50 protein-coding genes and 1 pseudogene (1 of these 51 only partly in view) are annotated in these 56,133 nt (G+C 68.8%); 27 read left to right on the top strand and 24 right to left on the bottom strand.

What is annotated here, in order from left to right:
- Positions 1 to 1,231, top strand: partial view of an amidohydrolase family protein gene (locus QZM35_RS01595; RefSeq protein ID WP_301775275.1) — the 3' portion only. The gene continues 242 nt to the left of window position 1, outside the view; the window shows 1,231 of its 1,473 coding nt (coding positions 243–1,473); the start codon falls outside the window, past its left edge; the stop codon is at positions 1,229 to 1,231.
- An 84-nt stretch (positions 1,232 to 1,315) separates the two neighbouring features.
- Complete coding sequence (locus tag QZM35_RS01600) at positions 1,316 to 1,780, top strand: Ivy family C-type lysozyme inhibitor (protein WP_089428205.1); 465 nt, start codon at positions 1,316 to 1,318, stop codon at positions 1,778 to 1,780.
- Between the two features lie 145 nt (positions 1,781 to 1,925).
- Here the strand turns inward: QZM35_RS01600 and QZM35_RS01605 are convergent, their stop codons facing one another.
- Positions 1,926 to 2,447: a GNAT family N-acetyltransferase gene (locus tag QZM35_RS01605; RefSeq protein ID WP_301775276.1), complete on the bottom strand. Its 522-nt coding sequence runs from the start codon at positions 2,445 to 2,447 to the stop codon at positions 1,926 to 1,928.
- Positions 2,448 to 2,650: 203 nt separating this feature from the next.
- On the opposite strand from QZM35_RS01605, the gene QZM35_RS01610 reads away from it, so the two are divergent.
- Positions 2,651 to 3,034, top strand: coding sequence for a hypothetical protein (locus QZM35_RS01610; protein ID WP_089428203.1), 384 nt, complete (start codon positions 2,651 to 2,653; stop codon positions 3,032 to 3,034).
- A 78-nt stretch (positions 3,035 to 3,112) separates the two neighbouring features.
- Here QZM35_RS01610 and QZM35_RS01615 read toward each other — a convergent pair whose 3' ends face one another.
- The 3 genes from QZM35_RS01615 to QZM35_RS01625 all read right to left on the bottom strand — a co-directional run bounded on the left by QZM35_RS01615 (position 3,113) and on the right by QZM35_RS01625 (position 6,308).
- Positions 3,113 to 3,883 carry an ABC transporter substrate-binding protein gene (locus tag QZM35_RS01615; protein ID WP_089428202.1) on the bottom strand — a complete coding sequence of 257 codons (771 nt, stop codon included), beginning with the start codon at positions 3,881 to 3,883 and terminating at the stop codon, positions 3,113 to 3,115.
- 142 nt (positions 3,884 to 4,025) lie between these two features.
- The gene (locus QZM35_RS01620; protein ID WP_089428201.1) at positions 4,026 to 5,255 is read right to left on the bottom strand and encodes a cyanate transporter; all 1,230 of its coding nucleotides are present in this window, start codon (positions 5,253 to 5,255) and stop codon (positions 4,026 to 4,028) included.
- Between the two features lie 195 nt (positions 5,256 to 5,450).
- Positions 5,451 to 6,308: a helix-turn-helix transcriptional regulator gene (locus tag QZM35_RS01625; protein WP_089428200.1), complete on the bottom strand. Its 858-nt coding sequence runs from the start codon at positions 6,306 to 6,308 to the stop codon at positions 5,451 to 5,453.
- A gap of 95 nt (positions 6,309 to 6,403) precedes the next feature.
- On the opposite strand from QZM35_RS01625, the gene QZM35_RS01630 reads away from it, so the two are divergent.
- Entirely contained in the window at positions 6,404 to 7,297 is an 894-nt protein-coding gene (locus QZM35_RS01630; protein ID WP_089429166.1) for an SDR family oxidoreductase, read from the top strand.
- Positions 7,298 to 7,354: 57 nt separating this feature from the next.
- Here QZM35_RS01630 and QZM35_RS01635 read toward each other — a convergent pair.
- From QZM35_RS01635 to QZM35_RS01650, 4 genes and pseudogenes are all read right to left on the bottom strand, one after another.
- Positions 7,355 to 7,474: pseudogene (locus QZM35_RS01635) on the bottom strand (zinc-binding dehydrogenase); the annotation flags it as partial.
- Positions 7,475 to 7,477: 3 nt separating this feature from the next.
- Positions 7,478 to 8,857, bottom strand: a complete 1,380-nt coding sequence (locus QZM35_RS01640) for an FAD-containing oxidoreductase (RefSeq protein ID WP_089428199.1) — start codon at positions 8,855 to 8,857, stop codon at positions 7,478 to 7,480.
- A gap of 174 nt (positions 8,858 to 9,031) precedes the next feature.
- Positions 9,032 to 9,610 carry a hypothetical protein gene (locus tag QZM35_RS01645; protein WP_089428198.1) on the bottom strand — a complete coding sequence of 193 codons (579 nt, stop codon included), beginning with the start codon at positions 9,608 to 9,610 and terminating at the stop codon, positions 9,032 to 9,034.
- Between the two features lie 49 nt (positions 9,611 to 9,659).
- Positions 9,660 to 10,124 carry a GNAT family N-acetyltransferase gene (locus QZM35_RS01650; RefSeq protein ID WP_089432230.1) on the bottom strand — a complete coding sequence of 155 codons (465 nt, stop codon included), beginning with the start codon at positions 10,122 to 10,124 and terminating at the stop codon, positions 9,660 to 9,662.
- A gap of 150 nt (positions 10,125 to 10,274) precedes the next feature.
- On the opposite strand from QZM35_RS01650, the gene QZM35_RS01655 reads away from it, so the two are divergent.
- Complete coding sequence (locus tag QZM35_RS01655) at positions 10,275 to 10,913, top strand: LysE family translocator (protein ID WP_301775277.1); 639 nt, start codon at positions 10,275 to 10,277, stop codon at positions 10,911 to 10,913.
- A 103-nt stretch (positions 10,914 to 11,016) separates the two neighbouring features.
- On the opposite strand, the gene QZM35_RS01660 is transcribed toward QZM35_RS01655, so the two are convergent.
- The gene (locus QZM35_RS01660) at positions 11,017 to 12,228 is read right to left on the bottom strand and encodes a hypothetical protein (RefSeq protein ID WP_089428196.1); all 1,212 of its coding nucleotides are present in this window, start codon (positions 12,226 to 12,228) and stop codon (positions 11,017 to 11,019) included.
- Between the two features lie 479 nt (positions 12,229 to 12,707).
- On the opposite strand from QZM35_RS01660, the gene QZM35_RS01665 reads away from it, so the two are divergent.
- From QZM35_RS01665 to QZM35_RS01680, 4 genes are read left to right on the top strand one after another with little or no spacing between them, the layout of a single operon-like run.
- Positions 12,708 to 13,487, top strand: coding sequence for a DUF3348 domain-containing protein (locus tag QZM35_RS01665; RefSeq protein ID WP_089428194.1), 780 nt, complete (start codon positions 12,708 to 12,710; stop codon positions 13,485 to 13,487).
- A gap of 10 nt (positions 13,488 to 13,497) precedes the next feature.
- A complete protein-coding gene (locus tag QZM35_RS01670; RefSeq protein WP_089428193.1) occupies positions 13,498 to 16,545 on the top strand; it encodes a DUF802 domain-containing protein in 3,048 nt (1,015 codons plus the stop codon).
- Positions 16,546 to 16,548: 3 nt separating this feature from the next.
- Positions 16,549 to 17,193, top strand: a complete 645-nt coding sequence (locus tag QZM35_RS01675; protein WP_089428192.1) for an OmpA family protein — start codon at positions 16,549 to 16,551, stop codon at positions 17,191 to 17,193.
- Entirely contained in the window at positions 17,190 to 17,813 is a 624-nt protein-coding gene (locus QZM35_RS01680; RefSeq protein ID WP_089428191.1) for a DUF2894 domain-containing protein, read from the top strand. The genes QZM35_RS01675 and QZM35_RS01680 overlap by 4 nt, the downstream gene beginning before the upstream one ends.
- A gap of 13 nt (positions 17,814 to 17,826) precedes the next feature.
- Here the strand turns inward: QZM35_RS01680 and QZM35_RS01685 are convergent, their stop codons facing one another.
- The 4 genes from QZM35_RS01685 to QZM35_RS38125 all read right to left on the bottom strand — a co-directional run bounded on the left by QZM35_RS01685 (position 17,827) and on the right by QZM35_RS38125 (position 23,261).
- Entirely contained in the window at positions 17,827 to 18,399 is a 573-nt protein-coding gene (locus tag QZM35_RS01685) for an NADPH-dependent FMN reductase (protein WP_089428190.1), read from the bottom strand.
- Positions 18,400 to 18,457: 58 nt separating this feature from the next.
- Positions 18,458 to 19,048: a histone acetyltransferase gene (locus QZM35_RS01690; RefSeq protein WP_089428189.1), complete on the bottom strand. Its 591-nt coding sequence runs from the start codon at positions 19,046 to 19,048 to the stop codon at positions 18,458 to 18,460.
- Positions 19,049 to 19,535: 487 nt separating this feature from the next.
- Positions 19,536 to 20,819, bottom strand: a complete 1,284-nt coding sequence (locus tag QZM35_RS01695; RefSeq protein ID WP_301775278.1) for an isoprenylcysteine carboxylmethyltransferase family protein — start codon at positions 20,817 to 20,819, stop codon at positions 19,536 to 19,538.
- A 120-nt stretch (positions 20,820 to 20,939) separates the two neighbouring features.
- Positions 20,940 to 23,261: a collagen-like triple helix repeat-containing protein gene (locus tag QZM35_RS38125; protein ID WP_367620777.1), complete on the bottom strand. Its 2,322-nt coding sequence runs from the start codon at positions 23,259 to 23,261 to the stop codon at positions 20,940 to 20,942.
- Between the two features lie 359 nt (positions 23,262 to 23,620).
- On the opposite strand from QZM35_RS38125, the gene QZM35_RS01710 reads away from it, so the two are divergent.
- Complete coding sequence (locus QZM35_RS01710) at positions 23,621 to 24,019, top strand: carboxymuconolactone decarboxylase family protein (protein WP_089428183.1); 399 nt, start codon at positions 23,621 to 23,623, stop codon at positions 24,017 to 24,019.
- Positions 24,020 to 24,070: 51 nt separating this feature from the next.
- Here QZM35_RS01710 and QZM35_RS01715 read toward each other — a convergent pair whose 3' ends face one another.
- Genes QZM35_RS01715 through QZM35_RS01725 form a run of 3 tightly spaced genes read right to left on the bottom strand, consistent with a single transcriptional unit; the run spans position 24,071 to position 27,535 of the window.
- Complete coding sequence (locus tag QZM35_RS01715) at positions 24,071 to 25,054, bottom strand: alpha/beta fold hydrolase (protein WP_089432240.1); 984 nt, start codon at positions 25,052 to 25,054, stop codon at positions 24,071 to 24,073.
- A 7-nt stretch (positions 25,055 to 25,061) separates the two neighbouring features.
- On the bottom strand, positions 25,062 to 26,636 hold the full coding sequence (locus tag QZM35_RS01720; RefSeq protein WP_089432241.1) for an NAD(P)/FAD-dependent oxidoreductase: 1,575 nt from the start codon (positions 26,634 to 26,636) through the stop codon (positions 25,062 to 25,064).
- Positions 26,633 to 27,535 (bottom strand): SDR family oxidoreductase, encoded by a 903-nt coding sequence (locus tag QZM35_RS01725; protein ID WP_089432242.1) that lies wholly within the window; start codon positions 27,533 to 27,535, stop codon positions 26,633 to 26,635. The genes QZM35_RS01720 and QZM35_RS01725 overlap by 4 nt, the downstream gene beginning before the upstream one ends.
- Before the next feature lie 103 nt (positions 27,536 to 27,638).
- On the opposite strand from QZM35_RS01725, the gene QZM35_RS01730 reads away from it, so the two are divergent.
- The gene (locus QZM35_RS01730; protein ID WP_256976871.1) at positions 27,639 to 28,289 is read left to right on the top strand and encodes a TetR/AcrR family transcriptional regulator; all 651 of its coding nucleotides are present in this window, start codon (positions 27,639 to 27,641) and stop codon (positions 28,287 to 28,289) included.
- 94 nt (positions 28,290 to 28,383) lie between these two features.
- Complete coding sequence (locus QZM35_RS01735; protein WP_301775280.1) at positions 28,384 to 28,524, top strand: hypothetical protein; 141 nt, start codon at positions 28,384 to 28,386, stop codon at positions 28,522 to 28,524.
- Between the two features lie 36 nt (positions 28,525 to 28,560).
- Here QZM35_RS01735 and QZM35_RS01740 read toward each other — a convergent pair whose 3' ends face one another.
- The gene (locus tag QZM35_RS01740; RefSeq protein WP_089428179.1) at positions 28,561 to 29,502 is read right to left on the bottom strand and encodes a LysR family transcriptional regulator; all 942 of its coding nucleotides are present in this window, start codon (positions 29,500 to 29,502) and stop codon (positions 28,561 to 28,563) included.
- 126 nt (positions 29,503 to 29,628) lie between these two features.
- Between QZM35_RS01740 and QZM35_RS01745 the strand changes: the two genes are divergently transcribed.
- The 11 genes from QZM35_RS01745 to QZM35_RS01795 all read left to right on the top strand — a co-directional run bounded on the left by QZM35_RS01745 (position 29,629) and on the right by QZM35_RS01795 (position 46,110).
- The gene (locus tag QZM35_RS01745) at positions 29,629 to 30,273 is read left to right on the top strand and encodes a glutathione S-transferase family protein (protein ID WP_089432244.1); all 645 of its coding nucleotides are present in this window, start codon (positions 29,629 to 29,631) and stop codon (positions 30,271 to 30,273) included.
- Between the two features lie 36 nt (positions 30,274 to 30,309).
- Positions 30,310 to 32,535, top strand: coding sequence for a pyridoxamine 5'-phosphate oxidase family protein (locus QZM35_RS01750; protein ID WP_301775281.1), 2,226 nt, complete (start codon positions 30,310 to 30,312; stop codon positions 32,533 to 32,535).
- A gap of 122 nt (positions 32,536 to 32,657) precedes the next feature.
- Positions 32,658 to 32,861, top strand: coding sequence for a DUF2970 domain-containing protein (locus QZM35_RS01755; RefSeq protein WP_043178166.1), 204 nt, complete (start codon positions 32,658 to 32,660; stop codon positions 32,859 to 32,861).
- Positions 32,862 to 33,430: 569 nt separating this feature from the next.
- On the top strand, positions 33,431 to 35,659 hold the full coding sequence (locus QZM35_RS01760; protein ID WP_301775282.1) for a TonB-dependent siderophore receptor: 2,229 nt from the start codon (positions 33,431 to 33,433) through the stop codon (positions 35,657 to 35,659).
- 59 nt (positions 35,660 to 35,718) lie between these two features.
- Positions 35,719 to 36,351 carry a nicotinamide riboside transporter PnuC gene (gene pnuC / locus QZM35_RS01765; protein ID WP_124576161.1) on the top strand — a complete coding sequence of 211 codons (633 nt, stop codon included), beginning with the start codon at positions 35,719 to 35,721 and terminating at the stop codon, positions 36,349 to 36,351.
- Between the two features lie 41 nt (positions 36,352 to 36,392).
- Positions 36,393 to 37,583, top strand: a complete 1,191-nt coding sequence (locus QZM35_RS01770) for a phosphotransferase enzyme family protein (protein ID WP_301775283.1) — start codon at positions 36,393 to 36,395, stop codon at positions 37,581 to 37,583.
- Positions 37,584 to 37,826: 243 nt separating this feature from the next.
- The gene (locus tag QZM35_RS01775) at positions 37,827 to 39,155 is read left to right on the top strand and encodes a TolC family protein (protein WP_301775284.1); all 1,329 of its coding nucleotides are present in this window, start codon (positions 37,827 to 37,829) and stop codon (positions 39,153 to 39,155) included.
- 34 nt (positions 39,156 to 39,189) lie between these two features.
- Entirely contained in the window at positions 39,190 to 40,662 is a 1,473-nt protein-coding gene (locus QZM35_RS01780; protein ID WP_174975876.1) for an efflux RND transporter periplasmic adaptor subunit, read from the top strand.
- A 125-nt stretch (positions 40,663 to 40,787) separates the two neighbouring features.
- Positions 40,788 to 44,000, top strand: a complete 3,213-nt coding sequence (locus QZM35_RS01785; RefSeq protein WP_301775285.1) for an efflux RND transporter permease subunit — start codon at positions 40,788 to 40,790, stop codon at positions 43,998 to 44,000.
- Complete coding sequence (gene irlR, locus QZM35_RS01790; protein WP_039349341.1) at positions 44,000 to 44,683, top strand: heavy metal response regulator transcription factor IrlR; 684 nt, start codon at positions 44,000 to 44,002, stop codon at positions 44,681 to 44,683. The genes QZM35_RS01785 and irlR overlap by 1 nt, the downstream gene beginning before the upstream one ends.
- The gene (locus QZM35_RS01795) at positions 44,680 to 46,110 is read left to right on the top strand and encodes a heavy metal sensor histidine kinase (RefSeq protein WP_301775286.1); all 1,431 of its coding nucleotides are present in this window, start codon (positions 44,680 to 44,682) and stop codon (positions 46,108 to 46,110) included. Before irlR ends, QZM35_RS01795 begins: the two co-directional genes overlap by 4 nt.
- A 79-nt stretch (positions 46,111 to 46,189) precedes the next feature.
- Here QZM35_RS01795 and QZM35_RS01800 read toward each other — a convergent pair whose 3' ends face one another.
- Positions 46,190 to 46,477, bottom strand: a complete 288-nt coding sequence (locus tag QZM35_RS01800) for a DUF4148 domain-containing protein (protein WP_089432253.1) — start codon at positions 46,475 to 46,477, stop codon at positions 46,190 to 46,192.
- 325 nt (positions 46,478 to 46,802) lie between these two features.
- Between QZM35_RS01800 and QZM35_RS01805 the strand changes: the two genes are divergently transcribed.
- Positions 46,803 to 47,024 carry a hypothetical protein gene (locus QZM35_RS01805; protein WP_174975874.1) on the top strand — a complete coding sequence of 74 codons (222 nt, stop codon included), beginning with the start codon at positions 46,803 to 46,805 and terminating at the stop codon, positions 47,022 to 47,024.
- Positions 47,025 to 47,223: 199 nt separating this feature from the next.
- Here QZM35_RS01805 and QZM35_RS01810 read toward each other — a convergent pair whose 3' ends face one another.
- Entirely contained in the window at positions 47,224 to 48,384 is a 1,161-nt protein-coding gene (locus QZM35_RS01810; protein ID WP_301775287.1) for a porin, read from the bottom strand.
- A 316-nt stretch (positions 48,385 to 48,700) separates the two neighbouring features.
- Between QZM35_RS01810 and QZM35_RS01815 the strand changes: the two genes are divergently transcribed.
- Together QZM35_RS01815 and QZM35_RS01820 are read left to right on the top strand one after the other, a co-directional pair.
- Positions 48,701 to 48,976, top strand: coding sequence for a DUF4148 domain-containing protein (locus tag QZM35_RS01815; protein ID WP_301775288.1), 276 nt, complete (start codon positions 48,701 to 48,703; stop codon positions 48,974 to 48,976).
- 66 nt (positions 48,977 to 49,042) lie between these two features.
- Positions 49,043 to 49,546 carry a hypothetical protein gene (locus tag QZM35_RS01820; RefSeq protein WP_089432255.1) on the top strand — a complete coding sequence of 168 codons (504 nt, stop codon included), beginning with the start codon at positions 49,043 to 49,045 and terminating at the stop codon, positions 49,544 to 49,546.
- Positions 49,547 to 49,567: 21 nt separating this feature from the next.
- Here QZM35_RS01820 and QZM35_RS01825 read toward each other — a convergent pair whose 3' ends face one another.
- Positions 49,568 to 50,293, bottom strand: coding sequence for a ZIP family metal transporter (locus QZM35_RS01825; protein WP_089428165.1), 726 nt, complete (start codon positions 50,291 to 50,293; stop codon positions 49,568 to 49,570).
- Between the two features lie 186 nt (positions 50,294 to 50,479).
- Positions 50,480 to 51,775 carry an O-acetylhomoserine aminocarboxypropyltransferase/cysteine synthase family protein gene (locus tag QZM35_RS01830; RefSeq protein WP_011356015.1) on the bottom strand — a complete coding sequence of 432 codons (1,296 nt, stop codon included), beginning with the start codon at positions 51,773 to 51,775 and terminating at the stop codon, positions 50,480 to 50,482.
- A gap of 132 nt (positions 51,776 to 51,907) precedes the next feature.
- Between QZM35_RS01830 and QZM35_RS01835 the strand changes: the two genes are divergently transcribed.
- Entirely contained in the window at positions 51,908 to 52,576 is a 669-nt protein-coding gene (locus QZM35_RS01835; protein WP_301775289.1) for an O-methyltransferase, read from the top strand.
- 9 nt (positions 52,577 to 52,585) lie between these two features.
- On the opposite strand, the gene QZM35_RS01840 is transcribed toward QZM35_RS01835, so the two are convergent.
- From QZM35_RS01840 to QZM35_RS01850, 3 genes are all read right to left on the bottom strand, one after another.
- On the bottom strand, positions 52,586 to 53,746 hold the full coding sequence (locus QZM35_RS01840) for a DUF1176 domain-containing protein (protein ID WP_301775290.1): 1,161 nt from the start codon (positions 53,744 to 53,746) through the stop codon (positions 52,586 to 52,588).
- Positions 53,747 to 54,005: 259 nt separating this feature from the next.
- Positions 54,006 to 54,818, bottom strand: a complete 813-nt coding sequence (locus tag QZM35_RS01845; protein WP_301775291.1) for a nucleotidyltransferase domain-containing protein — start codon at positions 54,816 to 54,818, stop codon at positions 54,006 to 54,008.
- A 55-nt stretch (positions 54,819 to 54,873) separates the two neighbouring features.
- Positions 54,874 to 56,097 carry an RtcB family protein gene (locus QZM35_RS01850; RefSeq protein WP_301775292.1) on the bottom strand — a complete coding sequence of 408 codons (1,224 nt, stop codon included), beginning with the start codon at positions 56,095 to 56,097 and terminating at the stop codon, positions 54,874 to 54,876.
- Between the last annotated feature and the right edge of the window lie 36 nt (positions 56,098 to 56,133).

Below are 56,133 nucleotides of genomic sequence, written 5' to 3' on the forward strand. Positions count from 1 at the left end.
TGCGGGCCACGCGATGCTTCGCACGATCGGCGGCGCGGACGGCGACGCATGGTCGGCCGCGGCCGAGACGATCTACACGCGTGCGTCCGACGAGGCGTTCTGGGAGACCGAATCGCACCTTGCCGCGCTCGAACGGCTGAAGGCCGGCGTGACGACGGGCGTGTCGCTGCTCGGCGGCGGCAACTCGATCATGCGCGTCGACGATCCGGTCTACGCACGGCGCCATTGCGATGCGGTGGTGCGCACCGGTACGCGCTCGATCGTCGCGGTCGGCCCGTCGCGGCCGCCCGCGCCGCGTGCTTACACGCGCCACACGCCGGACGGCAGCGACACGCGCGACATCGGCTTCGACACGATGTACGCAGTGTGCCAAAGCATCATCGACGAATGCCACGGCGATGCCGACGGCCGGATCCGCATCGCGCTCACGCTGCCCGTGTACGGGCCCGATCACGACCCCGAACTCGCGCGGTACGAACGCGACTTCCGCGACCAGGCCGCCCGTTACGGCGCGCTGGCGCGCGAGCGCGGGCTGACGTTCACGCAGGACGGCCACCGCGCGGGCACGCTCGCGTTCGCGCATCGCGAACTCGGCTTGCTCGGCCCGACGTCGTTCATGTCGCACAGCATCGACTTGACCGACGACGACATCGCGGCATGCGTCGAGACGGGCACCGCGATCGTCCACAACCCGAGCGCGATCATGTCGATCATCGGGCGCTGCCCGGTGCCCGAGCTGATCGATGCGGGCGTGACGGTGGCGATCGCGTCGGACGGCGCGGCGCCCGATCGCGGCTACGACATGTTCCGCCACATGTGGCAGTGCATGCATTACCACCGCCGGCATTTCCGCGACCCGGACGTGCTGCCGCACGGCAAGGTGCTGGAGATGGTGACGATCGACGCGGCGAAGGCGCTGTCGGTCGATCACGAAGTCGGCTCGCTCGACGCCGGCAAGCTTGCCGACGTCATCCTCGTCGACCTGTTCCGGCCGCACATGATGCCGATGAACATGCCGGTGTATCGCGTGACGTGCTTTGCGAACGCGGCCGACGTGTGCATGACGATGGTCGGCGGAAGGGTGCTGATGGAGGATCGGCGCGTGTTGTCGGTGGACGAAGGCGCGGTGCTCGAACGGGTGAACGAAGTCGCGGAACTCACGATCGAGCGCAGCGGGTTGCGTCACCTGCTCGACGAGCCGAAGACATTGTGGAGGCGGAGTCACTATTGACTGACAAAAATTGACACGGCGGGACGAACTCTTGTCGGTGTGGCGGCGACTAAGCAATCGCCACATTGACAGGAGTATGGATAAATGAACGTCAGGATTCCCCTCGCCGCTGCCGCACTGATCCTCGCCCAGGCCGCATGGGCCGCGGGCCCCGCGCCGACGAAAACCTGGACGATGAGCGCCATCCCCGGCGATCGCGCGGCGAGCGACGCGTTCGCCGCGATGAAGAAAGGTCACGCGTTGCCGGCATGGGTGACAAAAGGCACCGAATCCCCGGGAGCCACCGTCGTGTTCGGCGGGCACGACGTCTACGTGATGACGGCCTGCAAGCCGCACAACTGCGGGTCGGAGCGCATCGCGGTGCTGTACGACCCGCAGAAGAAGGTCATGTACGGGGTGCTGTCCGTCGCGGGTCCGAAGGAGGGCGCCGAGAAGCTGACATGGCTCAATATCGGCGGCGGTAGCGAATCGATCGACGGACGGACGATCCTGTATGCGGCGCTGACGGGCAGCCTCGAGAACCACCCGGACGCGTTCAATTACAAGTGACGCCGGCAGATTGACGGCCGTTCACGCATCAATCGCCATCGCTGCCCGAACGGGCCGGCCGAAGTGAAGCAGGGGCGTCGCGCGATCATGCGCGACGCCCCTTTTCTTTCTCCGGCGCGGCTTGGCCGGCATGCCGCTGCGAAGGTCAGCGACGGTAGACGAACTCCAGGTCAGTCGCTTCCCCGACCTTGAAATCGTACGTGCCGACCTTGCTGAAACCGGCCTTCTCGTAGAAGGCGATGGCCTTCGCGTTGCCGGACCACACGCCGAGCCACACCGGGCCGGGGCGTTCCCTGGCCAGATAGTCCAGTGCGGAATCGAACAACGCGCGCCCGGCGCCGGTCCCTTGCGTTCCGCGCCGAAGGTAGATCTGATGGATTTCCCCCGCACCGTCGGTAACCTCCGGGTGCGGGAGCTTGCACGGCCCCGCGTGCGCATACCCCACCAGCCGGCCATCGTCGCTTTCGGCGACCCACGTGCGGCACTGGGGATCGTTGAGCTGGCCCGTGACCGTCTCCACCGAGTAGGCCTGGGTCTCGTACGCAGCCAGATCGTGCGGCGGGTAGTCGATATTGAATCCGTCTTGCAGAAAGGTTTCGCGAAACGTGTCGCGCTTCAGTTCGGCAAGGGGGATGGCATCGGACGGCGTGGCAACGCGGATCAACATGGAGGATGGCTGGGTTCGTGGATCGGGCAGACAGTTTATCCCGGCTGACGCGAGGCTTGCGAGCGCCGGGTCGACCTGCGTGTAAGTCGTATCAAGGGCGTATAAGCCCGGACCTGATCCACCGCAAGGCAATCCTGATGATGCCGGTGGTTGACGGCCGACGGACATGCTAGGATTTCCGACAAACAACTTCGGAGACTGCCATGCCGTTCATCTGCGAAAACGTTGCATGCCGCGCCGTGCTGGCTCGCGGGCAGGTCAGGCCCCATCAGGAGGACGCGGGGTGGTGCTTCTACTGCCCGGACTGCAACACCCGGAACGAGTTGATGTACGTCGACGTGGCCGGCGGCGCCGTCGAACTGGTTCAGCCGGAGCGCGCCAGCCCGCCGCACAAGGTGGTGGCAACCGCCCGGCCGTTGCAGGACGGCAAATACGCCGCGCAGTTGAGCGTTCAGCGGGCGCTCGCCGTGAAGGGAACGTACGCGGCCGAGGAACACTGGGATGAACTCGGTGTGTTCGGCGATGCGCAGGAAGCCGTCGCGCACGCGAAGTCGTTCGCCACCGACCTGTTGCAGCGCGCGGCGTAGTCGAAATCATTCGGTCAACGAACAAGCGGTGTCGCGCACGCCTGCGTGACACCGCTTTGCGTTGCCCGTTCGTTCCCGTCAGTTGTAGATGTCGAACGAGAAATACTTCTTCGCGATCCGCTGGTACGTCCCGTCCTGGATCAGGCTCGCGAGCGCCTGGTTGATCTGCGTGCGCAGCGCGTCGTCATCCTTGCGCACGCCGATCGCCGAACCCACGCCGAGCGTCTTCGGGTCATGCAGCGGCGGCCCCGCGAATTCGAAGTTCACGCCCTTCGCGGTTTTCAGGAAACCGAGGTCGGCCTGCACCGACGATTGCAGCGACGCATCGAGCCGCCCCGACAGCAGGTCCTGGTAGACGAGATCCTGCGTCTGGTACGTGCGGACGATCACGCCCTTCGGCTCCCAGTACGTCCGTGCATAGGTTTCCTGCGTCGAACCCTGCTCGACGCCGACGCTCTTGCCCTGCAGCGATTCGGGTGTCGGCTGCAGGTTCGAGCCGCGCCGCGCGACGAGCCGGGGCGGCACGTTGTCGATCTTGTCCGTGAACGCGATCTGCGCGAGGCGCTTCTCGGTCACGCTCATCGACGACAGCACGCCGTCGAACTTGCGCGCCTTCAGCGCGGGGATCATCCCGTCGAACGCGTTCTCGACCCACACGCAGCGCACCTTCATCCGTTCGCAGATCGCATTGCCGAGATCGATGTCGAAGCCGACGAGCTTGCCGTCGGGCGCGAGCGATTCGAACGGCGCATAGCTGGGGTCGACGCCGAGGCGCAGCACCGCCGGGTCTTTCGCGGCGGCGGCGCCGGCCGTCAGCGCGAGCGCCACGGCCAGGACGAGCTTTTTCATGTCTGTCTCCAATACCGATTGTGGGTGTTTGTTTTGAAGCGAACCAGCGGCCGTGGGGCGTGACTGCCCGCGCCCGGCCATGCGCGGGCGGCTGGACGTTGCGCCGGCAGCGGCCGGCGAAACGTCCGGATTCGAGGGGGCGTTAGCGGGCGGCGCCGGTGATGCGCACCATGCCGTGCCGGTAGCCGGCGGGCGCGAACGCGGCGTTCAGCGCGGCCATCGCGGCGATCACGCCGAGATGCATCCACCACGCGATCGCGAAGCCGCCGCCCGCGTCGCGCAGCCAGCCGATCAGCCAGGGGCTCGCCGCGACGGTCAGGAAGCCGATGCCCTGCACGAACGCGGCGAGCGCGCCGGCGAGCCGCGCGTCGGGCAGGTGGTCGAGCGTGACGATCAGGCTCATCGAGAAGAAGCCGCCGAGACCGAGGCCGACGCTCGCGACCCAGAGCCACGGCGCGAGCGCGGGCAGCGCGGCGAACCCGATGAAGCCGGCCGCCTGCAGTGCGAGCGTGAGCCACAGCACGGCGCGCCGGTCGGGCGAGCGTTTTGCGAGCATCGGCATCGCGAGCGCGCCGGTTGCCTGGAACAGCGCCATCCACGCGAGCAGGTTGCCGCTCGCTTGCGGATCCATGCCGATGCCGCGGTAGAACGCGGGCAGCCATGCGACGAGGCTGGCGTAGCCGCTGTTGCTGAGCCCGAAGAACAGCGCGAGCTGCCATGCGCGCGGAACGCGGATGAACGCGGTGAGCGGAGCCGCTACGGCCGTCGCGCGCACGGCGTCGCGCGGCGCCTTCGCCCGCCACAGCGCGAGCGTGACGAGCGCGGGCACGGCCCACACGGCGAGCGCGAGATGCCAGCCGCCCTGCGCGGCGAGCCACGGGCTCGCGACCGCGCCGAACGCGCCGCCGCCGACCAGCGCGGCCGAGTAGAGGCCCATCGCGAGCGGCAGCCGGTCGACGAACCAGCGTTTCGCGAGGCCGGGCACGAGCGCCTGGATCACGGCGACGCCGGCGCCCGCGACGATCGCGGTGCCGATCAGGCCGGCGCTGCCGCCGGTCCACAGGCGCGCCGTGCAGCCTGCCGCGATCAGCGCCAGCGCGACGCTCAGCGCGCGCCGCTCGCCCACGCGCCGCGCGAGCCCGACGCCGACCCCGGCGACGACACCCATCAGCACGAACGGCAGCGTGGTCAGCAGCGCGGCCGCGCGAAAGCCGAGGCCCGTGTCGGCGCGCACGACGTCGAGCACGGGGCCGAACGCGGTCAGGAACGGACGCAGGTTGAGGCCGGCCAGCACCAGCAGCGCGAGCGCGCCATAGGACACGGACGCCACATGCGGGCGGTGGACGGCTTGCGCGGTGCCGGGGTCGGACATCGGGATGCTCCAGGGAGGGGGCGGTGGCCCTGTGATGCGATGCCGAAAGGGTAAGCGCGCGCTACGCCAGGTGAAAATTAAATATTCGACTGGGAATCAGTGCGGAATGCGATGGGGTAGAGCGGGGCGACGGGGCCGGATGAGGTGACCGGCGATACGGCGTGAAAGCTCATTCATCGGATGAAACGCGCACCGTCATGCGACGGGCATCTGCTCGGCCAGCGCTTGCGCGCGCGCGGCCACCAGCGACCGGACGAGCGCGCGATCGGCTGCCGTTTCCGGCGTAAAGATCACGAGCGTCTGGTCGGGCCGGCCGCTCACCGCGAACGCCGAGTATTCGAGCGCGATGCGCCCGACGGCCGGATGGTGGATCTCCTTGGTCCCTTCTTCGTGCGAGCGGACATCGTGGTCGCGCCACAGCGCGTCGAACTCCGCGCTCGCCGCGCGCATCTCGTCGACGAATGCCTGGACGGCCTGCGTCGCACCGCCGCGCGCGACGTCGGCGCGAAACGCGCCCACCGCGAACCGCGCGACGCGTTCCCAGTTCGCCTGCACGCCGCGCACGTGCGGATCGACGAAGATGAGCCGCAGGATGTTGCGCCGTTGCGGCGACAGCGTCGTGTAGTCGGTCAGCGTCGCGGCTGCCGCGTCGTTCCATGCGACGACGTCCCACGTCGCCGAGCGCACGATCGCCGGGCTCGCGTCGAGCGAATCGAGCACATGCTGCACGCGCGGCGACACATGGTCGGCTGCGTGATAGCGCACTTCCGGCAGGTGGCCGACGCCGATCAGGAACAGGTGCTCGCGCTCGGCGTCGTTCAGCAGCAGCGCGCGGGCGAGCCGGTCGAGCACGTCGGCCGACGGCGCCCCGCCGCGCCCCTGTTCGAGCCACGTGTACCACGCGGTGCTCACGTGCGCGCGCTCGGCGACTTCCTCGCGCCGCAGGCCCGGCGTGCGGCGCCGCGTGGCCGGCAGGCCGAGCGCGGCCGGGTCGAGTTTCTCGCGGCGGGCCCGAAGGTAGGCGCCGAGCAGGTTGTCGGGGGCGTCAGCCATAGCCTGTTAGTTCGTTTACCGGTAAACCGTCACGACTTCACCGTGCACGGCGATCGACAGATAGTAAGCCTCCCTGCCATCTGGAGGTGTTGAACATGCGTGTCTTTGTTACTGGAGCGTCGGGCTTCGTCGGTGCGGCCGTCGTGGCCGAACTCATGGCTGCCGGGCACTCGGTGCTCGGCCTCGCGCGGTCCGATGCGGCCGCGTCGTCGGTCGCGGCGGCCGGCGCCGATGTCCACCGCGGGTCGCTGGAGGATCTCGACAGCCTCACGCGCGGCGCCGAAGCCGCCGATGCGGTGATCCATACGGGATTCAATCACGACTTCTCGCGCTTCGCGCAGAACTGCGAGCTCGATCGCCGCGCGATCGAGACGATCGGTGCGGCGCTCGCGGGCTCGGCGCGGCCGCTGGTCGTCACGTCGGGCCTCGCGCTCGTCGCGCCGGGGCGCGCGGCGACGGAGGACGATCCGCACGTGCCGGTGTCGTCGACTTACCCGCGTGCGTCCGAAGCGACCGCGGTCGCGCTGGAAGCGCGCGGCGTGCACGCGTCGGTCGTGCGCCTGCCGCCGTCCGTGCACGGCGACGGCGATCACGCTTTCGTGCCGCGCCTGATTGCGTTCGCGCGGGAGAAGGGCGCGTCGGCCTACATCGGCGAAGGCGACAACCGCTGGCCGGCCGTGCACCGGCTCGACGCGGCGCGCGTCTATCGGCTCGCGATCGAACGCGGCGCACCCGGCGCGCGCTATCACGCGGTCGACGATACCGGCGTGCGGTTCAGGGACATCGCGGAAGTGATCGGCCGGCGGCTGAACGTGCCGGTCGTCGCGAAGACGGCGGCGGAAGCCGGCGAACACTTCGGCTGGTTCGCGATGTTCGCGGGGATGGATGCGCCGGCCACGAGCGAGCGCACGCGTGCATCGCTCGACTGGGCGCCGACGCAGCCGGGGTTGCTGGCCGATATCGACCGGCCGCGGTATTTCGAAAGCTGAACGGGGGGCGGGCCTGCCCGCTGTTGACAGACAAGCGGCCCGCCCGCCTCGCATCGTTCAGACCGTGACGACGATCTTCCCGACCTGCGCACCGGCCTCCATGTACCGATGCGCTTCCACGATGTCGTCGAACGCGAACGTGCGATCGATCAGCGGCTTCAGCGCGCCGCCCGCCATCCGTCATTCGACCGGATGCAGATCCTGCAGCAGCGTCGGCACGAGCTCCGACACGGTCGGGTGGATATGCATCGCACGGCTGATCGTCGTGTACGGCGCGCCGGCGGCCATCACGTCGAGCATCCCGTGCACGACTTCGTCTCCCGTCACGCCGAGGATCGACGCGCCGAGGATCGCGTGGCTGTCCGCGTCGACGATCACCTTCATGAAGCCCAGGCTCTCGCCTTTTTCCACTGCGCGGCCGACGCGCGTCATCGGGCGCGTGCCGACGAGCAGCCGGCGGCCGGTCTGCTTCGCTTGCGCGAGCGTCATGCCGATGCGGCCGAGCGGCGGATCGACGTACAGCGCGTACGCCGCGATGCGATCGGACACCTTGCGCGGATCGTTGTCGAGCAGGTTGGCCGCGACGATCTCGTAGTCGTTGTACGCGGTGTGCGTGAACGCGCCGCGCCCGTTGCAGTCGCCGAGCGCCCAGATGCCGGGCACGTTCGTGCGCAATTGTTCGTCGACCTCGATGTAGCCGCGCGCGTCGGTCGAGACGCCCGCGCGTTCGAGCCCGAGATCGTCGGTGTTCGGCACGCGTCCGACCGCGAGCAGCAGGTGCGAGCCCGCGACCTCGCGGCCGCCGCCCGCGCAGTCGAGGCCGACCGCGATGCCGCTGCCGTCGCGCCGCGCGCTCAGGCAGGTCGCGTCGAGCTGCACGTCGATCCCTTCGTTTTCGAGAATCTCGCGCACTGCCTGCGACACGTCTTCGTCCTCGCGCCGGATCAGGCGCGAACCCTGCTCGACGATCGTGACCTTCGAGCCGAAGCGGCGATACATCTGGCCGAACTCGAGCCCGATGTAGCTGCCGCCGACGATCACGAGATGCTCGGGCAGGAAGTCGACGTCCATCATCGTCGAATTGGTCAGGTAGGGCACCGTGTCGAGGCCCGGCATGGCCGGCACCTGCGCGCGCCCGCCGACGTTGATGAAGATGCGTTCCGCTTCGAGCACGTCGTCGCCCACGCGCACCGTGTTGGCCTGCTCGAAGCGGGCGTGACCCTGAAACACGGTCGTGTTCGCGAGGCCGCGCACCCATTGCTCGACGCCGTGGTTCGAGCGGCCGGAGATCTGGTCCTTGCGCGCCTTCACGGCTTTCATGTCGACGGTGACGGGGCCGCCGACCGACACGCCGTATTCACCGGCGCGGCGCGCGAGCTGCGCGGCGTAGGCGCTTGCGATCAGCGTCTTGGTCGGGATGCAGCCGGTGTTCACGCAGGTGCCGCCGAAGCGGCCGCGCTCGATGATCGCGACCTTCATCCCGGCGGCGGACAGCCGCGCGGCGAGTGGCGGCCCGGCTTGACCGGTGCCGATGACGATCGCGTCGAAGTGTTGCGTCATGTCGTCCTCCAGTGCGGGTGCAGCGAGGGACCGTAGGCGGGCGAGCCGCGTGCGAGGCCGGCGCAGGGTCGCGCGACGGCAAGCGCTCATGGTAGTCCTGTTGGCGAGCGCTCGCGAGCGCGGGAGAGGCTGGGCGTGACGGTATCCGGCCGTACCCGCGCCGGACAGGCCGCGTCAGTCCTTGCGTTTCCATTGACCGAACGACACCGGCCGGTGCGGATCGGCGCGCGTGACGGTGACGTGGTCGGGCTGGTCGTCGAGCGGAAACGATTCGGTGACGATCCGGTTCGAGAACAGCCACCCGTGCGTGCGCGGGTCGTAGCGGAACGTCACGTAGTCGCTCCAGTGCTGCCCGCACGCGACGAAGTTCTGCACGGTGAAATAGTGGCCCTTGATCGCGAAGCCGTTGTCGGCGGCGTCTTCGGGATCGAACGGATCGCACTGACCGCCTTCGTTCGCGCGCAGCACGACCTGGTCGTTGCGCGCGACGAGCCGGAATGCGTGATCCGGTTGTTCCTCGAAGATCAGCAGCGGACGCGGCGACGGCTGCTCGCGCATATCGACCGCCCGATGCACGACGACGAGCAAGCTGTGCCGCCCGTTGTCGAGATCCGGCCCGGCATGCGCGAGCAGCGGCTGGTAGCCGGGCGGCAACTGCGCCGCGACCGATTTCGGCAGGTCGCCGGCGCGGACATTGAACGAAAGCGCGGCGAGCAGCGGGAGGAGCACGAACGGCAAGCGGGAAACGCGCATCACGGGGTATCCGGTCGAAAGGAGAAAAGAGGTGCCGATGGCGTGGATGTTACAAATCCCGCCCGAGAAACTCGGTGCCCGGCACCGGGTTGAACGCGACGGGCGGCGCGGGCGTGAAGCCGAGCGACGCGTACAGTTTCCTGGCAGCGACGAATTCGGGCAGCACGTCGAGGCACATGCGCGCATAGCCGGCCGCCTTCGCGTCGTGCAGCAGCCGTTCGACGAGCCGGCGGCCGACGTTCAGCCCGCGCGCGTCGGGGCGTACATAGACGCGCTTCATCTCGCACGTCGTCGCGTCGATCTCGCGAAACGCCGCGCAGCCCACCGCGCGCTCGCCTTGCCACGCGAGCAGCAGCTGCCCCCGCGGCGCCGCGTACTTGCCGGGCAGTGCGGCGATTTCGGGCTCGTAGTCCTGGAATTCGAGGCTGACGGTCGGGCTCGCGATGTACTCGCGGAAGATCGCCTCGACGGCACGGGCGTCGTCGGGATAGCGGGCGGCGCGAATCTCGATCATGGGGGCGGCGCGAATCACGGGAAAGAGGGCCAGCATAGCAGCGCAAAGCCGCTTTCGGCCATGCGCGAAGCATGCCAGAATCAGCGGCTCGACCCTCGGACACGACACGCAGGCGCTGGCGATCCGGCGTCGCTCACCAAGGAGACTTCGATGACTGCATCGGCTGCCGTACTCGCCATCCTGGCCGCGCTGTTTCTCGGCGCGATGATTCCGGGCCCGAGCTTCGTGCTGGTTGCCCGCAATTCGATCGGGCTGTCGCGCCGCGACGGGCTCGCGACCGCGCTCGGCATGGGCATCGGCGGCATCGTGTTCGGTGGCGTCGCGCTGGCCGGGCTCTATACGCTGCTGCAGGCCGTCGAATGGCTGTACGTGGGCCTCAAGGTGGCGGGCGGCGCGTACCTGATCTACATGGCGTCGAAGATCTGGCGCGGCGCCGACCGGCTGATCGCGATGGACGATCCGCAGGCGATGGCCGGCGGCAGCGCGCGCAAGTCGTTCTGGACGGGCCTCACGACCCAGCTCAGCAACCCGAAGACGGCGATCTGGTACGGCAGCATCTTCGCGGCGCTGCTCCCGCAGCATCCGCCGCTGTGGTGCTATCTGGCGCTGCCGCCGCTCGTGTTCGGCGTCGAGTTCGGCTGGTACACGATCGTCGCGCTGTGCTTTTCCACGCGCCGGCCGCGCGAGCTCTACCTGCGCGCGAAGAAGTGGGTCGACCGCATCGCCGCCGGCGCGATCACGCTGCTCGGGCTGCGACTGATCCTGAATGCGCCGAAAGCGGGCATCTGACCGCATCTAACCGCTTCCATTCCCGATCTGCATCGCACGGCGGCCGGCCATTCCCGTGGCCGGCTGCCGGCGCGCGCCGCGCGAACGCGCATCGACGTCAGCATCACGCTTCGCTGAACCGCGCCAGCAGCGCCGCGAACCGCGTGTCGTCCGGAAATGCCTTCACTTCATACCGCACCGGGCGATGCCCGGTGGCCGTCATCAGGTCGCCGCACGTGTGCAGCAGCTCCGCCATCGGCACGTAGGCGGATTGCCCCGTCGAGCCGCGATGGAGCGCGACGATATCCGTCTCCGGCAGCAGGGAAGGCACGCCGTCGCTCCATACGCTGACGCTGAACAGGCTGCCGTCCTGGCGTTTGTACACCGAGTAGGTCGCCACGAAGAGGTCGGTGCCGTCGCGCTCGTGCACGTCGTTGAGCAGCATCCGCTGATCCTGGTAGTCGCCCGCGAGCTCGCCGATGCGCAGCGCATGCAGCTTCGCTTCGAGCCCTGCCGGCACGAAGCGCCGCCAGGCGGCGCCGTCCCAGCGCAGCATCAGCGGCGGCAGCGGGCGCGGCTGCGCCTGCGCCTGTTCGGCGAGGTCGACCATGGCGGCGAGCCCGGCCGGGTTGCGGTCGCCGGTGAGCAGCAGCACCGCGCGGTTCGGCGCCATCACGACCGGCGCACCGGCGATCGGCTGCCGGTGGAGCAGGTCGGTCAGCAGCAGCCGCGCCGCGTCGTACGAGTCGTCGAATTGCGACAGGAATACCCCGTTCGGCAGCGCGGCCCACGGCGTCGACGATGCGGCCCGCAGGTTGTCGATCGCGATGTCGCAGGCTTTGTCGAACGAGACGCCCCATCGGTCGAGCGTCGCGGTCGGCAGGCGCGCGATGTCGAGCTCGCCGTCGTACGCGATGCCGATTTCGATGTTCTCGCACAGCGGCCGGAACGCCAGCTCCGTGATGCCGAACTGCCCGGCCGTTTGCAGCGCCGTCACGCAGCGCTCGGTCGCGCTGCGGATCACGGGGCGCAGCTTCGCGCGCGCGGCGGCGAAATCCGTCGGGATCTCGTGCTGCATCATCGCGTTCGCCTGACGCTTCAGCACGGTGTCCCGCTCGGACGGCTTCGCGGCCGCGTAGTCGTGGAACAGGTTGTGCAGGTTGATGATGTTCGACGGCACATCCGACTGGACGAGGCAGCCCTTCTCGTCCTCGTGGCGCCAGGTGCGTGTGTCGCCCGATGCGCGCAGCGTGGCGATCAGGCGTTCGGCGAAGGCCTGCGGGGTCGGCGGTTTGCCGAAACGGTCGCGCAGGCGCGAGACGAGATTGGCAAGCATCGTGTGCGGTCGGGCCGGGCCCGTCTGTTGTCATCGTGGGTCGGTGGCGCCTGCTCTCACAGGCGCCGCCCGCGGCCGGCACGCGTGGCTCGGCGGGTGCTTTGATGGTAGTGCAACGTGGCCGGTATCGTCGGACGATATTTGCGATGGGCGATGGGCGATGGGCGATGGGCGATGGGCGATGGGCGACGGGCGACGGGCGACGGGCGACGGGCGAGGGCGAGGGCGAGGGCGAGGGCAAGGGCAAGGGCAAGGGCAAGGGCAAGGGCAAGGGCAAGGGCAAGGGCAAGGGCAAGGGCAAGGGCAAGGGCAAGGGCGCGGTGGAACCGTCGCCGCAGCCGCCCCCGGTCGCCCGCCGAGCCTTGCGCGGCGGGCGTTCGCGTGTGTCGCCCGCCGCGCCGATCGGCGCCGCTTCCCCGATTCTGGCGGCCGACCGCCCGGCGACGTGTAAACTGCTGCCTTTTTTGACGGTTTGCAGCATGGTGCAAGCACCTCCGCGCCCGGCGCTGAGCGGCCCGGCGCTCGTCCGGCTGCTCGCGCGCCTGGCCGATGCCGACGTCGCGGAATCCCGGCAGACGCTGTCCGACCGGCTGAGCCAGTGGCTCGGCTGGACCGACGCGATCACGCTGTCGTCCGCACTGAACGCGAGCCCGCCCGGCGTCGCGGCCGGCGTGCGCGGCTACGACGCGGAGCGCGACTGCGCGCGCGTGCGCCACGAGCTCGCGCAGGCGATCACGGCCACCAACCGGCCGCGTGCGCGGCGCCGGCCCGGCGATCCGCCGCCGCCGGCCGCCGACACGGCCGATTTCGCGGACTTCCGTCAGCGTTATCTGACCCTGCAGCAGGACATGGAAACGGCGATCGGTCAGTTGCGTGGCCGCCTGCGGGTCGCGGTCGCCGCGCGCTCGTCCGGGATGGCGCGGCTCGCGACGCTCGACGCGATCATGGAGCGCGTGCTCGGCGCGCGCGAGCGCAGCCTGCTGTCGGCCATCCCCGCGCTGCTCGGCACCCGTTTCGGGCGGCTGCGCGACGCGGAGCGGCAGGCGCTGGCCGACGCCGAATCCGCGGCCGCGGCCGCAGCCGCAGCTGATCCGGCCGACGACGCCGCGGTGGTAGCCGACGCCACGGCCGTCGCGGCAATCGTGCCCGGCGCATGGCTCGATACGTTTCGCGACGAGATGCAAAGCATCCTGCTTGCCGAACTCGAAGTCCGGTTTCAAACGGTAGACGGGCTGCTCGCGGCCCTTCGCACCAGCTAATCAACACGCTATGTCCAGAATTCGCCTTGATCTCGTTGTCTTCGTCGCCGGTCTGCTCGCTGTGGGCTGGATCGGCGTCGGCTATGTCGCGTCGAACCCGCTGGCGTCGGCCGTCACGCTGCTGATCGCCGCGTGCTACGTCGCCGGCGCATGGGAACTGCTGCGCTACCGGCAGGCCACCGCCACGCTGTCGCGCGCGGTCGCCGGCCTGACCGAGCCGCCCGCGAAGCTCGACACGTGGCTCGACACGCTGCACCCGGGCCTGCGCGGCGCCGTGCGCGCGCGGGTCGAAGGCGCGCGCGTCGCGCTGCCGGGCCCGTCGCTCACGCCTTACTTGGTCGGCCTGCTCGTGCTGCTCGGCATGCTCGGCACGCTGCTCGGGATGGTCGTCACGCTGAAGGGCACCGGCGCCGCGCTCGAAAGCGCGACCGATCTCGACGCGATCCGCGCGTCGCTGATCGCGCCGGTGAAGGGCCTCGGGTTCGCATTCGGCACGTCGATCGCCGGCGTCGCGACCTCCGCGATGCTCGGGCTGCTGTCCGCACTGGTGCGCCGCGAGCGGATCGACGCGGCCCAGCAGCTCGACGCGAAGATCGCGACGACGCTGCGCGTGCATTCGTCCGCGCACCAGCGCGACGAATCGTTCCGGCTGCTGCAGCGCCAGGCCGACGTGATGCCGGCGCTGGTCGACCGGCTGCAGACGATGATGACGACGCTCGAGGCGCGCAGCGTCGCGCTGCACGATCGCCAGATCGAAAGCCAGCAGGCGTTTTTCGACCGCACCGAGCGCGCGTATGCGGGCCTCGCGTCGAATGTCGGCGACGCGCTGAAGGAAAGCGCCGCCGAAAGCGCGCGCGTGGCCGGTGCCGCGCTGCAGCCGGTCGTCGCAGCGACGATGACTGGGCTCGCGCAGGAGATGGCCGCGCTGCGCGATACCGTGACGGGCGCCGTGCAGCGTCAGCTCGACGGGCTGACGGACGGCTTCGAGAAGACCACCGGCAACGTGACGGCCGTCTGGAACCGCGCGCTCGACGAACAGCGCCGCGCGGGCGATGCCGTCGCGCAGCAGCTGCAGACGACGCTCGGCCAGTTCACCGATACATTCTCGCAGCGTTCGACGGCGCTGCTCGACGGCGTGGCGACGCGCCTCGAATCGACTGAAAGCCGCCTGTCGGAAGCATGGCGCGATGCGCTGTCGCGCCAGGAGCAGGTCGGCGAGACGCTGGCCGGCCAGCATGCGCGCGCGCTGGGCGAGGCCGCCGCGACGTTCGAACGCCATTCGGGCGCGACGCTTGCCGCGATGCGCGAGTCGCACGCGGGGCTGCAGACGCAACTGGCCGCACGCGACGAGGAACGTCTCGCCGCGTGGAACGATTCGCTCGCCGCGATGGCCGCGAAGCTCGGCGACGAATGGCAGCGTGCCGGCGCGCACAGCGCAGGCCGCCAGCAGGAAATCTGTGACGCACTGGCGCAAACGACGCGCGATCTCGCGACACAGGCATCGACGTTCGAGCAACGTTCGAGCGAGTTGCTGTCGACGATCCGCGATTCGCATACAGGCCTGCAGACGCAACTGGCCGCACGCGATGAAGAACGTCTGTCCGCATGGAACGATTCGCTGGCCGCGATGGCCGCGAAGCTCGGCGACGAATGGCAGCGCGCCGGCGTGCATAGTGCGGGCCGTCAGCAGGAAATCTGCGACGCACTGGCGCAAACGACGCGCGATCTCACCACGCAGGCTTCGACGTTCGAACAACGCTCGAACGCGTTGCTGTCGACGATCCGCGATTCGCACACGGGCCTGCAGACGCAGCTGGCTGCACGCGACGAGGAACGCCTCGCTGCATGGAACAACTCGCTGGCCGCGATGGCCGCGAAACTGGGTGACGAATGGCAGCGCGCAGGCGTGCACAGCGCAGGCCGCCAGCAGGAAATCTGCGACGCACTGGCGCAAACGACGCGCGATCTGACCGCACAGGCTTCGACGTTCGAACAACGCTCGAACGAGCTGCTGTCGACGATCCGCGATTCGCATACGGGCCTGCAGACGCAGCTCGCGGCACGCGACGAGGAACGCCTCGCTGCATGGAACGACTCGCTGGCCGCGATGGCTGCGAAGCTCGGCGACGAATGGCAGCGCGCAGGCGTGCACAGTGCGGGCCGTCAGCAGGAAATCTGCGACGCACTCGCACAAACGACGCGCGATCTCACGGCACAGGCTTCGACGTTCGAACAACGCTCGAACGAACTGCTGTCGACGATCCGCGATTCGCATGCCGGCCTGCAGACACAACTGGCCGCACGCGACGAACAGCGCCTCGCGGCATGGAACGACTCGCTCGTCGCGATGGCCGCCGCGCTGCGCGACGAATGGGCGCAGACGAGCGCACAGGCCGCGACGCGCCAGCAGGACATCTGCGACACACTGGCCCGCACCGCGAACGACATCACCGCGCAGGCACAGGTGCATGCGAGCGACACGATCAACGAGATCGCGCGTCTCGTGCAGGCTGCCTCGGAGGCGCCGAAGGCCGCGGCCGACGTCGTCGCCGAGCTGCGCCAGCGCCTGTCCGACAGCCTGGTGCACGACACCGCGATGCTCGAGGAACGCAGCCGCCTGCTCGCGACACTCGAAACGCTGCTCGGCGCGGTCAACCACGCGTCGACCGAACAGCGCACCGCGATCGACGCGCTCGTCAGCACGTCGGCCGACCTGCTCGACCGCGTCGGTGCGCGCTTCAACGACACCGTCGATGCCGAGACGCGCAAGCTAGACTCGGTGGCCGCACAGGTCACGGCGGGCGCCGTCGAGGTCGCGAGCCTCGGCGACGCGTTCGGGATGGCCGTGCAGGTATTCGGCGAGTCGAACGACAAGCTGCTGACCCATCTGCAGCGCATCGAGGCCGCGCTCGAGAAGTCGCTCGCGCGCAGCGACGAGCAGCTCGAGTACTACGTCGCACAGGCGCGCGAGGTGATCGACCTGAGCATGATGTCGCAGAAGCAGATCGTCGAAGACCTGCAGCAGCTCGCCGGCCGGCGGGCGAGCGTCGGAGCGTAACGCATGCACGACGAAATCGACGGCGGCGCGTCCTCCGCGCCGGTGTGGCCCGCGTTCGCCGACCTGATGTCGGTGCTGCTCGGCGCGTTCGTGCTGATCCTCGTCGGCGTGATCGGCATGCAGCTTCAGCTCACGTCGAAGCTCGAGGAAGCCGTGCGTGCGCGCCAGCAGGAAGCACAGCAGCGCAAGTCGCTCGAGCAGGCGCTTGCCGGGCCGCTCGCGGCCGGCCGCGTGACGCTCGTGAACGGCCGTATCGGCATCAGCGGCAACGTGCTGTTCGCATTGAATTCCGACCAGTTGCAGCCCGCGGGCCGTGACCTGCTGAAGACGCTGGCCGCGCCGCTGGGCGCCTACCTGACGACGCGCGACGAGATCCTGATGATCAGCGGCTTCGCCGACGACCAGCAGGTGCATGCCGGCAACCGCCTGTTCGCGGACAACTGGGAACTGTCGGCCAAGCGCGCGTTGACGGTCACGCGTGCGCTGATCGACGCCGGCGTGCCGGCGTCGTCGGTGTTCGCGGCCGCGTTCGGCTCCGAGCAGCCGGTCAGCTCGAATGCGGACGATGAAGGCCGCGCGAAGAACCGCCGCGTGGAGATCGCGCCGGTGCCGCGCAAGTCGGCATCGAACGGAGGGAAGACGAAGTGACCGGCGAAGCGACGCACGTTCGCGCGACGCTCGACGCATGGCGCGAGCAGGGCGCCGACCGGCTCGATCCGGTGCGCTTTCACCGGATCGACGCGCTCGAACGGCGCGCGGCCGCGCTCGAAGGCGATGCGCGCGCGTTGCTCGATGCGCGGCTGGCGACGTTGCTCGAAGGCTTCGCGGAAGTCGTTGCGCGCGCCGATGAAACGGCAACCGCAAGCGGCGCGGCAGGTACGCCCGCACGCGGTGCGCTGGCGGAACTCGTCGAGCGGCTCGCGCGCGATGCGCAGGCCGACCGGCGCGGGCTCGATCCCGAGCTGGTCGACTACTTCCGCACGATGTGGTCGAAGGTCCGCACGGAACAGCAGTACCGCCAGTCGCTCGACCAGGTGCCGCGCAACGCCGGGCCGCTCAATTCGAACAGTCTCGTGCACCGGTCGCTCGCGACGATGCGCGAGTTGTCGCCGGCTTATCTGCAGCAGTTCCTGTCGTATGTCGACGCGCTCGCGTGGCTCGAGGATCTCGCCGGCGGCGGCGCGCAGCCCGAGAAGGAAGCGCCGCGCGCGAAGGCGACCAAGCCGGCGAAGAAGGTGACGCAGGTGACGCGCGCGAAGGCGCGGTAACGAACGCGGGTTGCTACCGGCCCGGCTCGGCCTCCTGGATGACCGTGCGCAGCGCGTGCAACGCCTCGGCCAGCGCCGACGCGAACGGCGGATGCGCGGCGATCCCCGCCGCGTCGAGCTGGCTCCCGAGGATCGGCAGCGTGATCGACGCGCGCTCGACGATGTTCGCCGACATCACCGACAGCGTCTCCCGCAGCGCCGCGTCCGCATGCGTCGCACGCGGCGACGCATTCAGCACCGCGACCGGCTTGTACACGACGGCCTCGCATCCCACGATCCAGTCCAGCGCATTCTTCATCACGCCCGTTACGCCGTGCGCGTATTCCGGGCTGGCGATCAGCAGGCCGTCGGCGGCATTTACACGGTCGATCAGGTCGCGCACCGAGGCGGGCGACGGATATTCGGTATCGGGATTGAACAGCGGGAATTCGCCGAGACGATCGAAGCGCACGATGCGCATGCCGTGCGGCGCGACGCGCGCGGCCGCGTCGAGCAACGCGGCGTTGTACGACTGCGCGCGCAGGCTGCCGCACAGCGCGACGATGTCGACGTGGCGGTCGGAGTCGGTTCGGGAATCGGTGGTCATCGATGTGCGTGTCGGTTGGCGCGTCGCGTAGCAGCGAGCGTCGCGTGGGTCGCACGGATTATCGCACCGGCGTTCGGGCGGCACCGGCCATCCCCGCCGCGCGCGCGAACTCCCCGATCTCCCATCCATGACCGAGCATCAGCCGCCGCGTATGCAGCGCGCCGTGCACGTCGTCGGCGACGGTTTCGCCGAGATAACGCAGCGCACGGCCGTCGATATCGACGAAGCCGTGCCGGTAATCCTGCGCGAGCGCCGTCCACAACTGCGCGGCGCCGACCGACTGGCGCGCGCCGCTGATCAGGCACAGGCCCGCGTCGAGCCCCCAGCGATACAGCGTCGTCGCGAGCCCCTTGCGCTGCGCGGACCCGCGCAGCCGCGTATGCGGCGCGCGCAGGTAGCGGTCGGCGCGGCGCGGGATTTCGGGCAGGCGGTTGAACACCGTATAGCCGGCGAGCTGGCGCGCGGCCGGATCTTCGACATACAGGAAGTACTCGCCGTCCGCCTCGCGGTGGCGGACGATCAGGCCGGAGCGGCCGAGCGCGACCGCCGGCAGGCCGTGCAGGCGATGGCCGGGCTGGTGGAGACGCGCGTAGAGCGTGTCGAGTTCATCGTCGATGTCGTGCTGGGAATGCTGTACGTCGATACGCATGGCAAAGGTCGCCCGTCCCGGGCGGTCCGAGAAAGTGGTTCATCGCAAAGGGGAAAGGAATGGCTGCGGCCCCCGGGCTCGGCGAAGCGAGCCGGGGCCGCGAATCAGCTGGGGATGTGCTGGAAACCGGCAGCGATCGCGGCGAGGCCCGCGATGCAGAGTGCGAACAGGATCAGGACTTTGTGGATCACGTCTCTCTCCTCAAGAATGCGCGGCGCCGGAGGGCGGCATCGCGGAGACGGTGAGCGGCGGGCACGGCCCGCGCGGCCGTCGTGCGGGAGGACGGTCGAAGGTCCGGGCGACAGCGCGCGGGTCGGGCGCCGTATCGCACGCGGACGGGCAGCACCATACGCGACGTGATCCGGGTGGGCAATCGGACTGGGGGGTGAAAAGCGACGAAAGGCGGAGAATCGCGTCGTTTCGCGACAATTGGCCGCATGAGGGTGTGCTACGACCTGCGGCAGCCGGCCCCGCCATTGCCACCGTATCAAGCCGGCGCGCGCTGCCCGAATGCCTGCCTGACCCGCGCAAACCCCCCGTGCTGCTCGATCCATTCGGCATACGCGCGATAGTCGGGGTCGCGCATCAGGTGGCGCTCTTCCGTCTTTGCCCGCGTGTAGTAGATCAGGTTGACCGCGACGAGCCCCGCGCAGTGCATGAGCCCGACCTGCCAGCCGAGCGGCTCGACGAACGGCACCGACACCATCCAGTACGACAGGTTCTTCGTGATGTACGCCGGATGCTTCGTGAAGCGGTACGGGCCCGACGTGATGATCCCGCGGTTCGTCAGGTTCGAGAACCGCAGCCCGAACGAGATCGTGCACAGCGCGTAGGTCAACAGCAGCAGGATGATCGCCGCGCCCCAGATCACGCGCAGCGTCGGGGCCGACATCAGCCAGTTGTCCCAGAACATCGAGCCTTCGTAGCGGATGTAGTTGTTCGAGAACAGCGACCAGAACGGCTGGTAGCACATCAGCGCGGCCACCCAGCCGAGCGTCGTCGGCTCGACGGTGCGCACGTGGCTGTCGAGGATGCGGAACGTGCACAGATAGCCGACGGTGCCGAACATCAGGTCCATCGTGAACGACAGGTCGTACATGAACACGAAGGTCGCGATCGTCATCGGCGCGTGCATCGCGTTCGCGAGCGACGCGGTCAGGTGATCGGCGTCCTTCGACAGGTAGACGGTCATCAGCGGCAGGAAGAACGCCTTCACGCCCCAGCCGGCCAGCATCTCGCGCACCGGCTTCCAGCTCGCGGGCTGCTCGCGGCGGAACAGGAAGCGGCCCCACAGCAGGTACGCGTCGTCGGTCTCGCGCTGGTGGCGGTCCATCCACGCGAAGTAGAACGGCGCGGCGACGATCACGTACGGCGCGAGCGAGCGCAGCAGCGACCAGAACGGCAGGTAGAACCGGCCGTGGTATTCGGGCAGCAGCCAGTAGATCACACCGATGCCGGCATAGATCGACGTCAGCGCGCCGAGCCGCGTCGCGACGCGCGCGATGCCGAGCGGCCGGACGGCCTGCCGCGACAGGCCCGCGCTCGGGCGCAGGTAGACGCGCGAGATGAAGATTTCGTGCAGCGCGATCGTGCCGATGATCGCGAGGCTGGCGATGACCGCGCGCGTGGCTGCGTCGAGGGCCGGCTGGTCGCGCGTGATCCACAGCGCGAAGAGGCCGGCGGCGATGCCGAGCAGGCCGGCGCGCAGCGGCGTGGCGGAACGGGGTGGGCGGTCCTGGACCGCGGCGATGCCGTCAAGCGTGGAATTCATGATCGGATCCTCGTACGGATGAGGGCCGGCGCCCCCGCTTGGCGGGTGACGCCGGCCGTCGGCCGGGCTTTGTATGGATGCGCGCCCGGCCATTGGCCTGTGGTTCTGATAGGTAAAGCGTTACTTCTTGTTGCCGCCGCCCAGCAGACCGCCCAGGAGGTTCGTCACCGGCGACAGCAGGTTGCCGGCGCCGCCCGCGGCACCCCCAGTCGAGCCGCCGGTCAGGCCGCCCACCACGGAGCCGCCACCCGCCGGCGTCGTGACCGAGCCGGCCGCACCGCCGGGGCTGGCTGTGCCGGTGGCGCCCGCGGCGCCTGCCGGCGTCGTCAGCGCACCCGTCACCGTGCCGACCGGGCCGCTCGACAGCAGGCCGCCGAGCGTGCCCGTCACGTTGCCGCCCGGCGTCGTGACCGTGCCGGTGAGGCTGGCGCCGAGCGGCGTCAGCGAGTTGACGAGGTTGGTGACCGGCGCGAGCAGGCCGCCGATCCCCGCGCCACCGGTGCCGCTGGTGCCGCCCGTGCCACTCGTTCCGCCGGTACCGCTCGTGCCGCCCGAACCGAGGCCGCCGAGCGCACCCGTCAGCGAGCCGAGCAGGCCCGTGACCGGTCCGAGCGGGCCGCCGCCGCTGGTGCCGCTGGTGCCGCCCGAACCGCTCGAGCTGCCGCCGCCCAGACCGCCCGTCAGCGTGCCGAGCAGGCCCGTGATCGGGGCGAGCGGGTTGCTGCCGCCGGTGCCGCTGCTGGAGCTGCCCGCGTTGTTGTCGTGGACGAGGCCGCCGGTGGACGTCACCGTGTTGCCGAGCTGCGCCACGACACCGCCGAGCGCGCCGCCCACCGGGTTGTCGGTTGCGCCGCCCACCTTCGTGCCGGCGCCGGCGAGGCCGTTGCCGAGCGCGCTCAGCAGGCCGTTGAGCGGCGTGCCAAGCAGCGTGACGCCGCCGAGCGTCTGCGTGGCGCCCGGCGTCGTGACCCCGCCGGTCAGCGTGTTCGTGATCGGGTTGATCACCTTGCCGACCTGCGTCTCGAGCTGCTGGACCGGCGAGCTGTTCAGCGCCGTGTTGAGGCCCGATGCGGTCGAGTTGACGGCGCCGCCGACGGTGTTGACGAGATCGCCGACGAGCGTCGTGACCGGCGACAGCGGCGACAGCGGGCCGGAGCCGAGGCTCTTCACCGCGTTGCCGAGGTTGTTGACCGCGCCGCCGGTGCCGGTCAGCAGGCCGGTGGTCGACGTCAGCGTCGGTCCGAGCGGGTTGGCCGACACGCCGATCGAGCCGAGGCCGGCCGCGACGCCGTTGCCGAGCGCCTGCACGCCGTTGCCGAGGCTCGTGACCGCGTTGCCGACGCTGGTGGCCGTCGTCGGGTTCGTGCCGGGGATCTGCACGCCGCCGATCTGCGCGCCGCCGGTTGCGACCGTCGTGCCGAGTGCCGTCACGAGGTTGCCGGATTTCTGGAGGACATTGCCGAGGGGGGTGACGCCGGTGCCGGAGGTGCCCGACGTACCGGAGGTGCCCGACGTGCCCGACGTGCCCGACGTGCCCGACGTGCCGGAGGTGCCCGAAGTACCGGAGGTGCCCGACGTGCCGGAGGTGCCGGACGTACCGGAGGTGCCGGACGTACCGGAGGTGCCCGAAGTACCGGAAGTGCCCGAAGTACCGGAAGTGCCAGACGTGCCGGAGGTGCCGGACGTACCGGAGGTGCCGGAGGTGCCCGAAGTACCGGAAGTGCCCGAAGTACCGGAAGTGCCAGACGTGCCGGAGGTGCCCGACGTACCAGAGGTGCCGGACGTGCCGGAGGTACCCGACGTACCGGAAGTGCCCGACGTGCCGGAGGTGCCCGACGTACCGGAAGTGCCCGACGTGCCGGAAGTGCCCGAAGTACCGGAAGTACCCGACGTACCGGAAGTGCCCGAAGTACCGGAAGTGCCCGAAGTACCGGAGGTGCCCGAGGTGCCGGAAGTGCCCGACGTACCGGAAGTGCCCGACGTGCCGGAAGTGCCCGACGTACCAGAAGTGCCCGACGTACCAGAAGTGCCCGACGTGCCGGAGGTGCCTGACGTACCGGAAGTACCCGACGTACCAGAAGTGCCCGACGTGCCGGAGGTGCCTGACGTACCGGAAGTACCCGACGTACCAGAAGTGCCCGACGTGCCGGAGGTGCCTGACGTACCGGAAGTACCCGACGTACCAGAAGTGCCCGAGGTACCAGAGGTGCCCGACGTACCGGAAGTCCCCGACGTACCTGAACTACCCGAAGTCCCGCCACCCGAAGTACCCGACGTCCCACCACCCGACGTCCCCGAAGTCCCCGAGCTGCCGCCCGTCCCTGACGTGCTCGGCTTGATCGTCGGCGGGGTCGTCGGTCCATCGACCGAGCCGCAACCGTAGAGTGCGAGCAGCGACGAGACGGCCATCGTTACCGTCGTCTTCTTGAAGAGTTTATGCATGTTGGCCTCGACATTGGAAGTGTGTCCAAGCCTCCTCTGCAAATTCCGCGCCACGGCAGCATTCCCGAAACGGTGTCGCGCTTTATTGCAGGATTCGGGAATATACGTGCGATTTAAACGGCGTTCCGGCGGTTTCGCGCGACGGGCACGCAGGGTGCGCCGGCGCGGCGGTTGCGATGTTCCCGAAAGCCGCCGTAACGCGCGGCGCGATGTTACGTAGCGTTCGACATCGCGTGACGCGGGCGGCCTCGAACCGAGGGCCGCATCTTTGACGAAACGCGCCGGCCCGATGAACATGGCGTGACATCCCCGGCTGTCGGCGACGCCGCAACGACCACGACTCCACACAGGACACGGACATGAGCGAACAGGACAGGGAATCCGGCAAGGCGCGACGCATCGACGTGATGGGCGAGGCGTTCGTCGAGCGTGCGATGCGCGACCTCGACGGTTTTTCGCGGCCGCTGCAGAACTGGCTGAACGAGCACGCGTGGGGCAGCACGTGGCAGCGGGGCGGGATCGACCTGAAGACGCGCAGCCTGTGCACATGCGCGATGCTGGCGGCGCTTGGCCGCGGCACGGAACTGAAGGGTCACATTCGCGGCGCGCTCAACAACGGCGCGAGCCTCGTCGAGATTCGCGAGGTGTTGCTGCACAGCGCGCTATACGCGGGCGCGCCGGCCGCGGTCGAGGCATTCCGCAGCGCGCGGGAGGTGATATCGGATCTCGGGCTGTCGGTGCCCGATGACGAAACCTGATGCCGTGCCGGCGGCAGGGCACGGAATCAGGCGCTGTTACGCGGTCCCGGCTTACGCGATGCGTGCCGACGGTGCGGCCACCTCGGCCGGCGCGGCGGCGACTTCGAGCAGCCAGTCGGCGGTGGCTTCCGGAATCGTGACCGGCAGCATGTGCCCGCCCTCGACGACCTTCAGCCGCACGCGCGCCGATTTCTTCGCGAGCGCTTCGCCGTGCTCGCGCCAGTTCAGGATCGGATCGGCACGGCCGTACAGCACGTCGACCGGCAGCGCGAGATCCGGGTAGCGGCGTTCCATCGCGGGCAGGTCGACCGGCGCCGACAGCAGGTCGGTCGCCGTCGCGTAAAACACGTGCGGGCGCATCCCGAGCAGCCCGCCACCCTTGACCGGGAAGTCGCGCGGCACGTCTTCCGGCGCGAACACCTGGCGCACGGCCTGGCGGCCGGTCAGGATCGTCAGCGGAATCGCGAAGGTCCACGACACGAAGCGGCGCACCAGCGGCGACGGCAGCATCAGCGGCTTGAACGGCGCCGGCGGCTCGCTCTGCTCGTGCGACAGCGGCGCGATCAGCGCGAGGCGGCTCACGCGGTCCGCATGATTGAGCCCGACCGCGAGCGCGATCGCGCCGCCGAGCGAGTGGCCGACCAGCACCGGCTTGTCGAGCTTCAGCGCGTCGATGAACGCGGCGACCGTGCGGGCCTGCGCGAACACGTTCGCCTGCGAACCCGCACCGCGGAGCGAGCGGCCGGCGCCCGGCCTGTCGATGAGGATCACGCGATGCTGCTGCGCGAGCCGCGCGAGCGGCAGGTACGCGAAATTGCGCAGCTGCCCCGCGAGCCCGTGGACGAACACGATCGGCGGGCCGTTGCCGTATTCGACGTAATGGATGCGGTCGCCGCCGATGTCGACGAAGCGGCCTTCGGGCGGAAACGCGCGCGTCACCCGGCGGGCCACGTAACCGGTAAACAGCGCGAGCGCGGCAAGCACCGCGACGACGCCGAGCAGCACGTTCTGGATCAGATGGAGCGTAGGGGTCATGTCGGCCTCAGCGGGTTTCGAGTGCGGGTTCGGCCACCGGCGCCGTGGCGGCCGGGCCGGCTTTTGCGCGGCGCTCGAACTGCATCGCCGAATCGGCGAGTCCGCTGAACTTCAGCGATGCGAGATCGAGCACGTAGTTCTGGTGGAATTTCCACGGCTTGCTGTGTCCCTGCTTCGGCAGGATGCCGGCCGCGCGCTGGATGTAGCCCGAGCTCAGGTTGACGGCCGGCACGTTGCCGGGATCGCCGGCGCCGAGCCGCGGCACGCACGTGTCGTAGCCGTTCGCGCGCATGTGGTTGAGCAGCCGGCACACGTAGCGCGCGATCAGCTCGGCCTTCAGCGTCCACGACGCATTCGTGTAGCCGAACGACGACGCGAGGTTCGGCACGTCGCTGTACATCATCCCCTTGTACGACACGGTGTCCGGCAGGTTGACCGTGCGGCCGTCGACGGTGACGCGCGCGCCGCCGAGCATCTTCACCTTCAGTCCGGTCGCGGTGACGATCACGTCCGCGTCGAGCTGCTGGCCGCTCTTCAGCTTGAGGCCGGTCGGCGTGAAGCGCTCGATCTCGTCGGTGACGATCGACGCGCGGCCCGCGCGGATCGCCTTGAACAGGTCGCCGTTCGGCACCAGGCACACGCGCTGGTCCCACGGCATGTAGCGCGGCGTCAGGTGCTTCGCGACGTCGAAGCCGGGGCCGACCTGCTTGCTGGCCGCGCGGATGATGAACTGCTTCGTCCGGTCGGGCTTGCGGCGCGACACGTTGTACAGGTACATCGTCAGCAGCACGTTCTTCACGCGCACGAGCCGGTGCGCGAGCCGCGACGGCAGCACGCGGCGCAGCGCGTTCGCGATCTTGTCGCGCGCGGGCAGCGACACGATGTAGGTCGGCGAGCGCTGCAGCATCGTCACGTGCTGCGCATCGGCCGCCATCGACGGCACGAGCGTGACGGCCGTCGCGCCGCTGCCGATCACGACCACGCGCCGGTTCGCGTACGACAGGTCCTTCGGCCAGTGCTGCGGATGCACGAGCTTGCCTTCGAACGTGTCCATCCCGGCCCAGTCGGGCAGGTAGCCGGCGTCGTAGTCGTAATAGCCGCTGCACATGAACAGGAAGCGGCAGGTGTAGACGAGCGTGTCGGTCGCACCGTCCCGCGTGCGCTCGATGCGCACCGTCCAGCGCGCGCGGTTCGAGTCCCAGTCGGCTGCAATCACCTTCTGGCCGTAGCGGATCGTCTTGTCGATGCCGTATGCGTGCGCGGTGTCGCGGATGTAGTCGAGGATCGTCTGGCCGTCCGAGATCGCCTTGTCGCTGTGCCACGGCCGGAAGCTGTAGCCGAGCGTGAACATGTCGGAATCCGAACGGACGCCCGGATAGCGGAACAGGTCCCAGGTGCCGCCGATCGCGTCGCGCGCCTCGACGATCGCGACGCTCGCATACGGGCAGCGCTGCTTCAGGTGATAGGCCGCGCCGATGCCGGACAGGCCGGCGCCGACGATCAGCACGTCGAGGTCGCTACTGTCGCCGCGGGCGTCGGGGGCGGGCGGCGCGTCGCGCCGGTCGGTCGTCGTCGAGGTCATGCAGGGTCCTTGGTCGGCGTGGTCGGGCGCGCGGCCGGGGCGTGCGCGCGTTCAAGGTTGCGGGCGCGGGCGCGGCGCACGTGGCGCAGCATCAGCCACTGGTAGCCGGCGCCGAGCACGCGGGCGATCCGGTCGAGCCGGCGCGCGTCGGCGCCGACGAGCACGCGGCGCGCATTGCGCTCGACCCCCGCGAGGATCTGCCGCGCGGCGTCGTCGGCCGTCGTCGCGTTGATCAGGCGGTTGGCCTGGCGGCGATGGGTCGCTTCGTCCTGGCCCGTGAGCGCATGGATGCTGGTATCGACGCGGCTTGCGTCGACGATGTTCGTCGCGACGCCGCCCGGATGCACGCAGGTCGCGCTCACCGGTGCGCCGTCGAGTTCGAGCTCCATCCGCAGCGCCTCGGTGAAGCCGCGCACCGCGAACTTGGTCGCGTTGTACGCGCTTTGGGTGGGCATCGCGACGAGGCCGAACAGGCTCGACGTGTTGACGACGTGCCCGTCGCCCGACGCGCGCAGATGCGGCAGGAACGCCTGCGTGCCGTGCACGACGCCCCAGAAGTTGATGCCGACGATCCATTCGAGATCGGCGATGCGCGCGGTCTCGGCGCTGGCGGCCAGCGACACGCCCGCGTTGTTGAAGACCAGGTTGACCTTGCCGTGCTCGGCGCGCACGAAATCGGCCCACGCGAACACCGCGTCGCGGTCGGCGACGTCGAGCCGCCGCGTGCTCACGCGCACGCCGTGCTGCGCGCAGGCGGCCGCCGTGCCGGCGAGCCCGACGTCGTTGACGTCGGCGAGTGCGACCTCGCAGCCGCGCCGCGCGAGCTCGACCGCGAGGCTGCGGCCCATGCCCGAACCGGCGCCCGTGATCGCGGCGACCTTGCCGGAAAACCCCTTCATCCGTCGTTCCTCCCGTTCCGCTTGCGCTGTACCGGCGGCGCATCTATTGTGGTGTTGTTCGTCACCACTTTAGTTTTCGGGTGTCCTGATGTCAAATAGCGGAATGGAGAAAGCACTCGAAACGGAAAAAACGGAAAAAAGGGGCCGGTCGTATGGCGGCGTGGCGCCCGAGGTGCGGGCCGCGGAGCGGCGCGACGCGCTGATCCGCGCGGCGACGCGCGTGTTCGGCACGGTCGGGTTCCGCAAGGCGACCGTGCGGTCGATCTGCCAGGAAGCGAAGCTGAACGATCGTTATTTTTATGCGGCGTTCGACAGCACCGACGATTTGCTGCGCTGCACCTACCTGCATCATGCGCAGCAGCTGCACGAGGCGGTCGGGCGGGCGGTGGCCGAGCGCGGCGGCGATCTGCACGAGAGCGTCGACGCGGGGCTCGCCGCATTCTTCGCGTTCCTGCGCGACCCGTGCGCGGCGCGCGTGCTGCTGCTCGAGGTGATGGGCGTGAGCGCGGATACCGACATGACCTACCAGCGCATGCTGATCGACTTCGGCAAGCTCATCATGGCGATCGGCGCGCCGCGCGAAGCGGCAACACCGGCGGAGCGCACCGAGCAGCGGCTGATCGGGCTCGCGCTCGTCGGCGCGATGACGAACGTCGGCGCGGCGTGGCTGCTCACCGACTATCGCGATCCGGAGGCGCAGATGGTCGCGAGTTGCAGGAAGGTGCTGCTGGGGACGCTGCGGGAGGTGGGGTAGCGGTAATGCGTGATTTGACGGTTCGCCATCAATCACGCGTTGATATGGGCGGCCAACCAGATCTTGGCCGGTTGCAAACAATGAGAGGTATGTCGTGGATATCGAATCGTCGGGAGCGTCTCAAGCAACGCTGGTGTTGCTGACGCTGTTGTCTCTAAGTGAGCGCGAAATCGAACAGGGCCATTTTCGTCCTGTCGAGTCCGTGTTTGCGGATATCGAGTGCTGCGACGAATGAGTCCCGAACGTAACGTCTTCCGGTTCGACTGACACGCTAACGCGTGCGGGGTCGCTTCGCGGCTACGCCCCCCACCGTCTCCCCGATCCTCGCCTTCATCGCGTCGACAAACGCCCGCACTTTCGGCGAAGGCAGCCGCGTCGACGGATACACCGCGTGAATCCCGGCCGGCGCCGAGCGCCACGCAGGCAGCAGCCGCACGAGCCGGCCCGCCGCGACGTCGTCGGCGGTCGAGAAATCCGTCAGCAGCCCGAAGCCGCCGCCCGCGAGCACGATCGCGCGGCACGCGGTGGCGGTGTTCGACACGACCGGTGCGACGCAGCGCACGGAAGCGGTGTTGCCGTTCGCGTCTTCCAGTTTGACCGTATGCGCGTGCGGCAGCGACGACAGCATCACGAACGGCAGCGCGGCGAGCGCATCCGGCTCTTGCGGCCGCCCATGGCGCGCAACGAACGCGGGGCTCGCGACCAGCCATTTCTCGTACGTGCCGAGCTGCACCGCCCGATAGTTCGAATCGGCGAGGCGGCCGATGCGGATCGCGACGTCGAGGTTGTCCGCGACGAGATCGACCACGCGGTCGTTCGCGACGAGTTCGACGTCGAGCCCCGGATGCCGGTCGCGCAACGCGACGACGGCAGGCGCGACGACCAGCGCGCCGTAGTCGATCGGCACGCTCACGCGCAGCGTGCCGCGCAGCGGCCCCGCGTCGGACGACACCGCATCGAGCGCGCTTTCGGCGGCGCGCACGATGTCGCGGCACGCGTCGTAGAACGCCCGCCCCGCGTCGGTCACGCTCAGCCGCCGGGTGGTGCGCACCAGCAGGTTCGCGCCGACCTCGGATTCGAGGCGCTGCATGTGCGTGCTGACGACCGTCTTCGCCAGGCCGAGCCGCTCGGCGGCGGCTGTCAGCGAGCCGGCGTCGACCACCGCGACGAAGATCGCCAGCCGGTTCAGGTTCACGTCGCGTAGATCGGCCATCGTCGATTGTCCTATGGAACAGGATGATGTTTCCGCGATTATCCGTCTTCTGGTGACGAACGGCGAGCGCTACGCTGCGGTTGTGCGTCGCCGATCCCCGGCGGCGCGAGAGTCCGGAGCGTTTCCATGTCTGCCGCCAACAAGCCTGCTTCCCCGATCCGTGTGTATTCGTTCCTGCTGTCCGGGCACGCTCATCGCGTCCGGTTGTTCCTGTCGCTGCTCGGCCTGCCGTCCGAGACCGTCGACGTCGATCTGGCCGCCGGCGCGCAGCGCGAACCGGCGTTTCTGGCGCTCAATCCGCTCGGGCAGGTGCCCGTGATCGACGATGGCGGCACGGTGATCGCCGATTCGAACGCGATCCTCGTCTACCTCGCGAAGCGCTACGGCGACGCGCACTGGCTGCCCGACGATCCGGCCGGCGCGGCGGTCGTGCAGCGCTGGCTGTCGTATGCGGCGGGGCCGATCGCATCGGGGCCGGCCGCCGCGCGGCTCGTGACCGTGTTCGGCGCGCAGCTCGACCAGGAGGCCGCCAAGCGCACGGCCGCCAAAGTGCTCGACGTGATCGACGGCGAGCTGGCCGGCAAGCCGTTTGCCGCCGGCGCGCAGCCGACGATCGCCGATGTCGCCGCGTATTCGTACATTGCGCACGCGCCGGAGGGCGGCGTGTCGCTCGAACCGTATCCGCACGTGCGTGCGTGGCTGGCGCGCATCGAGGCGCTGCCGGGCTTCGTCGCGATGCCGACGACGCGCGTGGGCCTGCTCGCCGCGTAACACCCACCGAAGCCGAGCCTGTTCAGGGAGAACGCGATGAATGCCCCGACTGTTCCGACCGCCGTCGTACCGGGCTGGGAACTCGACACCGCGCCGTTTCATGCGGGCGAGCTCGCCGTGCAGCAGCGCGCGGGCGTGACGGAGGCCGCGGGTTCGGCCGGCCGGCGAGGGATCCGGCGCTTCATGCCGGACCAGCACCGGACGTTTTTCGCGCAACTGCCGTTCTTCGTGCTCGGTGGCGTTGATGCGCACGGCCAGCCGTGGGCGACGCTGCGGGCCGGCGCGCCGGGGTTCGTGACGTCGCCCGATGCGCGCACGCTGCGCATCGCGGCGCGCGCGCTGCCGGGCGATCCGCTGACCGGCGCGTGGCAGCCGGGCGCGCCGCTCGGCGGGCTCGGGATCGAATTCGATACGCGACGGCGCAATCGCGTCAACGGCGTCGTGCGCGCGGTCGACGGCGATGCGCTGACGATCGCGGTCGAGCAGAGCTTCGGCAACTGCGCGAAGTACATCCAGGGGCGCAAGCCGACGTTCGTCGCACGGGAAGTCGATGCCTCCGCGCGGCCCGACGTGTCGGACGCGTTGAGCGACGCCGATCGCGCGCTGCTCGCGCAGGCCGACACGTTCTTCGTCGCGAGCGCGAACACGTCGGCGGACGCGGGCGCCGCGCGCGGCGCGGACGTGTCGCATCGCGGCGGGATGCCGGGTTTCGTGCGCGTCGACGATGCGCGCACGCTGACGACGCCGGATTTCAGCGGCAACCGCTTCTTCAATACGCTCGGGAACCTGCAGCACGATCCGCGTGCGGGGCTGCTGTTCGTCGATTTCGATAGCGGCGACTTGCTGTACGTGGCCGCGCGCGCCGAGATCGTGTGGGACGGGCCGCTCGTCGCGTCGTTCGACGGTGCGCAGCGGGTCGTGCGGTTCCATGTGCGGGAAGTGCGGCGCATGCGCGCGGTGCTGCCGTTTCGGTGGTCGGCGGTCGAGCGTGCGCCGCAGTTCGCGGCGATGGCGGCGGGGATGGTTTCGGGAGTGGGCGCAGCCACTGGGGCGGCGGTGCCGTCCGCTTCCGCTCCTGAATCAACATTAACAGCGGCATCGGCATCGGCATCGGCATCGGCATCGGCATCGGCATCGGCATCGGCATCGGCATCGGCATCGGCATCGGCACCTGCACCTGCACCCGCACCCGCACCCGCACCCGCACCCGCACCCGCACCCGCACCCGCACCCGCACCCGCATGGCGGCCGCTGCGCATCGCGAAGGTCGTCGACGAAGCGCGCGCGATCCGCTCGTTCCATTTCGAACCGGTGGACGGCGGCCCGTTGCCCGCCTACGAAGCCGGGCAGCACCTGACGCTGCGCATCGCGCTGCCGGGCAGCGATTCGCCGGCGATTCGCAGCTACACACTTTCCGATGCACCGGGCGGCGCGCATTACCGGATCACCGTGAAGCGCGAAGGGCGCGTCTCGGCGTGGCTGCACGATCACGCGCACGCGGGCATGACGCTCGACGCGCAGATGCCGCGCGGCCGCTTCTCGTTCGATCTCGCCAGCCCGCGCCCGGCCGTGCTCGTGTCGGCCGGCATCGGCATCACGCCGATGATCGCGATGTTGCGCCGTGCGCTGGCCGACGCTCAACCGTCGCGCCGCGTGGTGTTCGTACACGGTGCGCGTGAAGCGGCTGATCGACCGTTCGCCGAGGAACTGGCACGTGTCGCCGCCACCGACGCGCGCTTGTCGCTCCACTGGTTCGACAGTCATCCTCACGAAGGCGCGGCAGCGCATGCCGGCCGCATCGACATCGCACAGCTGAAGCGGATCCTTTCGTTCGACGATTACGATTTCTACCTCTGCGGGCCGTCGGCATTCATGCGCGACTTGTACGACGGATTGCGCGCACTGAACGTGCCGGACGAACGCATCCGTTTCGAGGCATTCGGGCCGTCGAGCGTGGCACGCAGCGCGACCCGCACGACTGCCGCACCGGCGGCGGAGAGCGTGCCGGTCGTCTTCCGACGCACCGGCCGCGAAGCCGCGTGGACGCCCGCCGACGGCACCTTGCTCGAATTCGCGGAAGGGCAGCGCGTGGACGTGCCGTCCGAATGCCGCTCCGGCTCATGCGGCACGTGCGCGACGCGCGTGCTGTCCGGCGCGGTCGACTACAAGCAGGCGCCCGATGCCACGGTCGAACCCGGTTGCGCGCTGCTGTGCGTCGCGCGGCCCGCGAAGGGGACGGAACCGCTCGTGCTCGACCGCTGACGCACGCTGCGACATGCGGCCGCAGACGGCCTGCTGCGCGAAAAGCGCGCGCAACTGCTTCTTTTTTCGAATGCCGGTTGGATCGACGATAGCGTCAACCGATAGATGAAAGGAGCGCAATCATGAAACTGCTCGGCATGATCAAACTGGTTCTGTGGAGTTTCTTCGGCGTACGCAACAGCAAGGCGCACGCGACCGATCTCGCGAACGCGAACTTCACGATGCTGCCGTTCGTGGCGATCATCCTCGCAGTGCTCGTCGGCGCGGTCATCTACGGCGTCGTGCACCTGGTCGTCGATCCGACCGTGACGATGCAGGGGTTCTGAGCAGACGGCCGACGAATCGCGAGCGGGCGAACGTGCCCGCTTCGGTTTCCGGCCGTATGTCCAGCGCGCAACGGCGCCGGCCGTTGACGCGGGCGCGCACGACGCAAGTCACGCGCCCATCGGCACCGTCGTCGTGCCGCGCGAATCGCGCTGTCCTCATTCCCGCCTTCCCCGTTTCCCGTTTCGCCCGATTCCAGGTCGGTCAGCCCCGCCCGGGGTAAAATGCGCGCCGCGCCGCGATGTCGCGCGCGACGGGCACGCCGCCGTTCCAGCGAACGGTGCGCGCAAGTGCGTCGCGCCCGCACCGAGGCGTTCGAAGCGTCCCCCCGCATGACAAGACCGCGCGATGCCGCCGGCCGCCCGACACGCCCCCGACGAACCCGTCGACGGCCGCGTCGGTTCCCGGCGCATCACCTGAATCCGACGTCCCATCCTGCGTCTTCCTGACCGAGCGGCCCGCTTGCGTGCCGCATCGTCCGGTTCGTCTGATGAATGTCGCGCACGGGCACGCTTCGCAGCTTCGTAAACGGTTTCGACAGGGTCGAGTGGCGAGTTTTCCATCCAGAACAATGACGGTGAATAGAACAACAGCGTCGCGCGCACGGCGGCGCGCGAAAGTCGGGCTTGGCGTCGGTCTCGGCATCACGCTTTTCGCGGCTCAGGCCGCCGCGGCGCAGGGCGACACGCCGGCGCCGGACACGGAGGCGGCCGGCAGCGCGACGCTGCCGACGATCACGGTGAGCGGCGAGCGCGGCAACGCGCTGCGCGTACGCAACGCATCGGTCGCGGGGCTCGACGACACGCCGCTGCGCGACACGCCGGCGTCGGTGAGCGTCGTCACGCGCGCGCAGCTCGACGACCAGCAGGCGAAGCGGTTGAGCGACGTCGTGCGCAACGACGCATCGGTCGTCAACGACTATGCGCCGGTCGGCTATTTCGAAGGGTTTGCGATCCGCGGCTTCCCGGTCGATCTCGCGAGCGCGATCCGGATCGACGGGCTGACGGTGTCCGGCGAGCAGAACGTGCCGCTCGAGAACAAGGAGCGCGTCGAGATCCTGAAGGGGCTCGCGGGCATCGACAGCGGCGTCGTCGCGCCGGGCGGCGTGATCAACTTCGTGACGAAGCGCTCGGCGAACGTCGCGAGCGTGACGGGCGGCGTCGACAGCCGCGGCTCGACGTCGGCGGCCGTCGATCTCGGCCGCCGTTTCGGCCCCGACAATCAGTTCGGCTTCCGGATCAATGCCGCGAAGGAGAACATGCACTCGTACATCGACGGCACGAACGGACGGCGCACGTTCGGCTCGATCGCCGCCGACTGGGACATCAGCCCGCGTGCGAGCCTGCAGCTCAACGCCGAATTCCAGCAGTGGATCCAGCGTTCCGCACCCGGCTATCAGCTGCTTGGCGGCACCGTCGTGCCGTCGGTCAAGACGACGTCGAAGGCGCTCGGCACGCAGCCGTGGGCGAAACCGCTGACGACCGACGCGCTGAACCTGAACGCGCGCTTCGACTACCAGTTCAACGACGACTGGAAGGCCTACATCGCCGCCGGCCGCAGCCGCACGATGATCGACGACAACAGCGCGTTCGCCTATGGTTGCTCGACACAAGGTAGCTGCACGGCCGGCGCGACGTCGCCGTTCTTCTTCGGCGCGAACGGCGACTATGACGTCTACGACTTCCGCAGCCCCGGCGAATATCGTCGCAACGACGACCTGCGTGCGGTCACGACCGGCAAGTTCGCGACGGGCCCGCTGCGGCACGAGCTGACGCTCGGCGTGAGCGTGCAGCGCCGCGTCGTGAGCATGGCCGACGCCGTGTACGACATCAGAGGTAGCGAGAACATCTACGGGCCCGACACGACGTTTTCTCCGTCGCCGAATTCGCCCGGCCCGTCGTATCCGCGCCTCGATGCGTGGCAGTACGGCGTGTTCGGGCTCGACCGCATCAGCATCGGCGAACACTGGCAGGTGCTCGCGGGCGGCAAGGAAGTGCTGCTGCGCCAGCGCAGCTGGAGCAGCCTCGACGGCGACGCGACGCATACCGACCGCTCGGTGTTCCTGCCGCAGGTGGCGCTCGTCTACAAGCCGGTGAACGTGCTGTCGCTGTACGCGTCGTACAGCAAGGCGCTGTCGCTCGGCGACCAGGCGCCCGTGCGTGCGACCAACGCGTATGCGTTCCTGCCGCCGGTCGAATCGCACCAGTTCGAGGTCGGTGCAAAATACGACTGGCTCGACCGGCTGAGCCTCACGGCCGCCGTGTTCTCGATCAGCAAGCCGTTCCAGTTTGCCGACCCGGACGCATCGGGCACGCGTTACACGTTCGTGCAGCGCGGCACGCAGCGGCACCAGGGGATCGAGCTCGGCGCGGCCGGGCGCGTGACCGAGCGCCTGGGGCTGACGGCCAGCGTCGCGGCGATTCGTGCGCGTGCGTACGATTCCGGGTCGCCGGCGTATGAAGGGCACCAGATCATCAACGTGCCGGCGCTGCGCGCGACAGTGTATGCGGATTACGCGGTGCCGGGCGTCGCGGGGCTGAACGTGCTGGGCGGCGTCGAGTACAGCGCGGCCCGCAACGCGAACGAGGAGGGCACCGCGCGCGTGCCGTCGTGGTTCGTGTTCAATCTCGGCGCACGCTATACGACGAAGATCGGCGGCCATCGCACGGTGCTGCGCGTGTCGGTGGACAATCTGTTCAACAAGTTCTACTGGCGCGACGCGGGCGAGCAGCAAGGCGATGCGTACCTGTTCCCGGGTGCGCCGCGCACCGCGCGCGTGTCGTTGACCTATGATTTCTGATCGTCCGGAACCGGCCGCGTGATGCGCGGCCCCGGCAGCCAACCTGGAGAGCACAGACGATGTCCCCACTCGAAATCGCCGGCGTGATCGTCAGCGCGCTCGCGATCTGGCTGACCGCGAAGCGGCGCATGCTGTGCTGGCCGGTCGGGCTCGTGTCGGTCGCGCTGTACGGCTGGATCTTCTTCGACGCGAAGCTGTATTCGGACATGCTGCTGCAGGGCGCGTTCGCGGTGCTGCAGGTGTACGGCTGGCAACGCTGGCTCGCGCAGCGTGCGAGCGAGGCCGACGGCAGCGCGGCGCCCGCTGGCGACGTGGCGCCCGTCACGGGCGTGCGGCCGCTGCAGATGCTGCCCGACCTGATCGCGGCCGTCGTCGGCAGCGCGCTGCTCGGCGGGATGATGGCGCGCTGGACCGATGCGGCGCTGCCGTTCGTCGATGCATCGCTGACCGCGTTCAGCCTCGTCGCGCAATACTGGACCGCGCGGCGCTACATCGCGTCGTGGGGGCTGTGGATCGTCGTGAACGTCGTGTATGTCGGGATGTTCGTGTTCAAGGAACTGTATCTGACGGCCGGACTCTATGCGCTGTTCATCGGGCTGGCCGTCGTCGGCTGGCGCGACTGGAGCCGCACGGCCGCGGCGCTGCGCGCGGCGGCCGGCGGTGCGCTGGCAACCGGCGGCGGCGCGCGCTGATCCACGTGCCGATCTGAATCAACCACGGAGCAACGTCGTTCATGTCATTCCCCCTCGAGCCGGACGGATCCCTGCCGCGTGACGTCGCCCCGCCGCAATTCGGCGTCGACGGCGAGCAGGCCGAGCGCGACTGGCCGCTGATGACGCACGACGAGGTGGCGGCGGTGCTCGCCCGGATCGACGGCGCCGGCGAGCCCGCGCGGCTCACATGGCACAGCCCGCGGCAGTTCGCGGCGGCCGTCCTGGTGCAGATGACGGACGGGCGCGGGCTGTTCGTCAAGCGTCATCATGTGAGCCTGCGCGATGTCGCAGGGCTCGAGGAAGAGCATCGTTTCATCGCGCATCTGCGCGAGCGCGGGATGCCGGTGGTCGACATTCTTGCCGATCGCGACGGCGCGACCGCATTCGCATCCGGCGACTGGACCTACGAGGTGCACGTCCGGGCGCCGGGCGTCGACCCATATCGCGGCGTGATGTCGTGGCAGCCGTTCATGCATGCTTCGCACGCGTACGCGGCCGGCCGCGCGCTGGCCGAGCTGCATCGCGCGTCGGCCGGCTACGATGCGCCGGCGCGGCCCGTGCGTACCCTGCTGTCGAGCTTTCGCGTGCTGTCGTCCGCCGATCTGGCGGGCGCGCTCGAACGCTGGGTCGACGCGCAGCCGCTGCTCGTGCGCGCGCTCGGTGCGCGTGACTGGCGCGGCGACGTGGCCGATGCGATCGGCCCGTATCATGCGCGCCTCGTGCCGCTGTTGCCTGCGCTGCCGCCGCTGTGGACGCACGGCGACTGGCATGCGTCGAACCTGTTGTGGACCGAAGCGGGGCCCGGTGCGCAAGTACGGACCGTGCTGGATTTCGGGCTGTCGGATCGCACCTGCGCGGTGATGGATCTCGCGCTCGCGATCGAGCGCAATACGGTCGACTGGATGGCGCCGGCCGATGCGCGGCGCGTCGAGTATGCGCAGATCGATGCGCTGCTCGACGGGTACGAATCGCTCGAACCGCTGGGCGACGAAGCCTATGCGGCGCTGGTCGCGCTGCTGCCGATCGTGCATACGGAGTTCGCGCTGTCGGAAGTCGCTTATTTCGGTTGCATCATCGATGCACCGGCCATCGTCGATATCGCGTACGACGGCTATCTGATCGGTCATGCTCGCTGGTTCGGCGAGCGCGACGGGCGGCAATTGCTTGACTGGCTCGTGCAGCGGCGGCGCGCGAAGCGAGGGGCTGCCTGATTCGCCGGCGGAGAATCGCTGCGCACGTGTGCCGATTCCCCGTGCTACCGCCATCTTCCGTGCGGCCGTCGCGCCGTACGTTCATCGAATTCTCCTGATCGCCGAAGCGGGGCATGGCTCTCGCAGGGCGCCGCACGCGCGCACGCGGCCGCCCCCAACATGACGGAAATATCATCTTCGCCTCATGTTCGCACTGCGGCCGAACCGTAGCATCGGTCGCGAACCGTTACCGCAGAACCGAACATGCTCAAGCTCAACCTCGCCGTGGTCATCGTCTTCGCGATGGCCGCGACGGCTCATGCGCAGCCGTCGCTGTCGCCGGGGCCGGCCCTGTCTGCTTCCGGCAGCGTCGCGCCGATCAGCGCACCGCCCCCCGACGCTCTCCCGTCCAACTCATTGACGCTTGCCGATGCGCTATCGGTCGCGGCCCGGAACAATCCGGCGCTGCGCGGCGCGCGCGCGGACGTCGATGCGTCGGCCGGTGCACTGATGCAGGCCGGCGCGCGTCCCAATCCCGAAGTGTCGTTCCTGCAGGAAGGGTTCCGCCGCGCCGAACGCACGTCGACCGCGCTGATCAACCAGACGATCGAACTCGGCGGCAAGCGCAGCGCGCGGCTCGATGTCGCGTCGTACGGCAGGGAAGCGGCCAATGCATCGCTCGACGAGCAGGGCGCCGTCGTGCGCGCCGACGTGATCGCCGCGTTCTACGGCCTGCTCGCCGCGCAGCGCCAGCTTCAGGTGACGGAGGAATCGGCCGCGATCGCCGCGCGCTCCGCGGATCTCGCGAGCCGCCGGGCGCAGGCCGGCAAGGTGTCGCCGGTCGAGGCGACCAAGGCGCACGTGGCGGCGGCCGGCGTGCAGATCGAAGTGGTGACGGCGCGCGGCCGTGTCGAGGTCGCGCGCGAGAAGCTGAACGCGGTGATGGGCGAGGCGCGCGACGGCCGGCTTGCCGTGCAGGGCGACCTCGAAGCCGTGCCGCCGGTCGAGCCGTTGTCCGCGCTGACCGCGCAGCTCGATGATTCCCCGCTTGCACGGATCGCGCGCGCCGAGATGCTGCGCTCGAACGCGGCCGTGTCGCTCGAACGTGCGCGGCGCATTCCGGACGTGACGATCAGCGCGGGCGTGAAGCGCGTGACCACGGGCGGCGTGCCGGACAACCAGGCGGTGGTCGGTGTGTCGATCCCGATTCCGCTGTTCAACACGAACAAGGGCGCGCTGCTCGAGGCGACGCACAAGGCCGCGCGCGCGAATGCCGATCTCGATCGCGAACGCACGCGCCTGCGGCTGGACCTCACGCAGGCATACGTGAATTTCGAAGCCGCCGCGCAGGAAGCGCAGCGGTTGAAGGCCGACATCCTGCCGGCCGCGCGCCTTGCGCTCGACGCGATGTCGCGCGGCTACGAGCTCGGGAAGTTCAGCTTCCTCGACGTGCTCGACGCGCAGCGCACGCTGTTCCAGGGCCAGTCGCAATACGTGCGTGCGCTCGCCGATGCCCATACGGCTCGCGCCGACATCGGCCGGCTGGTCGGAACGCCACTTGCGCCGTTCGCACCAGCACCGGTCGCGCAATAGCGCAACGGACGCCTCTTTTACCTGAAGGATCACCATGTCACGCAACAGAATCCTGATCATCGCGGCGGTCGTGCTCGGCAGCGCCGGGATCGTCATCGGCGCACTCGGCGTCACGCGCAACGGCGGCGGCAACGGCGCGTCCGCATCGGCGGCCGTTGCCGCTTCATCCACCGAAGCCACCGGCGAGCGCGGCGGTGTCGTGCTCAAGCGCGGCAAGCTGTCCGTCGAAATCGTGATGACGGAGAAACCCGGCGACGCGCGCCTCATCGTCTATCCGTTCGTCGACGGCAAGCCGGCGGACAAGGGCGTCACCGTGTCCGGCACGCTGGTTCGTTACGACCGCACGCACGAGCCGTTGCGTTTCGACGCGGCCGGCCAGAAGTTCGTATCCGCGCAGTCGATCGGCAAGCCGCACGTGTTCGACGCGACGATCGACGTGAAGGCGGGCAATGAATCGGCATCGTTCCCGTTCGCCCGCGCCGACGGCGCGATCGCGTTGACCGACGCGCAATTGGCGACCTCGAAGATCGCGCTGGCGAAGGCCGGCCCCGCCCAGATCGCGACGCCGTTCCAGTTGCCGGGCGAGATCAAGTTCAACGAGGATCGCACCGCGCACGTGGTGCCGCGCGTGGCCGGGATCGTCGAGCAGGTGTCGGTGTCGCTCGGGCAGAACGTCGCGAAGGGGCAGGTGCTGGCCGTGATCGCGAGCACCGATCTCGCCGACCGGCGCAGCGAGCTGCTGACGGCCGAGCGCCGGCTGTCGGGCGCCCGCGCGACCTACGAGCGCGAGCGCACGCTGTGGAAGGAGCGCATCTCGGCCGAGCAGGACTACCAGCAGGCGCAGGTGCAGTTGCGTGAAGCCGAGATCGCCGTGCAGAACGCGCGACAGAAGCTCGCCGCGCTGAATGCGCCGGTCGGCGCGGGCGCGCTGAACCGCTACGAACTGCGCGCGCCGTTCGCGGGCACGATCGTCGAGAAGCACGCGACGCCGGGTGAAGCGATTGCCGCCGACGCCAGCATGTTCGTGATCTCTGATCTCTCGACGGTATGGGCCGAGATGGCCGTGCCGGCGCAGCGGCTGAACGACGTGCGGGTCGGCCGCGATGCGACGGTCATCGCGACCGCGTTCGAATCGCGTTCGAGCGGCCCGATCGCGTACGTGGGGTCGCTGCTCGGCGAACAGACGCGCACCGCGCCGGCGCGCGTCGTGCTGCCGAACCCGGACGGCGTGTGGCGGCCCGGGATGTTCGTGAACGTGTCGGTCGACGCGGGCAAGCAGGGCGTGCCGCTCGCGGTCGCGAGCGACGCGCTGCAGGACGTCGACGGCGCACCGTCCGTCTTCGTGCGCTCGTCGAAGGGTTTCGTCGCGCAGGCCGTCGAAACGGGCCGGCGCGACGAACGGGCGACCGAAGTGCTGAAGGGGCTCAAGCCGGGCCAGGAATACGCGGCGTCGAACAGCTTCGTGCTGAAGGCCGAACTCGGCAAGGGGAGTGCGGAACATGAATGAGCGCTACGTGTGTGCCGTTGCGCGCCTCGCGGCCCGATATGCGGCCCGCTTTCCGGCCCGCCGGGTGACCGGCCGGGCGGCCCGTCCGTCGAGGGTGACCGTGCCCCGTTTCAAGGAATCCCGCCATGTTTGAGCGCCTGATCCGCTTTGCGATTGCGCACCGCTGGCTCGTGATGCTGGCGATCGCGGCCGTGGCCGCGCTGGGCGTGTTCAGCTACCAGAAGCTGCCGATCGACGCGGTGCCCGACATCACCAACGTACAGGTACAGATCAACACGGCCGCGCCCGGCTATTCGCCGCTGGAGGCCGAGCAGCGCATCACCTATCCGGTCGAGACCGTGATGGCCGGCCTGCCGGGCCTCGAGCAGACGCGCTCGATCTCGCGCTACGGGCTGTCGCAGGTCACGGTGATCTTCAAGGACGGCACCGACATCTATTTCGCGCGGCAGCTCGTCAACGAGCGCATCCAGGAAGCGAAAGACAAGCTGCCGGCCGGCATCGCGCCCGCCATGGGGCCGACGTCGACGGGCCTCGGCGAGATCTACCTGTGGACCGTCGAAGTCGACGCCAACGCGCGCAAGCCCGACGGTACGCGCTATACGGCGGCCGACCTGCGCGAGCTGCAGGACTGGGTCGTCCGGCCACAGCTGCGCAACGTGCGCGGCGTGACCGAGGTCAACTCGATCGGCGGCTACGTGAAGGAATACCGCGTCGCGCCGAACCCGGCGAAGCTGATGTCGTACGGGCTGACGCTCGCCGACGTCGTGCGCGCGCTGGAGCGCAACAACGACAACGTCGGCGCAGGCTACATCGAGAAGCGCGGCGAGCAGTATCTGGTGCGCGTGCCGGGCCAGGCGCGCACCGTCGACGATATCGCCAATATCGTGCTGACCAACGTCGGCGGCGTACCGGTGCGGATGAAGGATGTCGGGCTGGTCGACATCGGCCGCGAGCTACGTACCGGCGCGGCGACGTCGGATGGCGAGGAGGTCGTGCTCGGCACGGTCTTCATGCTGATGGGCGAGAACAGCCGCACGGTCGCGAAGGCCGTCGCCGCGAAGATGGAGGACGTGAACCGCACGCTGCCGTCCGGCGTGAAGGCGATTCCCGTGTACGACCGCACCGTGCTGGTCGAGAAGGCCGTCGCGACGGTGAAGAAGAACCTGCTCGAAGGCGCAATCCTCGTGATCGCCGTGCTGTTCCTGTTCCTCGGCAACATGCGCGCGGCGCTGATCACCGCGCTCGTGATCCCGCTGTCGATGCTGATGACCTTCACCGGCATGGTGAACGCGAAGGTGAGCGCGAACCTGATGAGCCTCGGCGCGCTCGACTTCGGGATCATCGTCGACGGCGCGGTGGTGATCGTCGAGAACTGCGTGAGGCGGCTCGCGCACGCGCAGGCCGCCGCGGGCCGGCCGCTCACACGCGACGAGCGCTTCGCGGAAGTGTTCGGCGCGTCGCAGGAAGCGCGTCGCGCGCTGATCTTCGGGCAACTGATCATCATGGTCGTGTACCTGCCGATCTTTGCGCTGACCGGCGTCGAAGGCAAGATGTTCCACCCGATGGCCATTACCGTCGTGATGGCGCTCGCGGCCGCGATGGTGCTGACCGTCACGTTCATTCCGGCGGCCGTCGCGCTGTTCATCGGCGAGCGTGTCGAGGAGAAGGAGAACCGGCTGATGGGCTGGGCGCGGCGCGCGTACGAGCCGGCGCTCGCCGCATTCATGACGCGCCCGGCGCGCGTGATGGTCGGCGCGGGCGTGATCGTGCTGGCCACGCTCGGGCTGGCCACGCGGCTCGGCAGCGAGTTCATCCCGAGCCTCAACGAAGGCGACCTGGCCGTGGCCGCCTTGCGGATCCCCGGCACGAGCCTGTCGCAGTCGGTCGAGATGCAGAAGGCCATCGAGAAGACGCTGAAGACGCGCTTCCCCGAGATCGAGCGCGTGTTCGCGCGCACCGGCACGGCCGAGATCGCGGCCGACCCGATGCCGCCGAACCTGTCGGACGGCTACATCATGCTGAAGCCGGCCGATCAGTGGCCCGACCCGAAGAAGCCGCGCGACCAGCTCGTGCGCGAGATCGAGGAAGCGCTCGCCGAGCTGCCGGGCAACGCGTACGAGTTCTCGCAGCCGATCCAGCTGCGTTTCAACGAACTGATCTCGGGCGTGCGCAGCGACGTCGCCGTGAAGATTTTCGGCGACGACATGGCCGTGCTGAACCAGACCGGCGAGCAGATCGCGGCCGCGCTGCAGAAGGTGCCGGGCGCGTCGGAGGTGAAGGTCGAGCAGACCACCGGCCTGCCCGTGCTGACCGTCAACCTCGATCGCGACAAGCTCGCGCGCTACGGCGTGAGCGTGGCCGACCTGCAGGATACGGTGGCCGCGGCCGTCGGCGGGCAGAAGGCCGGCACGCTGTTCCAGGGCGACCGCCGCTTCGACATCGTCGTGCGGCTGCCCGACGAGCTGCGCTCGGACATCGAGGCGATCAAGCGGCTGCCGATCGCGCTGCCCGCACCGGCGGCCGGCGCCAGCGCACCGCTCGCGGCGGCGCCGTACGTGCCGCTCGCGGAACTGGCGACGATCGACGTCGCGCCGGGCCCGAACCAGATCAGCCGCGAGGACGGCAAGCGGCGTGTGGTCGTCAGCGCGAACGTGCGCGGCCGCGACGTCGGGTCGTTCGTCGCCGACGCACGCGAGCAACTGCAGCAGGACGTGCGCGTGTCGGCCGGCTACTGGGTGTCGTGGGGCGGCCAGTTCGAGCAGCTGCAAAGCGCGAGCGAGCGCCTGAAGCTGGTCGTGCCGCTCGCGCTGTTCATGGTGTTCGTGCTGCTGTTCGTGATGTTCAACAACGTGAAGGACGGGCTGCTCGTGTTCACCGGCATTCCGTTCGCGCTGAGCGGCGGCGTCGTGTCGCTGTGGCTGCGCGGGATTCCGCTGTCGATCACGGCGGCGGTGGGCTTCATCGCGCTGTCCGGCGTCGCCGTGCTCAACGGGCTCGTGATGATCTCGTTCATCCGCAACCTGCGCGACGAAGGGATGCCGCTCGAGGCCGCCGTGCGCGAAGGCGCGCTCACGCGACTGCGGCCGGTGCTGATGACCGCGCTCGTCGCGTCGCTGGGCTTCCTGCCGATGGCGTTCGCGACCGGCACCGGCGCCGAGGTGCAGCGCCCGCTCGCGACGGTCGTGATCGGCGGTATCCTGTCGTCCACGGCGCTGACGCTGCTGGTGCTGCCGGTGCTGTACCGTGTCAGCCATGCGGTGTCGTGGCGCGCGGCGTTGCGCGGCGGCTTCGGCTCGGGCGTGCTGCGCCGGCTGGGTTTCTTCAAGGGTAATGCGTGATGCGAATTCTGATTGTCGAAGATGAACCGAAGACGGGCGCGTACCTGCGCAAGGGGTTGACGGAAGCCGGCTATGTCGTCGACTGGGTCGAGGACGGCATCACGGGCCAGCATCAGGCCGAGACCGAGGAGTACGACCTGCTCGTGCTCGACGTGATGCTGCCCGGGCAGGACGGCTGGACGCTGCTGCAGAACCTGCGGCGCAGCAAGTCGACGCCCGTGCTGTTCCTCACCGCGCGCGACGATGTCGGCGATCGCGTGAAAGGGCTCGAACTCGGCGCCGACGACTATCTCGCGAAGCCGTTCGACTTCGTCGAGCTGACCGCGCGCATCAAGTCGATCCTGCGGCGCGGTCAGCCGCGCGATTCGAACACGTTGCGCGTGGCCGACCTCGAACTCGACCTCACGCGCCGCAAGGCCACCCGGCAGGGCGACACGATCCTGCTGACCGCGAAGGAGTTCGCGCTGCTGTGGCTGCTGATGCGCCGCGAGGGCGAGATCCTGCCGCGCGCGACGATCGCGTCGCAGGTGTGGGACATGAATTTCAACAGCGACACGAACGTCGTCGATTCGGCGATCCGGCGCCTGCGCTCGAAGATCGACGACGCATACGACCCGAAGCTGATCCATACGGTGCGCGGGATGGGCTACGTGCTCGAGGCGCGCGGCGGCAGCGCGGCATGATCGCGCGCCTGTTGCCGCGCACGCTGCGCGGACGCCTGACCGCGCTGATCATCCTGTCGACGTCGGTGATCCTCGCGTCGAGCGGCGTCGCGCTGTACGAGGCGCTGAGCAATCGCGTCGACACGACGGCGGCCGAGCAGATGGCCGGCATCTCCGCCGCGTTGGGCGCGCATCTGGCCGAAGCACGCTCGACGGCAGACGTCGCGCGCAACACCGACATCTGGATCGACCAGTTGCATGGTCATCCGAACATGGATCTCGCGATCTTCGACGCCACGGGCGCGCGCCTGGTCGGCACGCCCGGCTTCCGCCTCGTTGCGCCGCTGATGTCGCTGGATGCAGGGCGCGTGCCGGTCGGCGTCGCGCCGCCCGGCGCACGGCAGCAGTATCTGGTGACGAATGTGCCGCTTGCCGGTGCAGGCGCAAGTGCGCCCGTGGTGCGCGTCGTGGTGCAGTACGACCGCAGCGCAGACGTGCTGCTGCTGCGCACGCACGCTTATACGATCGTCGTGATCGAGGTGTTCGGCGTGGTGCTCGCGGCCGCGATCGCATACGGCATCGCGGCGCTCGGGCTGAGCCCGCTGCGGCGGTTCGCGGCGCGTGCCGAACAGATGTCGACGAGCCGGCTCGCCCATCCGCTGCCGGCGCTCGATACGGCCGGCGAGCTGAAGGAGCTCGAGCACGCGTTCAACGGCATGCTCGAGCGATTGAACGAATCGTTCACACGGCTGAGCCAGTTCTCGTCGAATCTCGCGCACGACATGCGCACGCCGCTCACGAACCTGCAGGCGGCCGCACAGGTCGTGCTGTCGCAGCCGCGCAGCGCGGATGAATACCGGAACGTGATCGAGTCGAGCATCGACGAATACCAGCGGTTGTCGCGGATGATCGAGGACATGCTGTTCCTGGCGCGTTCGGAACAGGCCGGCACGTCGATCAGCGTGCGGCGCCTGGATGCGTCGGAAGAAGCGGGGCGCGTCGCGGGCTACTACGAGCCGCTGGCGGAGGATGCCGGCGTGACGGTGAAGGTCGACGGCCATGCGTGGGTCGACGCGGATCTGACGCTGTACCAGCGCGCGTTGAGCAACCTGCTGTCGAATGCGCTGGCCTACGCGCCGCGCGGCAGCATCGTGACGATCGATTGCGTGGAGCAGGGCGGTGCGACGACGATCGCCGTGTCGGATACGGGGCCCGGCATCGAGGCCCAGCACGTCGGAAAGATCTTCGAGCGCTTCTATCGCGTCGATCCGTCGCGGCACAACTCGGCGCAGGGTACGGGGCTGGGGCTCGCGATCGTCCGGTCGATCATGGACAACCACGGCGGCGAATGCGGCGTCGACAGCGACCCGGGCCGGCGCACGACCTTCTGGCTGCGCTTTCCGCGCCGGCCGGTCGAGCTGAAACGGCCGGCGGCCCTCCCTACCTGACATCGCCGGCGGGCATGCCCGCGCGTTCGCCATGAGGCGGCCGCGCGCGGCGCGCTGCCTGCGGTCGGATGACCGAGCGTCATTTCTGCGCGGTCAGGTTGTCGTGGTTGTCGGGCTGCGGCTTCTTCTCGCCGCCATGCACCGAAATCCCGTGCAGCTCCTTGTTGCGTGCGACGAGCTCGCCGGTCGGCGGGTACTGCGTCTTGCTCACCGGCACGACGCCGTCGTGCTGCGCCTGCTTCAGTTCATTGACGACCTGCGTGCGGGTCTTGCCCTGCGTTTGCGTTTGCGCGAAGGCGGCCTGCGTGGCCATGCCGAGCGACAGCGTGGCGGTGACGAACAGTGCAGCGAGTTTTGCGGTTTTCATCGAGTGCTCTCCTTGATCAGGGCCGCCGGGTGGCGAACCATGGACCCAGTATGCGAAAGCAGCCGTGCGTGATCGTGATCGCGAGATGAAAAATGCGTCAGATTGCGTGAGGTGGAGACGCGCAGTTCGGACGCGACCGGCATGACGCATTCGTCATGTTCGCGTCATGGGCGCGATGAGCGGGAAGCGGAACATGAAGTCTGCCGATGGCCCATGTGGCTGGCGGCATTCACGCCGTTCGCGACAGCTGTATGGAACGCGGGCGGCCTTGTTCTGACTTTCACACCGGACTTGAAAAGTGCCTAGTCCCGCCATTCGCCTAGCCTTGATCGCAGTCCTGATCGTCCCGTTGTTCGCGGGCTGCACATCGACACGTTCCGGCACCACGCCAACTTCACAGGCCACACCGGCCGCCGCGAAAAAGCCGGTGCCGGCCGATCTCATGCCCGGCGAGCAGATCGATTACGCCGGGCATCGCTGCGGCAATCCGAATCTGTATGTAAAGACGCATAACTGCCTGTTTCCGCAACGCAATTCAGCACCTTGATCGTCGGCGCGCGATCAAAAAAAGGCCCGGCACTCGACGTGTCCGGGCCTAACGCGTGACGTGCCGTGCGGCAGCGACTCGCTTGCGTGGTCTGGAACGGGCGCTGCCCGTCACGTTTCCGATCGTAGCGAGGCGGCGCTTCGCGAACCTGATCGGAACATGAAATTTTCGTCACGCGGCGCGCGTATGGCGGCCGCGATCAGAACCGGTGGCGCAAGCCGAGGTTGACGATGCCTTGCGTGCGCGTTCCGCCATAGCCATACGAGCCGATCGACGCCTGCGCCGTTTGCGTGCCGCCGTCGAGCGTGCGCTGTTCGCCGTTCGCGCGTTGCCATGCCCCGACCGCGTAGAGGTCGGTGCGCTTCGACAGCACGTAGTCGGCGCCGGCGGACACCTGATGGTAGGTCGCGCTCGTGTCGCCACGGGCACGCGTGTAGCTGTAGCCGACGCCGACGAGCAGGCTGGGTGTCGCCTGATAGTTGAAGAAGCCGCGCGCGGTGTCGTACTTCTGCGTGCTGCGAAACGCGGACATCGCATCGGCCTTGTACAGCGCATTGCTGTAGTCGATGCCGACCGCGAACGGCGCGAAGTTGTAGCGCAACGCGCCGCGCGCGATGTCGATCGATTTCGCGGAGATATAGCCGCCGTTGACCAGCGACCCGTCGAACGTGCCGTCGGACGTGCCGTTCCAGCCGGTGCGGATGCCGTTGGCGAGCGACGAGCGATTGGCCGCGTAGTAATAGCCGCCCGCCGCGTCGACCGGGCCGTTGCTGTACGACAGGCCGGCCGACCAGGTTTGCCCGGCGCCGCTTTTGCCGGCCACGCCGCCGAGCGCATACATGCCGACGAACTGGAGCCCGTTGATCACGGGCGACGTGTATTTCACCGCGTTGTCGGTGCGCGACGACGTGTCGTAGTTGTCGACGTCGCCGGGTGTCGCGTAGACGCTGCCGAAGTAGAAATCGCCGGTGACCGGCCACGCGACATCCGCGAGCGCGTCGTACTGGCGGCCGAGCGTCAGCGTGCCCCAGCGCGCGCTGTCGAGGCCGACGAACGCCTGCCGGCCGAACATCCGGTTGCCTTGCCCGAGCGCGCCGGTGTTCGGATTGAAGCCGTTTTCCAGCGTGAAGATCGCCCTCAGCCCGCCACCCAGGTCTTCCGCACCTTTCACGCCGAAGCGGTTGCCGAGCAGGTTGCCGTTGCCGAGGCCGGCGAGATTCTTGCCGTCCGCGCTGGCGTTCCATACGTACGTCAGCGACGTATCGAACAGGCCGTATAACGTGACTTCCGATGCGTGTGCCGCGTGCGTGGTCGCGAGCAGCGCACCCGACATCATGGCGAGCCGAACTGGAGTTTTCATGGTGTTCCCCTGAGATTCAAGATGATCGTTTCGTGCATCGGTCGATTCCGCGCCGCGCGTAGTGCAGGCGGGCGCGGAATGTCGCGATGGCGCTGCCGATTCTGGAAAGCGTTCGGATCGTGAAGGTGAGGGACAAATGAGAAAAATGTAATCGCCGCGTCATGTGTGCGGAAACGCGTCGTGCATTTTAATTCGTAGTGCGATACAGGGAATATCGCGGTGGTGACGAAACCGTCATGCTGCAATCACGATTCCGCACCGCTGCCGGCTCAAAGTGAACGCACCCGTCACGGATTTCCAGCAAGGAGCGAACAACATGAACATTCCGCGACCGATGATCGTCGTCGCCGCTGCCGCACTGTCGGTGGTGGCCTTTTCACAGGCAGTGGCCGCGCAGCAGAAGACCCGGCAGGAAGTCCGCCAGGAACTGGTGCGTGCGCGCCACGACGGCGTGATCCCGAGCCCGAATCACGACTACCCGGCGAGCCCGGCCGCCGTCGCGCGCAACCAGGAGATCCATCGCGCGACGGTGCATCGCGGGGAGATGGCGCCGTTGGTCGATGCGCACGACAACCGTTTTGCGGTGCGTTGACCGTTCATTCGCGGCCGACCGGCGCGGTGCCCGTCAGCCGCACCCCCACACGAAGAGGAGAGTGCCATGCGTCATTTGGCGAAAGGAATCGTGCTCGCGGCGTGCCTGATGTCGACGGCCGCGATGGCGGCCGGTTGGCCGGAGCGGGCGTTGTCGCACGCGTCGGCGCACGACGTCGGCCGGCGCGCGAACGAGCGGATGCGCTGCGAGTTCGCGGCCGTGCCGGCCGGTGAGTGGAGCGCGACGTTCACACGCGGGCAATGCGAGGTCGACAACGGCCGGCTGACGTTCGTGCCGGGCGATGCAGGCGGCGAATCGACTGTCGCCGAGCAGCGGATCGTGCTCGGCGACGTCCGCACTGCATCGCATCAGTCACGCAAGCTGAAGGAGCAACTGCAACTGACGACACGCGACGAAGTGATCGCGCTGAACGTGCTGACCGACGACGGCAGCCGCAAGTCGCGCGAACACGCGATCGATCTGTGGGCCGCGTTGCGCAACGAAGGCGTGACGCCCGTCAACGGTGCGCGCATCGTCGAACCGTATCCGACGGGCGCGACGACGTGGTAGCCGGCGCGCGGCCGCGCCTGCTTATCCGGCCTTCACCGATCCTTCGATCAGGAAGAATACGATGAAGCCGATGAAGAACGCGGCGGTCGCGAACGGCGTTTCAGGGACCTCGTGCGCTTCGACCAGCAGTTCCTCGGTGACGAGGTACAGCAGCGCGACGGTGCCCAGCCCGAGCAGCGCTGCGTAGATATTGGATGGGAGTCCTGCGAATGCCGCGTTGCCGGCCACGGCCGCGATGCTCAGCAGCGCCGCGAGCCCGACCGGAACGACGATCGACAGCAGGCGGCCGATGCCGGCGGCCGCGAGCGCCGCGCTGACCGACAGCGCGAGGAACAGTACCTCGAGCGTCAATGCGACGGTCAGGATGATGCCGCTTTCGTCGCTGGCCGAGAACGCGATGCCGAGCACGAGGCCGTCGATGACGAGGTCGATCGCGGTGACGATGATCAGGCTCACGGGCAGCCGTGCTTCCTCGAAGCGCGTCTCGATCGCACCGGACAGCGCGCGGATCGCGAGCATCAGCGCGATGCCGAGCACGAAGCCGACGACGACCGGAAACAGCGCATGTGCGCGGTCCTGCGGCAGCAGTTCGAGCGCGGCGGCCGCGAACACGATGCCGCCGGTGAAATGCTGGATGACGCTCGACGTTTTCGGGCCGGGTGCGCGCCACGCGGCCGCGAGCGCGCCGAAGCAGGCCGCCAGCAGGGGCGGTAACGTGAGCAGCGCAAGCTTCGCGGTCGGTGTCATGAGGCCTCTCGGACGGTTGGCGTACCGCAGCGGGCTCAGCGTCTGGCCATCCGGCTGCAGGGTACGGGTGGTTCGTACACGCCGGGCATCGTCCCGGCACCAACCGGGGATTGAACACCTTGAAGCCGCTTCAAGGTCAACACATTCGAGGCAGGGCGCACCGGCAAGCCGGCGCGCCCGTTTCCGTCAAAGCTGCGCGAGCGCCTGGTCGAGATCGGCGAGCAGGTCGTCGATATGCTCGATGCCGATCGACAGCCGCACCGTTTCTTCCTTCACGCCGGCCTTCGCGAGTTCGGCGGGCGACAGTTGCCGGTGCGTCGTCGATGCCGGGTGCGTCGCGAGCGACTTCGTGTCGCCGATGTTGACGAGCCGCGTGAACAGCTTCAGCGCGTCCTGGAACTTCGCGCCGCCGTCGCGGCCGCCCTTCACGCCGAACGTCAGGATGCCCGGCGCGCGGCCCGACAGGTAGCGCGCGACGAGCGGATGGTCCGGGTGATCGGGCAAGCCCGCATAGTTCACCCATTCGACGTTTTCGTGGCGCGCGAGATGCTGCGCGATCTTCAGTGCGTTGTCGCTGATCCGCTCGACGCGCAGCGCCAGCGTTTCGATGCCCTGCAGGATCTGGAACGCATTGAACGGCGAAATGGCCGCGCCCATGTTGCGCAGCGGCACCACGCGTGCGCGGCCGATATAGGCAGCCGGCCCGAACGCTTCCGTGTAGACGACACCGTGATAGCTGACGTCGGGCTCGTTCAGCCGTTTGAAGCGGTCCGCATGCTCGGCCCACGGGAACTTGCCCGAATCGACGATCGCGCCGCCGAGGCTCGTGCCGTGCCCGCCGAGATACTTCGTCAGCGAGTGCACGACGATATCCGCACCGTGCTCGAACGGGCGCAGCAGATACGGCGACGGCACCGTGTTGTCGACGATCAGCGGGATGCCGTGGCGATGCGCGACTTCCGCGAGCGCGGCGATGTCGGTGACGTTGCCGAGCGGGTTGCCGACCGATTCCGCGAAGATCGCCTTCGTGCGCGCGTCGATCAGCGGCTCGAACGACGCGGGGTCGCGCGGATCGGCGAAGCGCGTGGTGATCCCGTATTGCGGCAGCGTATGCGCGAACAGGTTGTAGGTGCCGCCGTACAGCGAACTCGCGGACACGATGTTGTCGCCGGCTTCGGCGATCGTCTGGATCGCATACGTGACGGCCGATTGCCCCGAGGCCAGCGCCAGCGCGCCGATGCCGCCCTCGAGCGCGGCGATCCGCTGCTCGAGCACGTCCGTCGTCGGGTTCATGATCCGCGTGTAGATGTTGCCCTGCACCTTCAGGTCGAACAGGTCGGCGCCGTGCTGCGTGTCGTCGAATGCGTACGCAACGGTCTGGTAGATCGGCACGGCGACCGCGCGCGTGGTCGGGTCGGGACGATAACCGCCGTGTACGGCGATGGTTTCGAGGCGCCAGTTCGATGCGGCCTGATCGGTCATGGGTGCTCCGTCTGTTGTTGTGGTGGTCGAGCGATTATAGGAGCACGTGCGCAACTGTCCTTAGAACGAATGGTTTGTTGCTTATGGCAAGGCGGCGCATAAAATGCCTGTTCCGCAAACAAGGGGCGCTCGATGAATCAGGATCATTGGAACCAGGTGGATGCGTATTTCTCCGCGACGCTCGTGCCGTCCGACGACGTGCTCGACGCCGCGCTCGCGGCGAGCGACGCCGCGGGGCTGCCCGCGATCAACGTCGCGCCGAACCAGGGCAAGCTGCTGCAACTGCTCGCGACGATCCGCGGCGCACGGCGGATTCTCGAGGTCGGCACGCTCGGCGGCTACAGCACGATCTGGCTCGCGCGCGCGTTGCCGCCGGGCGGCGCGCTCGTGACGCTCGAACTGAATCCGGAGCATGCGAAGGTCGCGACGCAGAACATCGCGCGTGCCGGGTTCGCGGAAGTCGTGACGGTGGTGGTCGGCAGCGCGAAGGACAGCCTCGCGCGGCTCATCGGCGCGGGCGAAGCGCCGTTCGATTTCATCTTCATCGATGCCGACAAGGACAACAACCCGGTCTATCTCGACGCGGCGCTGAAGCTGTCGCGGCCCGGCACGGTGATCGTCGTCGACAACGTCGTGCGCGGCGGGCGCGTGGCCGATCCGGACAATCACGAACCCGACGTGGTTGGCGTGCGCGACGGGTTCGCGCGTCTCGTGGCCGCACCGAATCTCACGACGACCGCTGTGCAAACGGTTGGGCAGAAGGGCTGGGACGGGTTCTCGATCTCGATCGTCGGCACGTGACGTGGTGCGTCAGCGCGGGCTGGCTGCTTCATCGGCCCGTCGATACAGGCGTGGCCACTGATCGTCGAACAGGCCGTTGCAGGTGCTGTGCGTGGCGATATCGCTGAGCACGAAGTGCCGGCCGTCGAAGATCCACGTTGCGGTCGAGCCGCAATCGCCGGCACTGCGCAGCCTGACCTTGCTCGACAGCATCGCGCCGGTCGTCGCGTAGCCGGCGTCGGTCAGTTCGTTCGCGAAGGATGCCGAATCGAGTCCCGCATTCGCGTTCTCGCCGAAATTCATCGCCGTCGGCATGAACGGTGCCGTCCGTCGCACGCGATACCACAGGCCGGTGTGGTTATACAGGCTGCTGGTCTGGCACGGAATCGAGACGAGCGCCTCGTCGGCGGAGATCGCGAAGGCGGACGACGCCTTCCTGCGATCGCTGGCGGACATTTCGTCTTCGACGTCGGCCGCACATTGCTTCACGTCGCTGCCGAATTTCGCGAGCACCGCGTCGACGAGCGGGCCCTGTTCGGCGGCCGACACGGCGGCGGCCGGCAGCGGCGCCGGCACGACGGCGGGCGGGAGTACCGGTGCGGCCGGCACCGACGACGCGGGCCGGGTGCCGGGGCGCAGCAGCGCCGTGACCGTGCCGACGCGGCCCTGCGTGTCGTCGATCAGCAGCAGCGCGGCGCTCAATCCCGACAGCGGCGTGCGGGCGGCACGGGCCGACGCGGGATCGCCGAAGCTCAGCAGTTGCCCGTTGCGCGTCGCGGCGAGCCAGGCGGCAACCGTTGCCGGATCGCTGGTCCGCATCCGGGCACGCGTCCAGTACGAGGGCGCGTCGTCATTCTTGTCGCCGGACGCCTGCCATTGTGCGGGAGCCGCATCGAACGGCCGGCCGTCGACGCGTGCGGTGCGCAGGTCCAGCGGCACTGTCGCGTAGAGGTCGAGCGATGCTTGAGCATCGGGGCCGGCATCGCGCGTCACGCGCAGGATGAGGCGGGCGCGGGCGTCGTCGATATCGTCGGCGTGGCTTTCGGCAATGCAGCGGTTGCCGTTGTCGCAGACGACTGACCAGTTCTTGAAATCGCGCTCGACCGGCGGCCGCGCGAGCGGGCGAGCCTGGGCAACGATCGGGGAAATGGCGAGGAGGGCGGCGATGGCGAGCGAAAGGCGGTGCGACATGACGGTTCGTATCGACTGTGGATGGGCGGGCGGAAGACGTCGGGCTGCAAGCGCATCGTCAGCAAGCGGGGCAGGTCGAAGGCTGCGGCGCATGCGGCGGCGCGCTTTGGCGAACGGCATCGAGTATACCGCCGCAATGGGCTGCAATCGTGACGGCGACGCGTAACGTGCGGGCACGTCCATTGCTGGCCTGCATTGATCGGACGAGTGCGGATGCGGAAAACGGCGCGACACCCGAAGGCATCGCGCCGTTCACTTTTTATCGATCGTCGACCACGTCGCGCAGGAACGCATCGAGCATCGCCACGTCGCCCCACGGCCGCTTGTATTCGCGATCGTGTTCGGCATCGGCGAGCATCGTCTCGACGAGCGCGTGGATCGCCGGCCGGCGCGGCCCGTACTCGCTTTCGTTCGCGCTCATCTTCAGCGCGAGCAAGGCGTCGAGTTCCGCGCGCACCGCCGGCTCGTGCACGGTGCCGTCGACGAGATCCACGAAGCGCATCGGCGGCATCCCGAGCCCCATGTCGATCCAGCGCACCGCGAGCAGCGGCCGCAGCACGTACAGGTACTTCTTGTAACGCACCGTGTCGCTTTGCAGATAGCCGCGAAAGTTCTTCTTCGCCATCGCGAGGTAGTGGTGACGCCCGCGCACCGGCGAGAAGAACGCCGACGCGAGCGACCTGAGCCGCGGCGCCCAGCGCGCGTCTTCGCGATACACGACGGGCGAGTCGAGCCATTCGAGCAGCGTCGGGTTCGAGCGGCGCAGCAGTTGCAGCGCCTTGCGCAACTCCCAGCCGCTGACGTCGAGCTCGTCGTCGAGCGGCCGCTCGATCACGTCGCGTTGCGGTTCGACGCTCAGGTACCAGTCGCGCCGGTGCGCGTACACGAAGCGCACGTCGTAATCGCTGTCCGGCGACGCGAACCCCCAGCCGCGGCTGCCCGATTCGCACGCGAACAGCACGCTCACGTCGTGGCGGCGCTCGACTTCCGCGAGCTCCGCCATCACGCGCGCCCGCACGGTCGGATCGACCGGATGCGCGCTGCGCACGGTCGTCATTTTTTCCGTTTTCATTGTTGTCGTTTCCCTTTCGTGGTGCGCGGCCGCCGGCCATCGGCCGCGCACCGCGCTATCCTTTCACGCACACCACCTGGCGCAGCGTATGTACCACTTCGACGAGGCTGCGCTGGGCCGCCATCACCGCGTCGATGTCCTTGTAGGCCATCGGGATTTCGTCGACGACGCCCGAGTCCTTCCGGCATTCGACGCCCTGGGTTGCCTTCACCTGGTCGTCGACGGTGAAGCGGCGCTTCGCTTCGGTGCGGCTCATCGTCCGGCCCGCGCCGTGGCTGCACGAACAGAAGCTGTCCGGGTTGCCGAGCCCGCGCACGATGAAGCTCTTCGCCCCCATCGAGCCCGGAATGATCCCGAGCTGCCCCTTCTGCGCCGACACCGCACCCTTGCGCGTCACGAGCACGTCTTCGCCGAAGTGGCGTTCGCGCTGCACGTAGTTGTGGTGGCAGTTCACCGCGTGTTCGTCGACCGCGAACGGCTTGGCGATCACGCCGCGTGCTGCACCGATTACTGCGTCCATCATCGCCTGCCGGTTGCGGCGCGCGTAGTCCTGCGCCCAGCCGACCGCTTCGACGTAGTCGTCGAAGTGCCGGCTGCCCTCGGTGAAATACGCGAGGTTGCGATCCGGCAGGTTCGCGATGTGCTGCCGCATGTCGGCCTGTGCGAGTTCGATGAACAGGCTGCCGATCGCATTGCCGACGCCGCGCGAGCCGCTGTGCAGCATGAACCACACGTGGTCCGCTTCGTCGACGCACACTTCGATGAAGTGGTTGCCGGTGCCGAGCGTGCCGAGATGCGCGTAGTGGTTCGTCTTTTCCAGCTTCGGATACTTGTCGACGATCCGCTGGAAGCCCGGTTGCAGCGACTTCCACGATTCGGTCACGGCGGCCGGCGTGCGGTCGCCCCACGCGCCCGGATCGCGGCGGCCCGGCGCGCGGCCGTGCGGCACCGCGCGTTCGATCGCGCTGCGCAGCCCCGCCAGCGAATCCGGCAGGTCGGATGCCGTCAGCGTTGTGCGCGCGGCCATCATCCCGCAGCCGATGTCGACGCCGACTGCCGCCGGAATGATCGCGCCCTTCGTCGGGATCACGCTGCCGATCGTCGAGCCCTTGCCGAGGTGGACGTCGGGCATCACCGCGACGTGGCTGAAGATGAACGGCATCTGCGCGGTGTTGCGCAGTTGGGCGCGCGCCTCGTCTTCAACGGCCACGCCTTGCGTCCACATCTTCACCGGCTTGCCGTTCGCCAGTTCCATGACCTGATAATCCATTTCACTCATGTTCATCACCTTGCTGCTTTGTTCATGAGGCACGGC

It is taken from the genome of Burkholderia sp. AU45274 (assembly GCF_030482505.1).
In the GTDB taxonomy this organism is placed as follows: domain Bacteria; phylum Pseudomonadota; class Gammaproteobacteria; order Burkholderiales; family Burkholderiaceae; genus Burkholderia.

Coding starts and splice junctions, on each gene's coding strand:
- QZM35_RS38125 (WP_367620777.1), bottom strand. CDS start 23,261: ATGCATAAACTCTTCAAGAAGACGACGGTAACGATGGCCGTCTCGTCG.
- QZM35_RS01630 (WP_089429166.1), top strand. CDS start 6,404: ATGCGTGTCTTTGTTACTGGAGCGTCGGGCTTCGTCGGTGCGGCCGTC.
- QZM35_RS01730 (WP_256976871.1), top strand. CDS start 27,639: ATGGAGAAAGCACTCGAAACGGAAAAAACGGAAAAAAGGGGCCGGTCG.
- QZM35_RS01715 (WP_089432240.1), bottom strand. CDS start 25,054: ATGACCCCTACGCTCCATCTGATCCAGAACGTGCTGCTCGGCGTCGTC.
- QZM35_RS01645 (WP_089428198.1), bottom strand. CDS start 9,610: ATGCGCGTTTCCCGCTTGCCGTTCGTGCTCCTCCCGCTGCTCGCCGCG.
- QZM35_RS01605 (WP_301775276.1), bottom strand. CDS start 2,447: ATGTTGATCCGCGTTGCCACGCCGTCCGATGCCATCCCCCTTGCCGAA.
- pnuC (WP_124576161.1), top strand. CDS start 35,719: ATGTCCCCACTCGAAATCGCCGGCGTGATCGTCAGCGCGCTCGCGATC.
- QZM35_RS01840 (WP_301775290.1), bottom strand. CDS start 53,746: ATGTCGCACCGCCTTTCGCTCGCCATCGCCGCCCTCCTCGCCATTTCC.
- QZM35_RS01665 (WP_089428194.1), top strand. CDS start 12,708: ATGGTGCAAGCACCTCCGCGCCCGGCGCTGAGCGGCCCGGCGCTCGTC.
- QZM35_RS01850 (WP_301775292.1), bottom strand. CDS start 56,097: ATGAGTGAAATGGATTATCAGGTCATGGAACTGGCGAACGGCAAGCCG.
- QZM35_RS01710 (WP_089428183.1), top strand. CDS start 23,621: ATGAGCGAACAGGACAGGGAATCCGGCAAGGCGCGACGCATCGACGTG.
- QZM35_RS01760 (WP_301775282.1), top strand. CDS start 33,431: ATGACGGTGAATAGAACAACAGCGTCGCGCGCACGGCGGCGCGCGAAA.
- QZM35_RS01675 (WP_089428192.1), top strand. CDS start 16,549: ATGCACGACGAAATCGACGGCGGCGCGTCCTCCGCGCCGGTGTGGCCC.
- QZM35_RS01720 (WP_089432241.1), bottom strand. CDS start 26,636: ATGACCTCGACGACGACCGACCGGCGCGACGCGCCGCCCGCCCCCGAC.
- QZM35_RS01620 (WP_089428201.1), bottom strand. CDS start 5,255: ATGTCCGACCCCGGCACCGCGCAAGCCGTCCACCGCCCGCATGTGGCG.
- QZM35_RS01785 (WP_301775285.1), top strand. CDS start 40,788: ATGTTTGAGCGCCTGATCCGCTTTGCGATTGCGCACCGCTGGCTCGTG.
- QZM35_RS01815 (WP_301775288.1), top strand. CDS start 48,701: ATGAACATTCCGCGACCGATGATCGTCGTCGCCGCTGCCGCACTGTCG.
- QZM35_RS01745 (WP_089432244.1), top strand. CDS start 29,629: ATGTCTGCCGCCAACAAGCCTGCTTCCCCGATCCGTGTGTATTCGTTC.
- QZM35_RS01750 (WP_301775281.1), top strand. CDS start 30,310: ATGAATGCCCCGACTGTTCCGACCGCCGTCGTACCGGGCTGGGAACTC.
- QZM35_RS01775 (WP_301775284.1), top strand. CDS start 37,827: ATGCTCAAGCTCAACCTCGCCGTGGTCATCGTCTTCGCGATGGCCGCG.
- QZM35_RS01725 (WP_089432242.1), bottom strand. CDS start 27,535: ATGAAGGGGTTTTCCGGCAAGGTCGCCGCGATCACGGGCGCCGGTTCG.
- QZM35_RS01625 (WP_089428200.1), bottom strand. CDS start 6,308: ATGGCTGACGCCCCCGACAACCTGCTCGGCGCCTACCTTCGGGCCCGC.
- QZM35_RS01690 (WP_089428189.1), bottom strand. CDS start 19,048: ATGCGTATCGACGTACAGCATTCCCAGCACGACATCGACGATGAACTC.
- QZM35_RS01660 (WP_089428196.1), bottom strand. CDS start 12,228: ATGCTTGCCAATCTCGTCTCGCGCCTGCGCGACCGTTTCGGCAAACCG.
- QZM35_RS01640 (WP_089428199.1), bottom strand. CDS start 8,857: ATGACGCAACACTTCGACGCGATCGTCATCGGCACCGGTCAAGCCGGG.
- QZM35_RS01830 (WP_011356015.1), bottom strand. CDS start 51,775: ATGACCGATCAGGCCGCATCGAACTGGCGCCTCGAAACCATCGCCGTA.
- QZM35_RS01795 (WP_301775286.1), top strand. CDS start 44,680: ATGATCGCGCGCCTGTTGCCGCGCACGCTGCGCGGACGCCTGACCGCG.
- irlR (WP_039349341.1), top strand. CDS start 44,000: ATGCGAATTCTGATTGTCGAAGATGAACCGAAGACGGGCGCGTACCTG.
- QZM35_RS01780 (WP_174975876.1), top strand. CDS start 39,190: ATGTCACGCAACAGAATCCTGATCATCGCGGCGGTCGTGCTCGGCAGC.
- QZM35_RS01825 (WP_089428165.1), bottom strand. CDS start 50,293: ATGACACCGACCGCGAAGCTTGCGCTGCTCACGTTACCGCCCCTGCTG.
- QZM35_RS01670 (WP_089428193.1), top strand. CDS start 13,498: ATGTCCAGAATTCGCCTTGATCTCGTTGTCTTCGTCGCCGGTCTGCTC.
- QZM35_RS01740 (WP_089428179.1), bottom strand. CDS start 29,502: ATGGCCGATCTACGCGACGTGAACCTGAACCGGCTGGCGATCTTCGTC.
- QZM35_RS01755 (WP_043178166.1), top strand. CDS start 32,658: ATGAAACTGCTCGGCATGATCAAACTGGTTCTGTGGAGTTTCTTCGGC.
- QZM35_RS01655 (WP_301775277.1), top strand. CDS start 10,275: ATGACTGCATCGGCTGCCGTACTCGCCATCCTGGCCGCGCTGTTTCTC.
- QZM35_RS01685 (WP_089428190.1), bottom strand. CDS start 18,399: ATGACCACCGATTCCCGAACCGACTCCGACCGCCACGTCGACATCGTC.
- QZM35_RS01810 (WP_301775287.1), bottom strand. CDS start 48,384: ATGAAAACTCCAGTTCGGCTCGCCATGATGTCGGGTGCGCTGCTCGCG.
- QZM35_RS01610 (WP_089428203.1), top strand. CDS start 2,651: ATGCCGTTCATCTGCGAAAACGTTGCATGCCGCGCCGTGCTGGCTCGC.
- QZM35_RS01600 (WP_089428205.1), top strand. CDS start 1,316: ATGAACGTCAGGATTCCCCTCGCCGCTGCCGCACTGATCCTCGCCCAG.
- QZM35_RS01845 (WP_301775291.1), bottom strand. CDS start 54,818: ATGAAAACGGAAAAAATGACGACCGTGCGCAGCGCGCATCCGGTCGAT.
- QZM35_RS01820 (WP_089432255.1), top strand. CDS start 49,043: ATGCGTCATTTGGCGAAAGGAATCGTGCTCGCGGCGTGCCTGATGTCG.
- QZM35_RS01615 (WP_089428202.1), bottom strand. CDS start 3,883: ATGAAAAAGCTCGTCCTGGCCGTGGCGCTCGCGCTGACGGCCGGCGCC.
- QZM35_RS01650 (WP_089432230.1), bottom strand. CDS start 10,124: ATGATCGAGATTCGCGCCGCCCGCTATCCCGACGACGCCCGTGCCGTC.
- QZM35_RS01770 (WP_301775283.1), top strand. CDS start 36,393: ATGTCATTCCCCCTCGAGCCGGACGGATCCCTGCCGCGTGACGTCGCC.
- QZM35_RS01800 (WP_089432253.1), bottom strand. CDS start 46,477: ATGAAAACCGCAAAACTCGCTGCACTGTTCGTCACCGCCACGCTGTCG.
- QZM35_RS01695 (WP_301775278.1), bottom strand. CDS start 20,819: ATGAATTCCACGCTTGACGGCATCGCCGCGGTCCAGGACCGCCCACCC.
- QZM35_RS01835 (WP_301775289.1), top strand. CDS start 51,908: ATGAATCAGGATCATTGGAACCAGGTGGATGCGTATTTCTCCGCGACG.